The 57,671-nt window shown below is 37.9% G+C and carries 43 protein-coding genes and 6 pseudogenes (1 of these 49 only partly in view); 18 read left to right on the top strand and 31 right to left on the bottom strand.

What is annotated here, in order from left to right; genetic code table 11:
- Both AAFX60_014305 and AAFX60_014310 read right to left on the bottom strand, forming a co-directional pair.
- On the bottom strand, nucleotides 1–193 hold the 5' portion of the coding sequence (locus tag AAFX60_014305; protein ID XDF79604.1) for a hypothetical protein. Its footprint begins 179 nt before the window's first position; only the first 193 of its 372 coding nucleotides appear in the window; the start codon lies at nucleotides 191–193; its stop codon lies off the left edge, out of view.
- Between the two features lie 413 nt (nucleotides 194–606).
- Nucleotides 607–1,398 (bottom strand): MBL fold metallo-hydrolase, encoded by a 792-nt coding sequence (locus tag AAFX60_014310; GenBank protein ID XDF79605.1) that lies wholly within the window; start codon nucleotides 1,396–1,398, stop codon nucleotides 607–609.
- 114 nt (nucleotides 1,399–1,512) lie between these two features.
- On the opposite strand from AAFX60_014310, the gene AAFX60_014315 reads away from it, so the two are divergent.
- Both AAFX60_014315 and AAFX60_014320 read left to right on the top strand, forming a co-directional pair.
- Complete coding sequence (locus AAFX60_014315; GenBank protein XDF79606.1) at nucleotides 1,513–2,478, top strand: helix-turn-helix domain-containing protein; 966 nt, start codon at nucleotides 1,513–1,515, stop codon at nucleotides 2,476–2,478.
- Nucleotides 2,479–2,756: 278 nt separating this feature from the next.
- Nucleotides 2,757–3,596, top strand: a complete 840-nt coding sequence (locus AAFX60_014320) for a LysR family transcriptional regulator (protein ID XDF79607.1) — start codon at nucleotides 2,757–2,759, stop codon at nucleotides 3,594–3,596.
- A gap of 269 nt (nucleotides 3,597–3,865) precedes the next feature.
- On the opposite strand, the pseudogene AAFX60_014325 reads toward AAFX60_014320, so the two are convergent.
- The 4 genes and pseudogenes from AAFX60_014325 to uhpT all read right to left on the bottom strand — a co-directional run bounded on the left by AAFX60_014325 (nucleotide 3,866) and on the right by uhpT (nucleotide 8,859).
- Nucleotides 3,866–5,205, bottom strand: a pseudogene (locus tag AAFX60_014325) (MFS transporter).
- 8 nt (nucleotides 5,206–5,213) lie between these two features.
- A complete protein-coding gene (gene uhpB / locus AAFX60_014330; GenBank protein ID XDF80175.1) occupies nucleotides 5,214–6,671 on the bottom strand; it encodes a signal transduction histidine-protein kinase/phosphatase UhpB in 1,458 nt (485 codons plus the stop codon).
- 38 nt (nucleotides 6,672–6,709) lie between these two features.
- Nucleotides 6,710–7,318 carry a transcriptional regulator UhpA gene (gene uhpA / locus AAFX60_014335; GenBank protein ID XDF79608.1) on the bottom strand — a complete coding sequence of 203 codons (609 nt, stop codon included), beginning with the start codon at nucleotides 7,316–7,318 and terminating at the stop codon, nucleotides 6,710–6,712.
- Nucleotides 7,319–7,465: 147 nt separating this feature from the next.
- A pseudogene (uhpT, locus tag AAFX60_014340) lies at nucleotides 7,466–8,859 on the bottom strand (hexose-6-phosphate:phosphate antiporter).
- A gap of 331 nt (nucleotides 8,860–9,190) precedes the next feature.
- On the opposite strand from uhpT, the gene AAFX60_014345 reads away from it, so the two are divergent.
- Nucleotides 9,191–9,607 carry a VF530 family DNA-binding protein gene (locus tag AAFX60_014345; GenBank protein ID XDF79609.1) on the top strand — a complete coding sequence of 139 codons (417 nt, stop codon included), beginning with the start codon at nucleotides 9,191–9,193 and terminating at the stop codon, nucleotides 9,605–9,607.
- Between the two features lie 99 nt (nucleotides 9,608–9,706).
- On the opposite strand, the pseudogene AAFX60_014350 reads toward AAFX60_014345, so the two are convergent.
- Together AAFX60_014350 and AAFX60_014355 are read right to left on the bottom strand one after the other, a co-directional pair.
- Nucleotides 9,707–11,331 (bottom strand): annotated as a pseudogene (locus AAFX60_014350) (methyl-accepting chemotaxis protein).
- A 487-nt stretch (nucleotides 11,332–11,818) separates the two neighbouring features.
- A complete protein-coding gene (locus AAFX60_014355; protein ID XDF79610.1) occupies nucleotides 11,819–12,538 on the bottom strand; it encodes an SDR family oxidoreductase in 720 nt (239 codons plus the stop codon).
- A 165-nt stretch (nucleotides 12,539–12,703) separates the two neighbouring features.
- On the opposite strand from AAFX60_014355, the gene AAFX60_014360 reads away from it, so the two are divergent.
- Nucleotides 12,704–13,603 (top strand): LysR family transcriptional regulator, encoded by a 900-nt coding sequence (locus tag AAFX60_014360; GenBank protein ID XDF80176.1) that lies wholly within the window; start codon nucleotides 12,704–12,706, stop codon nucleotides 13,601–13,603.
- 63 nt (nucleotides 13,604–13,666) lie between these two features.
- Here the strand turns inward: AAFX60_014360 and AAFX60_014365 are convergent, their stop codons facing one another.
- A complete protein-coding gene (locus AAFX60_014365; protein XDF79611.1) occupies nucleotides 13,667–13,876 on the bottom strand; it encodes a helix-turn-helix transcriptional regulator in 210 nt (69 codons plus the stop codon).
- A gap of 11 nt (nucleotides 13,877–13,887) precedes the next feature.
- On the bottom strand, nucleotides 13,888–14,418 hold the full coding sequence (locus AAFX60_014370) for a DUF2975 domain-containing protein (GenBank protein XDF79612.1): 531 nt from the start codon (nucleotides 14,416–14,418) through the stop codon (nucleotides 13,888–13,890).
- 240 nt (nucleotides 14,419–14,658) lie between these two features.
- On the opposite strand from AAFX60_014370, the gene AAFX60_014375 reads away from it, so the two are divergent.
- Nucleotides 14,659–15,960 carry a diguanylate cyclase gene (locus tag AAFX60_014375; GenBank protein XDF79613.1) on the top strand — a complete coding sequence of 434 codons (1,302 nt, stop codon included), beginning with the start codon at nucleotides 14,659–14,661 and terminating at the stop codon, nucleotides 15,958–15,960.
- Here AAFX60_014375 and AAFX60_014380 read toward each other — a convergent pair.
- Genes AAFX60_014380 through AAFX60_014390 form a run of 3 tightly spaced genes read right to left on the bottom strand, consistent with a single transcriptional unit; the run spans nucleotide 15,941 to nucleotide 20,696 of the window.
- Complete coding sequence (locus tag AAFX60_014380) at nucleotides 15,941–17,932, bottom strand: diguanylate cyclase (GenBank protein XDF79614.1); 1,992 nt, start codon at nucleotides 17,930–17,932, stop codon at nucleotides 15,941–15,943. The genes AAFX60_014375 and AAFX60_014380 overlap by 20 nt on opposite strands.
- Complete coding sequence (locus AAFX60_014385) at nucleotides 17,929–18,510, bottom strand: YfiR family protein (GenBank protein XDF79615.1); 582 nt, start codon at nucleotides 18,508–18,510, stop codon at nucleotides 17,929–17,931. The genes AAFX60_014380 and AAFX60_014385 overlap by 4 nt, the downstream gene beginning before the upstream one ends.
- 2 nt (nucleotides 18,511–18,512) lie before the next feature.
- Nucleotides 18,513–20,696: a TonB-dependent receptor plug domain-containing protein gene (locus tag AAFX60_014390; protein ID XDF79616.1), complete on the bottom strand. Its 2,184-nt coding sequence runs from the start codon at nucleotides 20,694–20,696 to the stop codon at nucleotides 18,513–18,515.
- Nucleotides 20,697–21,254: 558 nt separating this feature from the next.
- On the opposite strand from AAFX60_014390, the gene AAFX60_014395 reads away from it, so the two are divergent.
- Genes AAFX60_014395 through AAFX60_014420 form a run of 6 tightly spaced genes read left to right on the top strand, consistent with a single transcriptional unit; the run spans nucleotide 21,255 to nucleotide 26,508 of the window.
- The gene (locus AAFX60_014395) at nucleotides 21,255–21,698 is read left to right on the top strand and encodes a PTS sugar transporter subunit IIA (GenBank protein XDF79617.1); all 444 of its coding nucleotides are present in this window, start codon (nucleotides 21,255–21,257) and stop codon (nucleotides 21,696–21,698) included.
- Nucleotides 21,699–21,711: 13 nt separating this feature from the next.
- Nucleotides 21,712–23,109 carry a PTS mannitol transporter subunit IICB gene (locus AAFX60_014400; protein XDF79618.1) on the top strand — a complete coding sequence of 466 codons (1,398 nt, stop codon included), beginning with the start codon at nucleotides 21,712–21,714 and terminating at the stop codon, nucleotides 23,107–23,109.
- Between the two features lie 50 nt (nucleotides 23,110–23,159).
- Nucleotides 23,160–24,431 (top strand): zinc-binding dehydrogenase, encoded by a 1,272-nt coding sequence (locus AAFX60_014405; GenBank protein XDF79619.1) that lies wholly within the window; start codon nucleotides 23,160–23,162, stop codon nucleotides 24,429–24,431.
- 58 nt (nucleotides 24,432–24,489) lie between these two features.
- Nucleotides 24,490–25,008: an MltR family transcriptional regulator gene (locus AAFX60_014410; protein ID XDF79620.1), complete on the top strand. Its 519-nt coding sequence runs from the start codon at nucleotides 24,490–24,492 to the stop codon at nucleotides 25,006–25,008.
- 9 nt (nucleotides 25,009–25,017) lie between these two features.
- The gene (locus tag AAFX60_014415; protein ID XDF79621.1) at nucleotides 25,018–25,752 is read left to right on the top strand and encodes a nucleoside/nucleotide kinase family protein; all 735 of its coding nucleotides are present in this window, start codon (nucleotides 25,018–25,020) and stop codon (nucleotides 25,750–25,752) included.
- A 9-nt stretch (nucleotides 25,753–25,761) separates the two neighbouring features.
- Nucleotides 25,762–26,508, top strand: coding sequence for a phosphatase (locus tag AAFX60_014420; GenBank protein XDF79622.1), 747 nt, complete (start codon nucleotides 25,762–25,764; stop codon nucleotides 26,506–26,508).
- 88 nt (nucleotides 26,509–26,596) lie between these two features.
- On the opposite strand, the gene AAFX60_014425 is transcribed toward AAFX60_014420, so the two are convergent.
- A complete protein-coding gene (locus AAFX60_014425) occupies nucleotides 26,597–27,805 on the bottom strand; it encodes an MFS transporter (GenBank protein ID XDF79623.1) in 1,209 nt (402 codons plus the stop codon).
- A gap of 9 nt (nucleotides 27,806–27,814) precedes the next feature.
- Entirely contained in the window at nucleotides 27,815–27,997 is a 183-nt protein-coding gene (locus AAFX60_014430) for a hypothetical protein (GenBank protein ID XDF79624.1), read from the bottom strand.
- A 380-nt stretch (nucleotides 27,998–28,377) separates the two neighbouring features.
- Between AAFX60_014430 and AAFX60_014435 the strand changes: the two genes are divergently transcribed.
- On the top strand, nucleotides 28,378–29,151 hold the full coding sequence (locus AAFX60_014435) for a hypothetical protein (GenBank protein XDF79625.1): 774 nt from the start codon (nucleotides 28,378–28,380) through the stop codon (nucleotides 29,149–29,151).
- Between the two features lie 49 nt (nucleotides 29,152–29,200).
- On the opposite strand, the gene AAFX60_014440 is transcribed toward AAFX60_014435, so the two are convergent.
- The gene (locus AAFX60_014440) at nucleotides 29,201–29,662 is read right to left on the bottom strand and encodes a lipoprotein (GenBank protein XDF79626.1); all 462 of its coding nucleotides are present in this window, start codon (nucleotides 29,660–29,662) and stop codon (nucleotides 29,201–29,203) included.
- Nucleotides 29,663–29,950: 288 nt separating this feature from the next.
- On the opposite strand from AAFX60_014440, the gene hnoX reads away from it, so the two are divergent.
- Together hnoX and hahK are read left to right on the top strand one after the other, a co-directional pair.
- The gene (hnoX, locus tag AAFX60_014445) at nucleotides 29,951–30,484 is read left to right on the top strand and encodes a nitric oxide sensor HnoX (protein ID XDF79627.1); all 534 of its coding nucleotides are present in this window, start codon (nucleotides 29,951–29,953) and stop codon (nucleotides 30,482–30,484) included.
- Nucleotides 30,485–30,502: 18 nt separating this feature from the next.
- Nucleotides 30,503–32,229, top strand: a pseudogene (hahK, locus tag AAFX60_014450) (sensor histidine kinase HahK).
- 65 nt (nucleotides 32,230–32,294) lie between these two features.
- Here the strand turns inward: hahK and AAFX60_014455 are convergent.
- The 10 genes from AAFX60_014455 to AAFX60_014500 form a co-directional block, all read right to left on the bottom strand.
- Entirely contained in the window at nucleotides 32,295–33,770 is a 1,476-nt protein-coding gene (locus tag AAFX60_014455) for a peptide MFS transporter (GenBank protein ID XDF79628.1), read from the bottom strand.
- A gap of 264 nt (nucleotides 33,771–34,034) precedes the next feature.
- Nucleotides 34,035–34,955 (bottom strand): M14 family metallocarboxypeptidase, encoded by a 921-nt coding sequence (locus AAFX60_014460; protein XDF79629.1) that lies wholly within the window; start codon nucleotides 34,953–34,955, stop codon nucleotides 34,035–34,037.
- 22 nt (nucleotides 34,956–34,977) lie between these two features.
- Entirely contained in the window at nucleotides 34,978–39,243 is a 4,266-nt protein-coding gene (locus tag AAFX60_014465; protein XDF79630.1) for a DUF6701 domain-containing protein, read from the bottom strand.
- A 120-nt stretch (nucleotides 39,244–39,363) separates the two neighbouring features.
- Nucleotides 39,364–39,798, bottom strand: a complete 435-nt coding sequence (locus tag AAFX60_014470; protein ID XDF79631.1) for an MSHA biogenesis protein MshP — start codon at nucleotides 39,796–39,798, stop codon at nucleotides 39,364–39,366.
- Complete coding sequence (locus tag AAFX60_014475; protein XDF79632.1) at nucleotides 39,770–40,564, bottom strand: prepilin-type N-terminal cleavage/methylation domain-containing protein; 795 nt, start codon at nucleotides 40,562–40,564, stop codon at nucleotides 39,770–39,772. Before AAFX60_014475 ends, AAFX60_014470 begins: the two co-directional genes overlap by 29 nt.
- Before the next feature lie 187 nt (nucleotides 40,565–40,751).
- On the bottom strand, nucleotides 40,752–41,102 hold the full coding sequence (locus AAFX60_014480) for a hypothetical protein (GenBank protein ID XDF79633.1): 351 nt from the start codon (nucleotides 41,100–41,102) through the stop codon (nucleotides 40,752–40,754).
- The gene (locus AAFX60_014485; GenBank protein ID XDF79634.1) at nucleotides 41,092–41,616 is read right to left on the bottom strand and encodes a prepilin-type N-terminal cleavage/methylation domain-containing protein; all 525 of its coding nucleotides are present in this window, start codon (nucleotides 41,614–41,616) and stop codon (nucleotides 41,092–41,094) included. The genes AAFX60_014480 and AAFX60_014485 overlap by 11 nt, the downstream gene beginning before the upstream one ends.
- Before the next feature lie 371 nt (nucleotides 41,617–41,987).
- Nucleotides 41,988–42,833: a DmsC/YnfH family molybdoenzyme membrane anchor subunit gene (locus AAFX60_014490; GenBank protein ID XDF79635.1), complete on the bottom strand. Its 846-nt coding sequence runs from the start codon at nucleotides 42,831–42,833 to the stop codon at nucleotides 41,988–41,990.
- Between the two features lies 1 nt (nucleotide 42,834).
- The gene (locus AAFX60_014495; protein ID XDF79636.1) at nucleotides 42,835–43,449 is read right to left on the bottom strand and encodes a DMSO/selenate family reductase complex B subunit; all 615 of its coding nucleotides are present in this window, start codon (nucleotides 43,447–43,449) and stop codon (nucleotides 42,835–42,837) included.
- 10 nt (nucleotides 43,450–43,459) lie between these two features.
- Nucleotides 43,460–45,898 carry a DmsA/YnfE/YnfF family dimethyl sulfoxide reductase gene (locus AAFX60_014500; protein XDF79637.1) on the bottom strand — a complete coding sequence of 813 codons (2,439 nt, stop codon included), beginning with the start codon at nucleotides 45,896–45,898 and terminating at the stop codon, nucleotides 43,460–43,462.
- Between the two features lie 335 nt (nucleotides 45,899–46,233).
- Between AAFX60_014500 and dmsD the strand changes: the two genes are divergently transcribed.
- Entirely contained in the window at nucleotides 46,234–46,818 is a 585-nt protein-coding gene (gene dmsD, locus AAFX60_014505) for a Tat proofreading chaperone DmsD (GenBank protein XDF79638.1), read from the top strand.
- Nucleotides 46,818–47,375 (top strand): ferredoxin-type protein NapF, encoded by a 558-nt coding sequence (locus AAFX60_014510; protein ID XDF79639.1) that lies wholly within the window; start codon nucleotides 46,818–46,820, stop codon nucleotides 47,373–47,375. The genes dmsD and AAFX60_014510 overlap by 1 nt, the downstream gene beginning before the upstream one ends.
- A gap of 78 nt (nucleotides 47,376–47,453) precedes the next feature.
- On the opposite strand, the gene AAFX60_014515 is transcribed toward AAFX60_014510, so the two are convergent.
- The 3 genes and pseudogenes from AAFX60_014515 to AAFX60_014525 all read right to left on the bottom strand — a co-directional run bounded on the left by AAFX60_014515 (nucleotide 47,454) and on the right by AAFX60_014525 (nucleotide 51,638).
- The gene (locus AAFX60_014515; GenBank protein ID XDF79640.1) at nucleotides 47,454–48,548 is read right to left on the bottom strand and encodes an ElyC/SanA/YdcF family protein; all 1,095 of its coding nucleotides are present in this window, start codon (nucleotides 48,546–48,548) and stop codon (nucleotides 47,454–47,456) included.
- Between the two features lie 167 nt (nucleotides 48,549–48,715).
- A pseudogene (gene ggt, locus AAFX60_014520) lies at nucleotides 48,716–50,468 on the bottom strand (gamma-glutamyltransferase).
- Between the two features lie 162 nt (nucleotides 50,469–50,630).
- Nucleotides 50,631–51,638, bottom strand: coding sequence for an MBL fold metallo-hydrolase (locus tag AAFX60_014525; GenBank protein XDF80177.1), 1,008 nt, complete (start codon nucleotides 51,636–51,638; stop codon nucleotides 50,631–50,633).
- A 294-nt stretch (nucleotides 51,639–51,932) separates the two neighbouring features.
- Here AAFX60_014525 and AAFX60_014530 point away from each other — a divergent pair, with 294 nt between their 5' ends.
- On the top strand, nucleotides 51,933–52,547 hold the full coding sequence (locus AAFX60_014530) for a TetR/AcrR family transcriptional regulator (protein XDF79641.1): 615 nt from the start codon (nucleotides 51,933–51,935) through the stop codon (nucleotides 52,545–52,547).
- 122 nt (nucleotides 52,548–52,669) lie between these two features.
- On the top strand, nucleotides 52,670–53,659 hold the full coding sequence (locus tag AAFX60_014535) for an alpha/beta hydrolase (GenBank protein XDF79642.1): 990 nt from the start codon (nucleotides 52,670–52,672) through the stop codon (nucleotides 53,657–53,659).
- Between the two features lie 45 nt (nucleotides 53,660–53,704).
- Here AAFX60_014535 and AAFX60_014540 read toward each other — a convergent pair whose 3' ends face one another.
- Nucleotides 53,705–55,552, bottom strand: coding sequence for a M3 family metallopeptidase (locus tag AAFX60_014540; protein XDF79643.1), 1,848 nt, complete (start codon nucleotides 55,550–55,552; stop codon nucleotides 53,705–53,707).
- Nucleotides 55,553–55,712: 160 nt separating this feature from the next.
- Nucleotides 55,713–57,268 (bottom strand): annotated as a pseudogene (locus AAFX60_014545) (PAS domain-containing methyl-accepting chemotaxis protein).
- Nucleotides 57,269–57,671 lie beyond the last annotated feature (403 nt).

Raw genomic sequence — 57,671 nt, forward strand, 5'->3', positions numbered from 1 at the left:
GAGCTTCTGCTTTAGTACAAGTTACGTTTACTGAAAGATCAGCTTCAACGTTGCCTTGTTCGATAATTGCAGCCAGTTGTGCTTGAACATCTTCTTTCATTGTTGCTGTTAACCAACCAAGGTCAGTATTCACTTTGGTTTTTTTACAGTTAAAACAAGGCAGTTCGTGAAAGTAGTATTGAAAATTAGTCATAGGTCATTTCTCTTTTGAGTGTTGTATCGCAAGATTATGCGCGTTTTTGAGGAAAATACTATATTAATAAAGTTATTAGCCTGAAAAGTAGGACTTTATTTTCTCTCGCAACCATATATTTGCAGGGCTTTGTCGCTCTCGATTATGAGTTAATAATCCTGGCATGCTGTGTTAAATACAGTTTCATGAATGTACCGCTATGTGTCAATGCGCTAAATTAGCCCCATACCAATACGAATTCCCAAAGAGGCGTTAGGTTTACCATTTTGAAAATGGTGATGGTTCGTGATCATTGATGATAAGAACGTTATTCATAGCTAATTACTCCGCAAAAAATAGGTTGGATACACAAATCGAAAAGGCTTTTTGACGCCACTTTGTTTTGTTGAAAACTACCCATAGGTCTGGGATATCTAAAACTTCAAAGTCTCACCATCAGCAGGAATAAGGGTTTTATCTGACAAACCGTTTTTATTAATTGCTTCTTTAAGAATTGGTCGAGTTACTGCACAGTGATTGAGTGCCTCCATATGGTTCGCAATGACCTTATTAGGGGAAAGGTGAATAAACTCCATAACCTCTTCAATAGACATTAATAACGGTTGACCAACGTCCATACGAGCACGACCTGCCGCGACTACTGTGATATCAGGTTTCAACTCAGTCAATGCTCGTTTTACATCATCGGTTAGAACTGTATCACCGCTAATGTAAATAGAAGGCTCATTGGGGAGCTCCAAGAAAAATCCAACACCATTAGCCATTACCTTGTGAATCCATCCATGACCGTGCAAAGCCGGAACCGCGGTGAGCTTTCCGTCTAGAAAGTCGATAGTTTGCCAGTCTTCAATTCCCCAATTTACCGTTAAGTCGTATTTTTCTAGGTAAGCCTTATCTTTGGCTGGTGTCGCAACTGGGATATTACGACTTGTTAAAAATGCCTCACCTGCCGGATCTAGGTGATCTCCATGTTGTAATGCCTTGATACCAAATGTTTGACTGTGAGTAATTAAGGTATGAGTAACTTTGTTTAGTAGCTCATCGGCATTACTTGGCATCTCAACGGTTGGATTTTTCGCGGCCTTAGCCTTAATTACTGAAAAGGGAGGCATAGAGCCTTTTTTTCCCAACATAGGATCAATAAGGATAAATCTTTCGCCAGATTCAATAATAAATGTTGCGCTACGTAGGTGGTGGATCTTCATAATGCCTCTCTAAACTCACTAACAAGCCATGTTCTCTATGATATTTAGTATGCTATTTTCCAGTTTCTTGTGATACTGTCTTGAAAGTCAATATTCGCGCAAATCGAGACGCTTATGAACAAATCAAGCGAGCTAATTAAAATTACGATGGTAGCCTTTGAAGGCATCAGTGCTTTTCATCTCTCTGTGCCTTGTCTGGTGTTTCAAGATATCTTTTTCGGTCAGCAGGTTCGGTTTGACTTGAGGATCTGTTGCGAAAACAGCTTGCAGTTTGAAACAAGCTCTGGATTTGGTGTGGTGGTAGATAGTGATTTAAGTGCTATCCAAGAAGCTGATATTATAATTATTCCAAGCTGGCCAAATGACTTGCCAGAGCCAAGTGAGCGACTTATAGAGGCGTTAATAGAGCATCATAATAAAGGGAAGTTGCTGGTAGGACTTTGCCTTGGTTCTTATGTTCTCGCGTGTGCTGGCGTTCTCGATGGCAAACGAGCCACAAGCCATTGGGCGTTTTCCGAACAATTTCAGCAGCAATTTCCTAAGGTGGATTTTGACCCAAACCCTCTATTTGTTGAACATGAGACTATCATTACCTCTGCTGGAGTAGCCGCTTCACTCGATTGTTGTCTACACATAGTGCGCCGTTTGTGTGGTAGTGAGCTTGCGAATGATCTCGCACGTAAGATGGTGACTGCGCCATCTCGTACAGGTGGACAGCAGCAATATATACCAGCACCAGTCAACATAAAACCTCTTACAGAGACAAGTATCAGCCTTGTGATTGAGCTGGTTGAGCAGAGCCTTAATCAGTCTCATTCACTAGATGAAGTTGCTGAGCGCTGTGCGATGAGTAAACGTACTTTTACACGCCAGTTTAAATCCACCTATGGCTGTACATTTGGTGAATGGCTGCAAAATCGACGTTTGGTGCTTAGCCAGCGTCTATTAGAAACCACGAAACTATCGATACCTCAAGTTGCAGAGCAAGCGGGTTTTGGCTCTGATAGTGTATTCAGAAAGCACTTTAAATCTGCTTTTCATGTATCGCCGGTTCAGTGGCGCACGACTTTCAAGCAATAGTATTCATTTCATTGAGGGCGAATCTTAACATCTATTATCCCAACGCCTTAAATCGTGTTAGCCCTAAACCTCTCCAGTCACCGCATATTGGCCTTCAATTACTACCTTCAGTTTCTTCTCTAATATCTCAAACACAATCAACCTATTTGCAAAACGGGCGCTTTTTGCTCCTAAGCGATTTAACATTCTTTGACAGATAGCGCTTACACGATTAGCCTGAGAGTCTCTTGATTGGATGGCCTTTTGTTTGTCGTTTTAAAATGCAGTAGGGAAGCGGAATGAATTTAAATTTTATCAAACATTTTCTGGCAGTGTATGACTTTGGTAGCGTGACAAAAGCGGCGGATTATTTAAATATTACGCAGCCCTCAATGAGCAGTGCGATCAAAAAATTTGAAGAGAGTTACGGGCAGCCATTATTTCTAAAAGTAGGGCGCTCTCTTGAGCCTACCGATGCCGCCCATTCATTAGCTTATCAAGTTCGACCTATCATGGATCAATTAGTCATGGCGTTGGAATCTCCACGTCGTTTAATAGTGAGTGCGCCAGAAATCGTATTGCAATCTCTGCCTGATATGGACGATGCTTTGCTGACAGAAAGCCCAGCGGTTGAGTACCAAATGCTAGATAAAATTCGCTCTGGTGAAGTGGATATATTGATTGATGATATTACGGTAACGGACTACACCTTTGTGACTGAAAGTTTAGGCAAAATGGATATCGCTTTTGCGTGTCGAAACGATCATCCGACTATCCTTGGTCATTCATTAAGTTTAGAGCAATTTAACCAAGCTGAGCATGTTATGCTTAAACTGAAAAATGAGAATGTGGGCGCGTTTGAAACTCGTCCTGATGAGATATTTGAGCGTAACATCGTTCGTGAAGTGAGTGGGCCATCTAACTTATTGTTGAGTGTGAGGAATACGGATGCGATCTGCATTGTGGCTGAAAGTATGTTTGGTTTAGCTCAAGAGCTTGGTTTAAAGGTATTAGAGTCTCCTTTTCCATTACAGCCCTATGAGATAAAGCTGATTTACCACCGTCGTAATATCACCAATAAAACGCATAAATACATACGTGAACAGATCAAATCAAGGCTGAGTGAACTTCATCAATAATTCATAGATAAAAACTATATATCGCATAGTTAATGGTCAATAGTTTCTCGTTATCAATCATCATAATATTACCTAATTGCAATCTAATTCATTAATCTTTAATGGAAAATTGAATTGATTTTAACGATAGGTAAACCGGAGTTATTTGATGAAATTTGATAAAGATGTTGTTATTCCTCGTACATTAATTGCCACTATTATCGCTGTTTTAATTATTGCTCCTAACGTAGGGTAAGCATTTTTTATATTTGAGATGAAAAGAACTGCTGTTATAAGCGCACTCTTGTTTCAATCGGTTTTTGAGGTGATTGAGCTTGTAAAAAGGGCAGAAGTAGTAACCCTATGACAGCAGCACAAGTCGAAATGGTGATAAAGAACCCTGTCCATCCATAGGTTTCTAAAATCACCGCTAATGGGTAGCCTGAAAGCGCTGCCCCATATAAGCAAATAATCCAACAAACCCTGTAGCGGCGCCTGCCGAGTCTTTATGTGAGCATTCAGCCGCAGCCATACCAATTAACATTTGTGGTCCAAAAACAAAGAAACCAACAGAAAACAGCCCAGCAGCTTGAAACACAAAATTGGTTAACGGCATAAGCCATAACGCTGAAACGGAAAGAAAAATACCAATAGCGAACAAAATGTTCATTGGTCCACGATTGCCCCCAAAGAGCTTGTCAGAACCCCATCCAGCAACAAGAGATCCCACAAAACCGCCAATTTCAAATAGGGATAATGCGGCATTTGCATTAATTAAGCTGTAGTTGTGTTCTTCTGTGAGATACAGGTTTCCCCAGTCATTGACTGCGGTTCTTACGATGTAAACCAATACATAGCTAAAAGCGAGTAACCAAATGTACTTATTACTAAACACATAGGTTTTTAGAATCTCTCGATAGCTTAACCCTTGACCATGGTTTTCTTGTGCGAGCTCCAGTGGATCATTACGCCATTTTCCTACACTAGGTAAGCCCATGGTGGTGGGTTTATCACGTAGACGCCAACATACAATCAGTCCAATTGCGACACCAATCATACCCGGTAAGATAAAACCTTCTCGCCAGCTGTAATGAAGGGTTAAATAGCCTACAAGAATAGGAATTAACGCCCCACCAATGTTGTGTGCTGTGTTCCATATTGCCCAACGGAATCCTCTTTCAGAACGAGAGTACCAAGTGGTGAGGAGTTTTGAACATGAAGGCCAACCCCAGCCTTGAAACCATGCATTAAGTACCCACAGAGAGATAAAAGCCGCTAACGAGCTAGAGAAGCCAAAAGCAATGTTAATGAGTCCTGTGGCAATTAATCCTAGTCCCATAAAATAACGAGGGTTAGAGCGGTCAGAAATGGTGCCCGAAAGAAACTTTGATAATCCATACGAGATATAGAAAAGAGTGCCGATTAAACCGAGATCACCTTTATTAAGCCCTAAATCGGTGATCATAGCAGGAGCGGCGTAGTTAAAAGTTTTACGAGTGAAGTAAAAACCAGCATACCCAATGTACATGCCGATCATGATATGTAAACGCCAATAGCGATAACTTTCGTTCACTTGAGTATCACTAAGCGTGTTGTCATTTGATGTGGTTGAGCGTAAAAATCCAAACATAGTAATACTCACATTTTTGGTAGTGCAATGCTAATTTGAGTGCCAGGAATCGAGGTGTTGGAATTGATGACCATTTTCCCTCCGAGTGCTTGAACTCGCTCTTGCATGCCTCTTACTCCCATTCCATTCATCAAATCTTGAGTTTTAAATCCAATGCCATTGTCGGTAATAAAAAGGCTCACTTGCTCATCAAGAATCAGTTCAATGTTAATCTCACTGGCTTGTGCGTATTTATAAGCGTTATTGAGTGATTCTTGGCATAAGCGAAAGATAGTGACTTTAAGCGTATCACTTAAGCATGAATAATCACCTTGCCAGTTCAGTTGTATATCAACGCCGTGATCGGAAAACTCCATTTCACGGATGAGTTGCTCAACGGATTCTTTTAAATCCAAATCATCCAACATTTTGGGTCTTAATTTGGTTAATAATCGCTTGGTTGTGTCATAGACATTGAGTGAAAGCGTCTCGATAGTATCGGCGCAACGAACACTCATCTCAGCGGCATCAATGCGTTTAATTATGCTCGCTTGAGTGCGGATAGCTGTGATGTTTTGGCCTATTTCGTCATGCAATTCACGTGCAATATCACGACGAACCGATTCTTCAGCTGTAATTAATTGGCGTGATAGATTTTGATTACGAGACAGTTCATTACGTAATTTTTGATTGAGATCTTTCTGCTTTTGAACTGCTAATCCAAGTAAAATACCCGTAATGGTTTGGGCTGAAAGCGATAAAAGTAAATCGGTAATTTCAAGTTTAGATACGCCACTGTGAGCGGCAATTAATGCCACGCTATTAAATAATGTCGCTAATAAAGCCCCTTGCCACCCGTATCGTACCGCAAGCAAAATAATCGGAATTGCCATACAAAAAGGAGCGAAGCGTCTTAACTCATCAGGCAAGCTGGTTTGTATTAAAATGCTAGCAACCAACAATAGACTGTATAAAGCGATGTGGCGTATTTTAAATTCAACAGCGGTATTGATGAGGTGGGAACTCAGTGGTGCCCATTTATTTTGAAATAGATAGTTCCACACTAAATAGCACATCGGAACCAGCATTAACCCGCCTGTAATGCTCACAAGCCATACCATGTAAATGGATGGAACATGAGATCCCACAACCGCAATATTGATGAGTGCGGTGATCATAATGACGCTTGCCATGATGAGAAGATGACGGTTTTGATCGCCGTAGTAATACCGTTTTGCAAACCACGTAATGGGAATACTTAAGGCACTAGCAATAAGAACGGTTAGCCATTGTGGTTCATCAAGTAGTAGAGCTAAAGCGATGGTTAGTCCCCATTCTGCAATGTAAATCGCAGGCCAATAGGAAGAGCGAGTGTGCAGAGTCATTCCTAAGCGTAGAGAAAAGGGGAATAACAAAATGGCGAGCTCAGGGTCATTAATAAAGTAATAAGCAATGACCCATAAACAAAACCAAGCACAAGCGGCCATAAAGGCACCGCATAGTGATGTGGCTAAATAAGAACGCATTAGAATGAGTCTTGAGTAAAGAGTTTAGCCAACTCAACGTTATTTTTTACGTTAAGTTTATCCATTGCATTAGCACGATGAACATGGACGGTTTTATGACTAAGCCCTAATTCAATGGCAATAGATTTTACGTCTAATCCAGTTGCAAGTAATTGGCATACTTCGTTTTCACGGCGAGTTAGATGATTCAATGCGGTTTTGTTTTTGACAGGCGTTGCCAGTTTAATCGCAATATCTGGCGTAAGGTAACAACCGCCATTAGCACTGGTTCTTACCGCTTGAATTAGCTCATCAGGACTGCAACGTTTACTTAGGTAACCTTTTGCTCCTAGCTCTAATGATTTCTCAACCATGGCGGGAGAATCATGCACACTGAGCATGATGCTAGCAATGCCTGAAGGAATATCTTCTAACAGGCTTAATCCACTCTCATCTTGCATTGATATGTCTAAAATGACGACATCAGGATGGCAACTTGGTAGTCCACGACGCGCTTCTGCTGCTGAGCTAAATTCCCCAACGACAGATATGTCTGATTCCAAGCTAAGTAATTGAGCGAAACCAGAGCGGACAATGATGTGGTCATCAACAAGTGCAACATTAATCATGATAAGTAACCAAAATTGGGAGTGAAAAGCAAAATAGCCCCAATAGGAGCGATAAGAATATAAATATAAGGTGGGGTAATGATACTGAATTGAGAGCCCTATTGGTATGATCCCGCGCGCTTTAGCTAGGTAAAGCGCGCGGAAGTATTACGCTTGTTTTGCAGCTAGGTGCATTTTTTTAGCGTGACGGATTTTCTTCTCTTCGGCGATAGCGACAAACACAAGTAAGAAAATACAGATTGCAGCAGAGGTATCTAACGCTGCAAATGTGCCTTTCCAACCGGTTAAGCCAAAGATAGGAGTACCATCTGCAATCATACCAAGGCCTAGTTTTGCAAAGCTGTCACCAATTAAGTAAGCAAAAGTACCTTTCACACCATCGGCAACACTGATGGCTTTTTTAGGAACAAAACCAACCGCAGCAACACCAATTAATAATTGAGGACCAAACACTAAGAAACCAAGTACAAATAGAGAAGTAAGGTACATGAACTCACTGGTAGCGTGTTGGTAAAACTCTAGTGACACAATGATTAAACCAAGAGATACACAAGCAACCAAAGCACGACGACCGTTAGCAAGATCAGATAAATAACCCCACATTAATGTGCCAACAAGAGCGCCAACTTCAAATAGAGTAAAGCCAGAAATAGCGGCTTCTTTTGATAGACCTAATTCTTGGTAAGCGTATACGGTAGACCATTGATCGATACCAATACGAACAATGTATAAGAAAATATTTGCAAAGCAGAGTAACCAGATCACTTTGTTTTTAAGTACATACTCAACAAAGATCTCTTTTTTCGTCATTTGATTTTCTTCAGCAGCAGTATCTTCTTCACTGATCTCTTCATCAAAAAGTTCTTCAACTTTACCTAGGCCGTAAGCTTCTGGTGAGTCACTACCAAAGCGCATACCAATAAAGCCAACAATGATTGCAATGATAGATGGGAATACGAACATACCAATAACGTTGCCATCAAATAGGTAGTTTGCACCAAATAGAGCAACACCAGCAGCACCTGCACCACCAACGTTATGTGACATATTCCAAAGACCTAAATATGAACCACGTTTATTACGAGGCGTCCATTTAGTGATGGTTGAGTAACTTGAAGGACCACCTGTACTTTGGAAAAAACCACTTAACGCATAGAAAGCGACCATCATGAATAGACTTGCGCTGCCGCCACCCATACTGAAGCTAAAACCTAGCATAGCTAAACCAGAAAGAATAAGCATGAAAGGCAAGAATTGTTTGGTGTTTTTACCATCGCATAGTAAGACACAACGGTTTTACCAATACCATAAGTAATTGAAAAGCCAAGACCAATCAGACCTAAGTCAGTCATTGATAATCCATAAGTTGAAATCATGTCGTTTTGTGCGACATTGAAGTTTTTACGGATCAGATACATGGTTAAATAACCAATAAATACAACTAGGTAAGATTGTAGGAAAGGTTTAAACCACATTTTTCTTCGTACTTCTACCGGAAGATCTAATGTTGGTTTTCTAACCTGATCTAAGAACTTTAACATTGTGAACTCTCTTATAATCTATAAGGATATGCACGGAGTCATGTGCTCCATACTCTCTTTGTTATTTGACAGGAGAATAGTAAGGAGTCTAAAAAGCGACCGCATGAGAGAGGGTCTTAGAATAACTAGGAAAAATTCCTAGAAATTGATGAGGGATATAGAAAGCGTGAAAAGGCTCACATTGTGTATGATTGCTTGAAAAAGTAGTAAAGGGTTAGAACATCTAATATAGGCGTGATTTCCTTTGCTTTATACTATATTTTGAGTGATAACTCTGTATAATTCGCCGCCTATTCACCCTGTTTGAACAACCGATACTTAGGAACTCGTTATGATGACTGATGAAGAAAGAATTGAACTGCAACAAAACAACCCATTACACGGTCTTAAGTTAGAAACCTTGCTACAAGAGTTGGTTGATTTTTACGGTTGGGAAATTCTAGATACAGCAATGCGTTTGAACTGTTTTAATACGAACCCATCAATTGCAAGTAGTGTTAAATACCTAAAGAAAACAGAATGGGCAAGAGAGAAGTTAGAAAACTTTTACCTATACCGTTTTAAGCGTATGCCTCGTGCATCTAATCTTGAATATGACAAACCGCCACGTGCTCGTACATTCCCGCATGGTCTTGAACCAAAAGAGCCAATGGAATTGACGGTTGATTCGATTTTGAAATCACAAGCAAAAGCGGCATCAGCGCATAAAGCTCGTACTTCTAATCGTGGTGGTAACTATCGCCGATAAGAGATAGGTCATTAATTGATGTGACTCTTTAGTTTGAACAAAATAAAAAAGCCAAGTAATTGATTTACTTGGCTTTTATTTTACCTGTCTTTTAATTGTTTAGTTTGTTTGAAAAAAAGACAGCTCTTGGTTTTGTTTTTCTGCTAATGAAGCAAGCTCATGAGCCGCTTGTTGTGTTTGGTTTACTGCCGCAACATTTTCATTTACTAAATCAAAGGTTTTGCTTGTATTTTTAGCGATATCTTCAGTTACAAAGTACTGCTCTTGTGAAGCTGTTGCAACTAAAGTATTCATCTCGGAGATAGCTTGAACAGAAAGAGAAATATCACTAAATGATGTTTTTACTTCTTCTGATAGAGCAACAGATTCTTGAATCGACGCAACATTCGCAACCATATTTTCATTTACTTTTTCAGATTGCTCTTGAAGCGTAGAAATTATTTCTTGAATGTTTTTAGTCGACTCTTGGGTTTTGGCAGCTAGGTTACGAACTTCATCCGCAACAACTGCAAAGCCGCGTCCTTGTTCACCTGCTCGTGCCGCTTCAATAGCAGCATTTAATGCGAGTAAATTTGTCTGCTCAGAGATAGAGCTAATTACATTAGTAACTTCACCGATGTTAATCGCATTATTCTTTAGCTCCTCAATCATATGAGCAGTTTCTTGAACTGAAGTATTAATATTTTGGGTTAATAAAATAGATTGCTCTAATGTTTTATTCCCTTGTTGTACGTTACTTATTGCTTTATTCGCTTCTTCTTCAGCTTGAACTGCATTAGAAGACACTTCTTTTGATGTGCTCGATAATTCACTAATGGCTGTTGAAATTGCTTCTACTTGTTCTAGTTCTAGTTTGGTATTTTGAGCTGTGTTTTCATTACAACTGTTAATTCTTCAGAGGCAGAACTTGTATTTGTAGACGATGTTCTGAGCTCTTCAATTAAAGTAGATAGATTTTTAATCGACTGATTGAAGGTTTGTTTGATTTGATAGAATTCATTTCTTGATGGTGAAATAGGGATAGTTCTTAGCTCTCCTTTAGATAAAAGAGCAATGGCTGAAGACATTTCTTTAATGTTCTTATTTAAGGTGTTATTAATAAAAGAAAAAAGAATCATTGAAATAAGACAACCGATAAGAGTCAGTGTTAATGTAATTGTCACTAAACCTTGTAGTGATTCTTCTTGCTCAGTGCTTCTTATTATTAATAAACTGTCTTCTCGTGATGAGGCTTCTTGAAGTAATAAACGAATTTTATCTACATATTGTTTACCTGTTGCTTGGTTAACAAATATTGAAACATCTTCATTATCCCCATTTTTTCTGATATCCATTCCTTTGTTTATTACTTGGCTTTGCCACAAGTCCAATTGTTTAACGACTTGATTAAACGTATCAGTTTGTACGGGGTTATCAGAGGTTAATGTTAATAAGGTATTTAGCGCCTCTTTAACTTTTTTGCTTCCTGATTCATAAGGCGCTAAGAAACCAGCATTATTTGTTAATAGAAAACCTCTGTATCCGGTTTCCATATTGACTACTTGCTGTATGGTATCTTCAATATTGAGTAGTACGTTATAGGTGTGTTCAACGGATGCTGAATTTTTCTTAATGTCCGAATTTGAGTTGCTTACAGATAAAAATATAGTACTAAATGAGATAAATGTAGTTAAAAACGCTATTAACATTAACCATTTTGTTGGTAAGTTTGTCAATTTGTTCATGTGTTTTCCTTTTATCCTTTAAACATATACTTATTAATTATGTTTAAATACATGTTTTAATTATATCGAATAGTTATTTTTAATTGACTTATATATTGTTATTTTATATTTATATATAGCGTACTTATAATTGTGGTTTTTTCTCCGAATAATCGAAGCATAAACATATGCTTGCACTATGGTTAATGCGATTTTAATACAATATTTATTAAGCGGTTAGTTATTTTGATATTTTTGTTTTTTGTTGATTTAAATATATTTAAATGTTGTTTATATATTTGTTTTTTCTTTTGTTATTAATTATGGAGCGGTGTTTTATAATAAAAAGTTTAGATATAAAGAAGTGGTATTTTAGGATGGGAGTGTTTTTATTTTTAATATATATTTTTTGAATGTTTTGTGGCGGGGATAAGTATCGTATTTTAGCCATCTTAAAAGCTAAAATACGATATTGAAAAGGTTTTAATTTTACCTATGTAGAGATTTCTTATGGTTGCTGTTTAGTTGGTGCTAATGCAATTTCACGAATACAAACGTTTTGAGGTTGTTGGTAAGCAAAAGATACTGCACGAGCAATGTCGTCAGCAGCTAGCACGCCACCCATGCTTTCTTTCCACTCACCGTAGCCATCTTTAATTTCTTGAGAAGACGTATGAGATAGAAGTTCAGTCTCAACCGCTCCCGGTGCAATTGTTGTTACACGAACGTTTGATAACGCTACTTCTTCACGCACGTTTTCAGAGATAGCGTGAACCGCAAATTTAGTACCACAGTAAGCTGCATGGTTAGGGAATGTTTTCTTACCAGCAATAGAGCTGATGTTAATGATAGTACCGCTGTTACGTTCCATCATAGGTGCAAGAACTGCTTGCATACCATTAAGAAGACCAAGAACGTTAACATCAAACATGGTTTTCCACTCTTGTGCATCTTGAGTGTCAATTTGACCAAGAAGCATTGCACCAGCGTTATTTACGATAGCGTCAACAGGACCAAACTTTGCTTCGCCCTGAGCAATAGCAGCTTCAAAAGAGGCTTTGTCTGTTACGTCTACTTTTACTGATAAAGAGTTTGGTAGGTTAAGTGCTTCAAGGCGATCAATACGACGAGCAAGAAGAAGTAGAGGATGACCTTCATCGCTTAAACGACGAGCGATTGCCTCACCAATACCAGAACTTGCACCTGTAATAACAACTAATTTTTTCATCTTCTATTTCCTCAATAAATTCAATAAGCAACGGGATTTAAACCCCTGTTTCGTTGCGATGGATGTATATTACTGCGACTCTTATTGTTGATATATAGCTATTTACTTGAAACTCTGTTGCTGTACTGCAACAATAAGATGTCAATTACTACAGAGTTAACTATGATGATCAATCGCATTAACCTTACCGATATCCGCTCGTTTGTTCTTATTGCTCGCTTAGGGAATTTTACTAAGGCGGCGGAAACTCTCGACGTCTCTCGTTCCCATGTGTCGCGCCAAATAAGTAGCCTAGAGAAACAAATGGGCGTGACGTTATTAATTCGTACAACTCGAACGCTACGTTTAACGGAAGCGGGTAAGCATTTTTATCATCAATGTGAACAAGCTCTTCATACTATAGATCAAGCTCTGCTTTCTGCTGTGGATGATGTTGAAAAGGTGCAAGGGGAGATAAAAATAAACTGTGTGGGTGGTTATTTAGGTGAGGTATTTCTGGCTGATATCGTTAATGCCTTTATGCAGCAGTACCCAGATGTATCTATCAGTTTAGATTTTAGTAGTAATCGAGTGGATTTAATTGAAGAAGAGTTTGATATTGCTTTTCGTATGGGCAGTCTTGAGGATTCCGGTTTTGTTGCGAAGAAATTACTTGATATTGAGATGGGAACATTAGCCAGTCCAAAGTATTTACAACAATATGGTCGTCCTTCACATCCTAAAGAATTGCAGCAACACCATTGTTTAACAGGTTCTGTTCGTAAATGGCATTTCCAATCTTTAGTTAATAAAGAACATTATGATGTTTCGATTAAAGGAAATTTACAGTGTAAAAATGGACGAGTATTGGTTGCTGGTGCTATCGCAGGAAATGGAATTATTCGAGTTCCACTGATTTATTGTCAGCAAGAATTAGATGATAAAAAGCTTGTGCAAGTATTTGAAGAGTGGGGAATTCCAACCGTTGATTTTTCTGCGATTTATCACCGAGATCGTTATCAGCCTAAGAGAATAAGGACATTTATTGATTTTGTGAAACAGTATTCAGATTCTTTATTTACTTAAACATAATTACAATCGCCATGAAGCACACTTGAGTGAATCATGGCGTTTTATTGTTGGATAGTCTTATTCTTCTGCTTGATATTCTAAAATATCCGCAGGTTGGCATTCTAAATGTTTGCAAATGGCTTCTAAGGTTGAGAACTTTATTGCCTTTGCTCTGCTATTTTTTAGTACAGATAAATTCTGTTCCGTGATACCAATTAATTGAGCCAACTGATTTGAGCGCATTTTCCGCTTGGCTAGCATGATATCGAGATTTACAACGATAGGCATATATATTGTCTCTAGATTGTGAGTTCTTGCTCTTCACGAATAAGGCTTGCTTCTTCCATTACTTTTGCGATAACTCGCACGATTAAACCAATAACTAACATACTGATTTCGCTGTCTGAAATGTTAAAGCCTCCTTCCACATTATCTTCAGTATAAGAGAGTGCGATACTAAGAAGTATATCGGATAACACTTGAACAAATGGCATCATAATTAAGATGTTAGCGATTTTACGATATCTGATGGTGTTATCAAGGGTAAACACTTGCCCTTTTTTGTATAAACGAAATAAAAGAATTAACTGCCATAGAATCGCACAGCTTAATAGTGTTGGTAGCATACTTGGCAGGTAACCTAACATAGAACGTGAAAAAGAGAGTGGAAGAGTAACTTCAACAGGAAAAGTACTCTGGAATGATTGTGAGTTATAAAGAGTTGAAGCAAACCAAAGGACGGTATCCATTAATGGTAAAGCAACAAAAGCAAATCCAAAAACGATAAGCAGTTTTGAACTAAAAGATTGGATGTTATTTAAATTATTCATGTTATTTCTCATTCAGTGTGTGTGATGAGAATATATGCCTATCTAAAATAAATAACAATAATTATTTATCGTTTTGCGATAAGTTTTTATCGTTATTTACTTTGTAAACGTTGCAGCTTTAATTTTTCTGTTCTTAATTTCTTGATTGAATCACTCATTTTTTAAGTATTTATTAGTAATTTTATCAATAATTGTTAGTATACAACACAAAGGATTGTTAATTATATGTTTCGGTGTTGTATGAGTGTTCGATTAAAACTGATTTTATTTTTGTTGGTATTGTTTTCTGTGGCTATTGCGAGTTCTGCTTTGACATTTAAGCTTGAATCTTATGGAGAAGAGAAGCTTGCATGGGTAATTCATACTCATAATGTTATTACAAAGTCTGAAAGATTGTTGAGCAGTATGAAAGACGCAGAAACGGGTCAAAGAGGGTTTTTATTGACCCAAGAGATTCACTATTTGCAACCATACTACACAGGAATCGCTGATTCCAAGCAGTTATTGTCTACTTTGCAAGCGTTGACAAAAGACAATCAAAAACAACAAGAGGCTCTTAAATACATTGAAAAATCAATGACTCTTAAATTTGAAGAGTTAGCGACCACTATTGATTTAGTGCAACAAGATCAATTGCCTAAAGCGTTATCTCTTGTCAAAGAAGATAAAGGTAAAGCTTATATGGATGATTTAAGAGAAGATTTAAACCAATTTACTAATATTGAATTATTGCTACTTGAGCAAAGAAAAGGTGACTTTAAAGAGAATCGCAGTCAACTTGTTACATTAATTAAGATGCAAATCCTCTTTTTAATCTTTTTGGCAATTGGTTCTATTTTCTTTATGAAACGTAATCTGTTTGACCCATTAAAATTATTGCTATTTAGTACGAAGAAAATGCAAAAAGGCCATAAGCTTGATATTGCGGATATCGTCGAGAAAAATGAAATGGGTAAGTTATTATCAGCTTTTTACCAAATGAATGAAGTTGTTCATGAAAAAACAGAAGCGCTGACTTACAAAGCGCATCATGATGAGCTTACAGGGCTTAAAAACCGCAGTATGGTTAATACTGAATTACAAGCAGCGCTTCATCAAGCTGCAAAAACTAATACGAAAGTCGCCGTGTATTTTCTTGATTTAAATAAGTTTAAAGAGATTAATGACACATTAGGTCATGATGTGGGTGATGAGGTTTTAAAGAAAACGGCTCAACTATTAACTGAGACTGTGAGATGTCGTGATAATGTATTCCGTCTTGGTGGGGATGAGTTTTTAGTTATTGGTCAAGGTATAGCTCAATGCTCTGGGGTGAAAAAGCTTACCTCGAAATTATTAGAGCAGTTTAAGTTTCCCGTAAATATTGGCAGTGAATCTCTATCTATTTCCCCTAGTGTCGGTGTTGCTATTTATCCTGATGACAGCATTGATGGCGAAGAGCTAATAAAGTTTGCTGACATCGCCATGTATGAGGCCAAAAAAGATAAAGGCAACTCATATAAAGAGTTTGCCCCTATTATGCTTAAACGAGAAACGGATTGATTTCTTTTGCTATATGGTAACGATTTTTTCCTGAAAGTTTAGCTTGGTACATGGCCTTATCAGCTTTTTCTAAAGCCTCTTCTAATGGCGTCTGATCGTTACCAGACCAGTAGTATGCTCCAATACTTGCTGACACATAAGGAGTGGCTCCATTAATATGAATAGGGTAGCTAATTGCATTTAAGATACGCTGCAAAATAGCATTAATTTCTTGAGTCGCTACCCTCGGATTTGTTAAGTACAAACCAAGTAAAAACTCATCACCAGATAGACGAGCGACAAGATCGTTTTCAAAAACATTATTGGTCAAACGTTGTGAAATGATTTTCAATAAATCGTCACCACATTGATGCCCATAAGTATCATTTACCGCTTTAAAACCATCTAAATCGAGGAAGATTAGATAAACGGATTTCTGTTTTTTATGTGCATTAAGTAGTTGTTTATAAGCATTTTGACGGTTAGCTAATTGTGTTAAGCCATCATGGTTGGCTTCAAAGTTAAGGCGCTGAAGCTCTTTTACTTGAGTTTGGTCATTTAGTGATATTACAAATGACTCTACTTTATTATCGCCATTTTTGATTAATTTAATGGTTAATAAACAAGGTAACCAATGTGATTTGTTACCGTGCTTTCTTGAAAAAAACTGACTTGTAACGTCTGTTTGAAGTTTTAAATAACCTACTTTTAACACTTGTTTTAATACCGATGTATTGAGCTCGATAGGCTGACGTAAATGCAGCTGATCTAAATTGGTGATGTTTCCAAATGTTTGAATAAAGGCATTATTTTTAGTCTCTATTACCATTTTTTTTGTTACAACAATCACTGAACTTGGATTTTGGTCAAAAATCATTTCAGCCATTCGTTGACGTTGCTCAATGAGATAACGTTGACTGATATCTTCTATATGTACTAATGAATTATTTTCACCAGCAATCGGATAAGTCGATATTTGATATTGCTGTCCTGTTCCTTGGTGGCGAAGGGTTGTTGGTTCTAATCGCTGATGCATTTCGATGCATTCACGAAGTAGAGTTAATCGGTTGATTGGTTCAAAATCAGACAATAAATTTTCAATATGCTGCTGATTAAGAGACGTCATTTCATCATTATTTAGCTGAATTTGAGGCAACAATAAACGAGCTGCTGGATTATGATAAATTACTTTTTTATTAGGGGAGACAACTAATAGTCCTTGATCAAGTGAATCTAACACTTGATTAATGTAATGAGTTTTATCTTCAAGTCTTTGAAACGCCAGTGTTAATTGAGAGTCACGTTGACTTAAGTTATCAAGCATTTCATTAAAGCAATGAGTGAGCTTTCCAATTTCGTCAGGATGAACAATATGCAGCCTTTGTTCTGTTACCCCTTTTTTGATAACTGTTTGCATTGAATTAAATATGGACAATAAAGGCGTGGCAATTAATCGGTGTACTCTGTGTGCAAAGAATAACGCTAAAAGTGAGAAGATAACCGTAGTAATTAAGAAAATGGTTAAAATCTGATTGCGTTGTTCAAACATGCTGTCTTTTGAGGCCCATACAGTCAGATTACCAAGGTGTTCATTATCTAATGTTATTGGGTGTGTAATTGCAAAAAAGACGGAGTGTGAACATTGGATATCTCGTTCGAGCCATGAACAGTTTTCAGGTAAGTTATCTAATTTGGCGAAAGGTTCGCTATTAATATGCTCAACTCGAGCAGCGATTACTTCAGGATCAAAGGAAAGTGCATTCATTTGATCCAAACCTGTTTGTTGATCATTAAAGATCAACGCACCAGATAGATTGCTGGCAATACCTTGAGCGAGAATAGATGTACGAGTGTATAAATTAGCACTATGAGTTACTCCCATAAAATGAGCAACACTTGCCCCTAGAATCATTGTACTAAGGGTCAGTAATGTCCAAATAGGGTAGATGACTTTTTTACGTAACGGCAAAGCGCTGAACCATTGAAGTATCATAATGACTCCTCATTGGTTGTTATTTCAGATACAGATAATAATTGTGAACGAAGAGAAAGCTCTGTTGGCTTAATATTATGTAAACTGATCAAAGGTTTAATTCTATTATTTACTTTAATGAAAGCAATCATTCCACCTGCTGTAATAAACGGCTGGCCATCACCGATTAACAGTGCGTGTGGTTGCGAGATTTTAAATGTATTGATAATGCTAGGGTCTTGAGTCGAGAGATAAATGACATGGCATGTTTCTCGTTCGAGATCTTTTACGGATGAATAGGGAATATAGTTAGCTTGTGTTGGTTTTTTGGTTATCAATGCTTGTAATGTATTACTGACATCTAGATCTAATTCACTGCAGAAATTAAATTGTTTATTGCTTGGGGCGAACTCACCCCAAGAGGTTAAAAAAGCAAAACGAAATAAATAAACCGCTTTCAAATTATGATCTTGAATGTTGTTATCGTTAGCTTTGAGATTAAAACTTATAAGTAAAAGCAGCAGGCAGCCTATTACTTTAGAGCATAGCCCATAAAATAATGGTGTGGGTGAGTTTGCCTGTGCTTGTTTTTTGAACATGGCTATATAAAATTCCAACTTAATTCAGCATAGTATTGAGTACCATTTGCAAATGGCCCAAATTGCTCTGGGTATTCTTTTAATTGGTCACTACCTAGGTTCTCAGCACTTAATTTTATGCTTGGCCATGTTGGTTTATGTTGCCAATTAATCGACATATCAACCGTAACGACTTCTGGCCAGATCGTATAATCGTCACCATAAGATTGATATGCTTGAATTAATGCTTCGTCAGGTTCTGATGCTGAAACATAATTCACTACTGATGAAACCCAAACTGTTGGATGAATATCCCACATCACGTGCAGTGTGGCATAGTGATGAGGCGTATTTTCTAGATCTAAAATAGGCAATTCATTTGAACCGCAGATAGAGCCGTTACAATCTCCCTCGATTGTCTTATAGCTGTAATTGGCATTGATTTGCAAGACATCGATTGGTTGCCATTGGATACTCACCTCTCCTCCCATGGTTTCTTGGGAGAGAGGGTCAACTAATTGAGCAAACATATCATCAATAATTGTGCCGCTAGAATGCTGAGAGCTATCAGGTGTAAAGTATCGATTTCCTCCTAGGCCTTTATAAGCTCTAACATTATCATGTTGACTATAGAATAGACTTAGACTTACTTGGAATTGATTATCTTGCCAATAACGGTAACCAATTTCATACGTATCGACAGATTCCATTTCTAAATCACGATTACCTAAATAATGATAGGACATCATGTAGTCATAATAATTTACACTACCATCAGGATTGACGGTATAAGCACAACTACTGCAATAACTGTTTTCTTGAAACTGTGTATCTAGCTCTAAACGAGAAGGTGTAATGACTGCTCGACCCCAACCCATCCATAAACGTTGGTTGTCCGTTAATTTTTGTAATGCGCGAACTTGAGGTTGTGAGTACCACTCTTCAGTGATATTGGCATATTGAATACGATTGCCTAGTGTGATTTCTGTTGAATCAGTTACATCAACAGCCCAGTTTGCATAAAAACCATAGCTTTGGTTTAAGAACTTATGATCATCAATGGTGCGAATATAAGGTGAGAAGTACTGCTCTTTTTCAGAGAATTGAGCGTATTCTTCATCAATAATACGAGCATTTGCACCAAGTGTTAATATTCCCCAATCTTGAGTATTAAAGGTGTAACGAGTATCAAGATCAATGCGAGTAAAACTTGCTGGTTCATTGGTGCTATCAGATTCACTATGAGTAACCCATAGTTGGTTTTCCCATTGGTTACCGTTTAGTTTTTCGTGAAGGTATTGGAAACCTGCAAATAACTCTTGTGAGTTCATTTCAGTTAAAAACACATCATAGTCATTTTTATGTGTCGTAGGATCAAGAAAAGCAGGAGTATAAGTTAGCCACTGATAATCTTCACGAGACTGGATCCCGCCAAACTGAACAGAAACCGTATTTTGTAAGTTTTGGTAATCAGCGCGCATCCCAAAACGTTCGGTTAATACTTTTAGGTGTCTAAGCTCTTTAAAATGTTCATCAGTATCAGTAAACGGTGAGTGTTGTAATGATTCAATATAGCCAGATAAATGCGTGTTTTCGCTAATTTGACCGCTGTGGTGAGCTTTAAACTCTTTGTAGTCAAAATTACCTGTTGAAGCACTTAATTGTGCTTTAGGTGCGCTTTCTGCATCTTTTGTAATGATATTTATGACACCATTAACCGCGTTTCCTCCCCACATTGTACCTACAGGGCCTAAGACCACTTCAATACGGTCAATACTATCTAGGCTGACAGGTAAAGTATCCCAGTTAACACCAGAGTACATTGGGTTAACGGCACTTCGGCCATCTATCATGACTAAAAGCGTATTATTTTCACCTTGGTTTTTACTGCGAGCTGAAACGGTCCAGTCGTAATCGGAAAATTTGGCAACATGAAGCCCAGGAGCAAGAATTAATACATCGGCAATAGAACGGGCACTAGAACGTTCTATTTCTTTGGAGGTGATTACATGAACAGAAGCTGGAACATCTGACAGACTAAGTGATGTTTTGGTTGCTGTGACTACTTTCGTATCGGCTAGCGATTCAAGTGGCATATTGAGTAATGCATCAAGATCATCAAATTTATTATCTATGTTTGCGATAACGGGTGAAGACACAAAGATACATAAAGCATACAAAAATGGAGCACGAGATAGCATCGACATGATATTGAATTAACACCAAATATAACTGAAATAAATATAAGGTATTAAGTGAATACCCATTTTGTATATTTTGATGTAATTCTTAAGTTTAAGATAATGTTAGGAAAGAGATTTACGAGTTAACTCTGTATTTGTGTAATTTATTTCATCATACAGACGTGAAATTAGAATGTAATAAAAAAACATTATGAGTTAATAAAAGAATATTAGTGATCTAAATCACCTATGATGATGTGCTAAATAATAGTGTTTCAAAAATAAAATAAATATCCAATCACACTTTAAAGCTTGTCAATTATCCAAGTGTGATTTTAATCATAAAAAATAAGTTTTAATATTTATATTAATATGTGGGTTATATCAAATTTAATCTATTGAAATGTAGCAAAACTAAAATTTGTATAAATATTACTTATTTGTTTTGTGAGATTTGTTCTTTCTTTCCTATTGACTGTGATTATTTTGAGTTATCGATCACAAAATGTCATCTATTGCCGACTGCCATCTTCTATATTGATAATAGTTTTATCAAATACAGACCAAGAAGAAGGCTCGCTCATGCTATACGATTTAATTGATCATGATTTAATTGATGTTGTTAATCACGATATTGATGCGTGGGAAGACGCAGTAAAAACAACAACGCGTTACTTAGAACAAAAAGGGTACGTAACTGCAAATTATGCCGATGCTATTATTCAATCAACATATGATAATGGCCCATATTATGTACTTTGTCCAGGTATCGCTATGCCTCATGCCCGTCCTGAGGCAGGGGTGATAAAAACAGGATTAGGCATTCATATATTCCCATCAGCCATCGAGTTTGGCTCTGATCTTGGTCCTGCCAATATATTACTTACCTTAGCTGCAAAAGATTCAGATACACATATTGAAGTCATTCAAGCATTGAGTGAGATGCTTGTCGATGAAGAAAACATTGCAAAATTAACCGCAGCAACTTCAAAAAATGAAGTGCTCGATATTATTAAAGCATATTAAGAAAGGATATCTCATGAACGCTAGAGCAAAAGTGCAAGCTTTCGGTGGTCACTTGACCGCGATGGTATTGCCAAACATCGGAGCCTTTATTGCGTGGGGCTTTATTACTGCGTTATTTATTCCAACTGGTTGGATGCCAAATGAACAGTTTGGTGAAATCGTTGGCCCTATGATTACTTATTTATTGCCATTACTTATCGGTTATACCGGTGGTCAACTTATTGGTGATAAACGAGGTGCTGTTGCTGGTGCTATTGGTACGATGGGTGTCATCGTTGGTGCTGATATTCCTATGTTCGTTGGTGCGATGATCATGGGGCCAGTGAGTGCATGGGCCATAGTTCAGTTTGATAAACGAGTTGAACATAAAATTCCATCAGGTTTTGAGATGGTAGTGAATAATTTCTCTCTTGGCATCATAGGTATGATCTGTTGTTTGGTGGCATATGAGATTGTAGGACCTGCAGTAACTGCGGCGAATTTATTTGTAAAATCGGGCATCGAAGCTTTAGTAGCAACTGGCTTCCTTCCTTTACTTGCAGTCATTAATGAACCTGCAAAAGTTCTCTTTTTAAATAACGCTATCGACCAAGGTATTTATTACCCACTAGGCTTACAAGCGGCAGCTGAAACTGGGAAATCTATTTTCTTCATGGTGGCATCTAACCCTGGACCTGGTTTAGGTATGTTGTTGGCTTATGCGAAATTCGGTCAAGGGTTAAGTAAACGCTCTGCGCCAAGTGCAATTATTATTCATTTCTTTGGTGGTATTCATGAGCTGTATTTCCCTTACGTTCTAATGAAGCCAATTATGATTGTTGCAATGATCGCTGGTGCAGCAACAGGTATTGCTACATTCAATTTACTGGATGCTGGTTTGGTTGCTGGTCCAAGTCCGGGCTCTATTTTCTCTTATTTAGCATTAACACCAAAAGGCAGCTTTATCGCGATGCTTGCGGGCGTAGCAAGTGCCACGGTTGTTTCATTCCTTGTTGCCAGTGCAATTCTGAAAATGAGCAAGAAAGAACAATCTGAAGATGAATTTGAGCAATCGGTTATCGATATGAAAGACATGAAAGCCGAAGGTAAAGCACAGCCTCAAGCATCAGTAGAAAAAACAGGTATGCAACCAATTAAATTTATCGCTTTTGCTTGTGATGCGGGAATGGGTTCAAGTGCAATGGGGGCCTCAACCTTTAAGAGAAAGCTAGTTAAAGCTGGTTATGACATTGAGGTTAAGAACTTCGCGATAGAAAAAGTACCAAGTGATGCGGATGTTGTTGTCACTCATGAAAGCTTAGAAGAGCGTGCAATTAAAGCAACAGGATTACCTGTGATAACGATTACCAACTTTCTTAATGACCCAGCACTTAACGAGTTACTTAATACGATTGAGACACAACAGGCTTAACGATATTTATTTCTGGGGGATGGTATGTCCCCCAAGTAGGAGAAAAAATTATGACTCAAACAACAGCTGCGGTTATTTGTGGTGAAAAAGACATCCAATTAAGAACATTTGAATTACCGTCAATTTCTGCTGATGAATTATTGGTAAAAAATATTTCAAACAGCGTGTGTTTATCAACATACAAAGCGGCATTGCTTGGTAGTAAGCATAAGCGAGTACCAGAAAATATTGATGAAGTTCCTGTTATCACAGGTCATGAATATTCGGGGGTAATTGTTGAAGTCGGTGAGAATTTAAAAGATCAATTTAAAGCTGGAGACTCTTTTGTACTTCAACCTGCGATGGGGTTACCTACGGGGTATTCTGCGGGTTATAGCTACGAAACTTTTGGTGGAAATGCAACGTATTCAATTATTCCTAAAATTGCTATCGATTTAGGTTGTGTATTGCCTTATGACGGTTCGTATTACGCAGATGCTTCTTTGGCTGAACCAATGTCATGCATTATCGGTGCCTTTCATGCAAGTTATCACACTACACAGTTTGTGTATGAGCATGAAATGGGGATTAAAGAGGGAGGAACGTTGGCATTACTTGCATGTGCTGGACCTATGGGGATAGGTGCGATTGATTATGCGATTAACGGACCAGTAAAACCAAGACGAATAGTGGTTACTGATATTGATGAAGATCGTTTATCTCGTGCTGAAAGTTTAATCCCAGTTAGTGCTGCAAAAGCACAGGGTATCGAGCTGATTTATGTCAATACCATTGAGATGGAAGATCCAGTTACTTACCTTAAATCTCTGAACGATGATCAAGGGTATGATGATGTAATGGTATATGCTGCGGTTGCACAAGTATTAGAGCAAGCCGATGCACTTCTTGGTAATGATGGTTGTTTGAATTTCTTTGCAGGTCCTACGGATAAAGAGTTTAAAGTGCCATTTAACTTCTATAACGTGCATTATGAATCAACGCATATTGTTGGGACGTCTGGTGGTTCTACAGGTGACATGGTGGAGTCTTTGGAACTATCAGCACAAGGTGATATTAATCCTTCTTTTATGATTACACATGTTGGAGGCTTACAAGCTGCGCCTCATACTATTTTAAATCAGCTGGATATTCCGGGTGGAAAAAAACTGATTTATCCACATATCGATTTGCCTTTAACTGCAATTGATAATTTTGCTTCACTTGCAGAACAAGACCCGTTTTTCTTTGAGTTAGATGCGATCTTAGCGAAGAATAACTACGTATGGAATCAACATGCAGAAAAAGCATTATTAGAGTTCTATGACGTGAGCTTAAGCGTTTAATTCTATTAACTTTATGTGGTAGCCTCTAGAGGTTACCACATACAGAGAGGTTTAAGCCTTGTCACAACATGTTGAATTGTTAGAAACCGTAGAAGAATGTGATGATGCAACGTCATTTCTTTGTGCTTCTAACAAGTTAATTAATCTCAAACTAAAAGCACTATTACCTAATATTTTTGTTCAAGATGAATTGGTGATGGAGTATGCCGTGGAACCACTTTTAAAAGAAGATGGTCCGCTTGTGACGACTGATGTGGTATCTAAATTGATGTTTGCGATGGGGAAAATATCATTAGAAACTTATGCAGATATTGGATTGTACGCCCAAGTTTTAGAATACGCGCAAAGTCAGCCAAATAAACTGTCATTTGGTGATGATATGATCTATGACTTTATTAGCAATCAAGCGGTATTATCAACACAGCAAGACAGCTTTTATCTTGAGTCAATCAATCAGTTAAAGTTTTCTTCTTTTGAAGTCTTTTCTCAAATGAGATATGAGTCTCTAATAAAAACCGTTCTCAAACTTTCTTGTGAAATGTTATTAGAAAAGATAGAAGAGGAAATCACTCAATAAGGTTTCCAAATGAAAGTGAATTTAAATGTTAGTGGTTTTGATACCGAAGCGTTTTTTCCAGATAAAGACATCGCAAAAATTCACAAACCGTTAGTGGAAAAATTTACTCGGTTATATCAGGAGCAAGAAGAACGAATAGTCATTTTTCTTTGCGCTCCCCCAGGAAGTGGTAAGTCAACATTGGCTGCATTTTGGGAGTATTTATCTCAGCAATCTTCGTCCATTGAATCACTTCAAGTATTGCCATTTGATGGTTTTCATTACACCAATGAAATTTTAGAAAGTAATACCACACAACGAAATGGTGAAATCATCTCGTTAAGAAGCATTAAAGGTGGGTTTGAAACGTTCAACCTTACGGATTTGATTCATAAATTAAAACAGTTGAAAACACAATCGCCAAAGTGGCCATATTACGATCGCAATTTGCATGACCCTGTTGATGATGCCATTCAGGTTGATAAAAATATCGTGGTGGTAGAGGGTAATTGGTTATTACTGAATGAGCCGGTTTGGTGTGATTTATATAAGCTTGCAGATTTTACTGTATTTATTGATACGGATGCGGAGTTTTTAAAAGATAGATTGGTTAATCGTAAAATACGAGGTGGAGTATCAGAAGAGGATGCATTAGCATTTTATGAGAGTTCAGATGCGATAAATGTAGAGAAAGTACTCAATCATAGTATTAAAGCTGATTTGAATTTGTATATGAATCAAAATGGATCGTTTGAAATTCAGTAGGAGAGAAAAATGAACGTTGTTGTTGACACACACACACATACTCTTGCTAGTGGTCATGCCTATAGCACGATCATTGAAAATGCACGATCTGCACAGAATAAGGGGCTAAAACTTCTTTGTACCACTGATCATGCTCCTGAGATGCCGGGAGCCCCCCATTACTGGTATTTCAATAATCAGAGAATTTTGCCCCGCTTTCTTCATCAAGTTGGTATTCTCCGTGGTGTTGAAGCGAATATATTAAATGTGAAAGGTGAAATAGATTTACCTTCTTCGTCAGATCAACATTTAGACTGGGTTATTGCGAGTTTTCATGAACCTGTATTTGCGCCCGCAAGTGAAGCAGAACATACTGCCGCTTTACTTAATGTGATAAAAAGTGGTCGTATTGATGTGCTTGGCCATTCAGGAAACCCAAATTATCCGTTTGATATTGAACGAGTCCTACAATGCGCAAAAGAGCATAACGTTGCGATAGAAGTAAATAATACATCGTTAACAGGAAAAAGCCGTAAAGGAAGTGACGTTCGTTGCGATAAAATTGTTGAAATAGGTAAAGAGATTGGTGTGTTCTTTACAACCGGATCTGACGCTCATTTTTGTGAGGAAATTGCACGATTAGAGCTTGCAATTGTATTGCTTGAAAAATACGAAATCTCAGAAGATAAGATCATTACGACATCGACATCTCGCTTTCTTAATTTTCTCTTGTTAAGAGGAAAGCCAACTATTCCAGAATTTGAGAGCTTGTATTAACTGATAAAATTGAACTGCTAATAGACAGCAAAAAGCCGATACACATGACGAGTATCGGCTTTTTTATTCGTATTGTCTTGAGATGTATTTATGCAGTTTGCAATCTCAGCCTTTCTACTGGTTTATCATTTATTGGTAAATGAATTAATGCCGCACAGAAAGCAAGCACCACTGTAGACCACCAGATTGGTTCATATGAACCGTAGTAATCGTAAATACGACCACCAGCCCAAGCGCCTAAAAAGCTGCCTACTTGGTGAGTAAAGAACACTAGGCCGTACAAGGTTGATAAGTAACGAGCACCGAAGATTTGGCGTACTAAACCAGAGGTCAATGGCACTGTGCCTAACCAACAGAAACCAATCGCACCGCCGAAGATAGCTGCGGTATGTTCTGTTACAGGTAAAGTGACGAATGCACCAATCACAATAGTACGTACAAAATACAATGCAGACATAACATGACGTTTGTTGAATTTGTCTCCCATTACACCCCAGAAGTAAGACCCAAAGATATTGAAGATGCCGACATAGGCCAGTGCCATTGCCGCACTTGATGCTGGCAAGTGTTTATCGGCTAAATAACTTGGTAAATGTGTTGCAATAAACATGACATGGAAGCCACATACAAAGAAACCAGCATGAATTAACCAGTATCCTTTATGTGAAAATGCTTCTTTTAGAGCTTCAGTAAGGGTTTGAGTATCTTCTATTGCTGTTGTTTGTGAGCTTGGTTTTGCGGTTTTCATAAATAACGCAAAAGCCACCATAAGCGTACATAACATTGCAAACACTTGCATTGCAATTTGCCAGTTAAAATCGTGTAGCAGCGTTTGTGCGCCAGGGATCATGGCAAACATACCAAATGAACCAGCGGCTGTCGTTAAGCCAAATGCTTTAGCTGCGTGCTCAGCAGGAACCACTTTTGCTACCGCTCCTAAAATGATCACATAGCTTGTTGCACTTAATCCAAGGCCAACTAATGCACCAAGAGAGACATAAAGCATACTTGATTCAGTTGTTATAGACGTTAGAGCAAGACCTAATGCATAAGCGATAGCACCAATAATGATAATGCGTTTAGAGCCCCATTTGTCAGATGCCATGCCTATAAATGGTTGGAAAATACCAAATAAAAGGTTTTGTAGTGCAATAGCAAAACTGAAAAATTCACGACCTGTTTGGAAGTGCTCTGATATTGGCATCATAAAAATGCCGAACGATTGTCTGATCCCTAGACTGATAATTAAAATCCCGATCCCAAGCCATACTAGTGGTGGAAAACGAAAAATACTCATAATGTGCTCTTAGTGATGGTGGTGAGAATGATGGTGGTTATGATCTTGCCCTGTTTGCTGATGACAACCGCTATTAACTGCTTGCTGAGCTAATAAATTTAATAAGGTTGGTGAGTTGTGAACTGCAATTAGACTTAAAACCAATAAAACACTCATTCTGACCAATTGAGCGAAAATAGATTGTGAAAACATGCTGCGCTCTTAGGGTTAAAAATAAGAGCGCGAATAGTATGGAAAGAGGCTTGATGAGGCAAATGACCATTTGTAAAGTGGCATATGCATTTTTTGCATATATAACGACAATAAGGATTTTTAATAGTAAATAATGCGTTTATTTTTTCATTTTCACTATTTCATTACATATTTCTTATATTAAATTGGTTATTTGTTTAATATATGTTTTTTATTTTAGGTATGTATGTTTTTTATATTTAGACCTGTTTTGCTTAAATAGTTGCATAATTTACTGCTTTATTTAAATAAGTATTGAGCAACAGGATTATATATTAGTAACATTTTTGTGTTAATCACAATTAACGTCAGTTTTTAATATAAATATATGGAATATAAAAATGAATAAGATCTTTAAAAAAACGCTATTATGCTGCTCTACAGCAATTGTATTTTCTAGTGCAGCTTCTGCATCTGTTGTTATTCACGAACAGCAAAAAACACCTGCTTATTTTCAACATGATGGTGTAACTAATACTCAATTGGTAAATGATAGTTTAACGACGATCGTTGCTGATGAACAGTATATGATTTTAGAATCGAATAATGTTGATACTGAAACGGGTGGTGCGAACTCTCATACTATTACTGTGTTTGGTTTAACAACGGGCTCTCAAGATTCATCAACGGTTAAATATGATGTGATCGTTAATGATTACGATCAAGATATCGTTCCTAATTATGTACTTAACTCTAAAATAACAGGTACTCAATTACTAAATGATGCCGGTATCCATATCTATTCTCCAAGCACGGTAACTCTTGATGGTGAAGGTTTAGAGGGTTTTATCGCGACGAATGTAGATCCAGGTACATATGATGCTGAATTGATTGTTGATGGTGAGTCAGTTGCTAATATTGAATATAAAGTTGAATATGGCAATAACATCATCGTGACTCCAGGAACCAATACTCCTTCATACGGTTTGAATCAAGCGGTTACTCCTGAACAATTATTTGTAGATTCAGGTGCAACGGTAGATAGTAATGAAGACGTTACTATTATCGGCAGTGTGAATACAGCAGAATCAGGTAGCCATACAGCTAACCTAAAAGTGATTGGCTTAACTACAGGTTCTTCTGAAGATATTGCAATTAATTACTCAGTAAATTAATCAAAAGTCATATTTAGAATATAAGCCATGGTAGAAATACCATGGCTTTTTATTTGATTTCGCCAACAATAACTTCTTCAACTTTGCTGTTTAAGAATAAATTACGTTTAATGATTGGATTGACTGCGGCTAATGATGCAGAAACACCACTCCATCCTTCAGTATTTGCTTTTAATTCTACATAAGCGACATTATTTTTGATTCTAAAATGTGTCACTCTGCCTGCATCCTTATAAGTTGCATCGAATATCTCTTGGGCACTTGTTTGAGATAAGTCTTTAAATGATGTTTTCGGAATACACTTATTTTTATAAGAGGTCGATTGTAATGGATTTGTTCCGCCAATCTGTGAAAACTCAGCCATCGCATTACGATATGCAGAAATATCTTCAGGCAACGACAATATATATTCGTCATTATTACAAGTAACTGTATTTGAGATTAATTGGGATTCAGGACTACATCCAGAAAGAAGTGCTAATAATGATATGAACGAAAGAGGTGCTTTCATTTTTGATTTTCTGCAAGTTAGTTATAAGTATATTTATAAGTTTATAGAATAAACTGTCAAAAAGGTGTCTTTATTTTGATAATTATGGAAGCGAGTGCAGATTTTATAGGATTTGGTATCCATATAGAAGATATTTATATATTTATTATTCGAATGTAATTTCAAATCCTATTTTTATTATCTATTTTGCCTTGTTATGCACTTTATTTTTTGATCTCCTTATCTGTACGAGTATTGGTAAATTTTCTATTTTTTCCTACACTTAAATGAGTATAAAAAGGAGTGTTTATGAAAGGGATTATTTTTTCAGAGTTTTTAGAGTTAGTTGAAGATAAATTTGGGTTAGAAGTTTGTCAGCAAATGTTGGATGAAAATAATGATGAAGGGGCTTACACCGCTGTTGGTACTTATGATCACAAGCATTTGGTGAAACTCATTATATCATTGAGTAAAGTCACTGGCGTAAGCATTGAAGATTTACAGCAAGTGTATGGAAAGTCAGTTTTTCTTACTTTATTTCAAAGCATGCCTGAGTTAGATGGACAGGCATTAAATACGTTTCAGTTTATCAAGCAGGTAGAAAGCTACATTCACTTAGAAGTGAAGAAGTTATATGCTGAAGCTAACCCTCCGCGTTTTAAGTTTATATCAAGTACAGAGACCGAAATGGTAATGGATTATATCTCTGCTCGTTGCTTCTCTCATGTTTGTTTTGGATTAATTTTAGGCTGTGCAGAACATTTTAATGAGATAATCGATATTCAGATGACTCCTGTTTTAGATGATGGTTCTCAAGTTCGTTTTACCTTAACTAAATCATAAACGATTAAGGCGGGATAAATGGATGTTGATAAAACAATTGAATTATTGAATCGGAAAATTAAACGAGAAAAGGCAGCGAGAAAAGCGGCTGAGGAACTATTGGAACGTAAAAGCCATGAACTCTATATGGCAAAGCAATTAGTAGAAGATACCTTGTTTACTGTCCAAGAGAAGGCTGAAAAAGATGTCGTTTTACTTGAGTTCAAAAGCTATCTCGATTCTATTTTATTAGATTACAATCAGCGATTATTAAAGGAGCAACCAACTCAAATGTTGTTGCAGAGTCTGATTAATGATTTAGGTTGTCTTAACAGTATCCAATCTGTGCGTTTGTCTTTTTCGTCTAATCCCAATGAAACACTCACTCAATTATATGCAGGAAAGCATCAAGAATTTGAAACGCCTTCCCATGCTTCTCATCCTGTTCAATGGAATGAAAGTCTGACTCAAATAACGGTTTTTTTTGAACTTGAAAATATTGAATCAGGAGCCATTCAACTTATTTTTAATACCTCACCTAATACAATGTGGCGCGATACGATAGAGAAACAGTTTAGCCTGATTTCTGAAATGATTAACGCTGCGTTTGAACGTAAATATTTACTTGATAAAACCCTGAAAGAGAAAAAAGAGCAGAAAGTTCAGAAAGGGCAACAAGAGACTTCGTTGCGATGATAAACCATGAATTAAGAACACCATTAAATGGTTTATTGGGTTCAGCTGAACTTATGGAAGATACAGAAATAACGGACTATCAAAAGAAGCTATTAGAGACAATTCATCAATCAGGTCAAATGCTAAGGATCATAATTAATGATTTGCTTGATTTTAGTAAGATGAGTGCGGGAATGTTAGAGCTTAAAATGGCAAATTTTAAGCCTTGTATCTTAGTGAAAACTATCGAGCAGATCTTTACGCCACAGATGGCAGAAAAGTGCTTACGATTTGATATCCATATTGCTGATAATTTGCCACAGACTCTTATGGGGGATATTGATAGAGTTCAGCAAATTTTAGTGAACTTAATTGGTAATGCTTTTAAGTTTACGAAAAGTGGACATATTAGTTTGAAAGTGGGTTGGCAGCAAAACGCTTTAGTTTTAATTGTATCTGATACTGGTTGTGGGATACCTCAAGATAAACAGAAGCTGCTTTTTGAGCCATTTACTCAAGTTGACAATTCTAGTCAAAGACAATTTGAAGGCACGGGGCTTGGTTTATCTATTTGTAAATTACTCGTTGATGCGATGTCTGGCGAGTTAAGTTTTAAAAGTGAGCTAGGCGAAGGTTCTGAATTTCAAGTTAAACTCCCATTAGAGGTAGTTTGTGAACAAAGAATACATTCAAGTGAAGATAATCAGTTGTCTTTTTCAATTGAGAATCTGTCTATTCTCGCGGTTGAAGATATTAAAATGAACCAAGTAGTTTTAAATATGATGCTAAAGAAACTTGGAATAACTCCTGATTTTGCGAATGATGGTATGGAAGCGTTAACCTATTTACAAGAACACGATGTTGATATTGTTTTAATGGATTGTCGAATGCCGATTCTTGATGGATTTGAAACGACAAAACGTTTAAGGAAGCAAGGGTATAAAAAGCCCATCTTAGCATTGACCGCGGGAACCACTTCAATGGAGGTTGAAGCTTGTATTGAGGCGGGAATGGATGACACTTTGAGTAAGCCTTATAAAGCAATAGAGTTAGAAGCAATGTTAAAGCTTTGGGGTTCTAAGTATGTATAAAAAGCCTCACAATATTGCGAGGCTTTGAATTATAAGAATGTATATTGGAATATTAAGATCAAGCGTTATGCTTTTTGCTCTTTCAACTCGACTTCTTCAGCTTGTTTGCTGCTTTCAAGCATCTTACGAATGATGAATGAAGCAATGAAAGCGATGGCAACCATTACTACTGCAAGTACAGTGAGTAGTTGGAAATAACTACCATATACTGTTTGTACAAACTCTTGAGTAATGACATGGCCTTTTTCTTGCGCAATAGATGTTGAGAATACTGCACCAATAATGCCACTTAATGCCATCGCTACAGAGAATAAACTTACAGAGAAGCCTTCTATATGTTTTGGTGCAACAGACAGAATGAAGGCTACCACTAAGCTACCTACAATTACTTCAGCAAATGCTTGGAAGAAGTGAATAAGTAAGAATACCTCAGGACGAATGATTGCATCTTCACCCACACCCATTACCGCCATGGTTAAAATACCAAAGGCGATCGCAGTTAAGATGAATGCAAAGCCGATTTTTGTCGCTGTCGAAAAATGAATATCGCGTTTTTCAAGTGCTGAGAAAATCATAGCAATAACTGGACCTGCAACGATACACCACAGCGGATTCATTGCCATTGATGCTTCAGGTGCGATAGGAATAAGGTCGAATAGATCACCACGCATGGTGTTGATCGTTACCATGGTCATTGATGTCATCATTTGACCGTAGTAGACAAAGAATGCTGTCGTTAGTGCTGTCATGATTAGGATCGTGCCCATTTTAAGCGCATCCGATTTCTTTGACTTAAGCATTAAAATCACGAAGTAACCGATAGCTGCAAGGCCAATGGCGTAAACAATGTTTTGACCGATATCCATGTTTGAGAACATGAAGAAAACTAAGGCAATCATTGCTACTGATGTGATTAGAAATGAAACCCAGTTCTGCATACTTACAGGTTTTTGATCAATATGAGCACCAACGGTTAATAGTGGTTTACGGAAGATAACCAGAGTCGCAAAAGCTAATAAAGCAAGAACACATGATAATAAGAAACTTCCGTGGAACCCTAAAACAAGAACAAACATCGGGAATAGATATTGGCCTAGTAGGGCACCAACGTTATTGACTGAATAGTTTACTGGGTAGCAGTTTTCAAAATGCTCTTGAGTATCAAAAGTACGTTTGTATAGGCTTGGGTAAGAAGGAGACATTAAGCCTCGGCCGTAGCTCGCTAATGCAATACCACACAATGCCATGGGAACATTTGTAGTATATGAACCAAGCACCAGCAGTGCATAACCAGTAGCAAAACCAAAGTAACTAATGGTTAGTGAGCGGTAAGCGCCTAAAAACTTATCAGCAATGAATCCACCAGCAATGGCAAATAATGGACCAATTGATGAAAATGCACCAACAACCATCATGGTGTCAGCTTCGCTGTAGTTTAGTTCTTCAAGGAAAAAGCGAGTTAAAATAACCATTACGCCATAAAATGATAAGCCAAACATCATTTGGCAAAACATCATGGACTTATTTAGTTTGTTCCACATAAGGAGTCTCTTTTAGATAATTACTTTTCGTATTTTATCATCAAAAGAATGTAACAAAGTACGATATTCTCAAAAAAGCATCGTTTAAATATTGTAAGTAATGGTGTTTTGTGGTTGTTTGTTTCGTTATTTTGTATTATTTGTTTATAATATGTTTTTATTGTTTCTTAAGTAATCAATAATGAGGCAGGGAATAGATGAATCATTCAAAGTGATTTCTTTTTGAACGATGTCATCTATTTTTTAAATAAGAGAACGAAATCGTTATCGTTGAGCTAGTAGGTATTCTAAAGCGCCTACAATTGCCGCAACTTGCGCGTCATTGCACTCCTGATCGGTTACTTTTTCGCTATCTGGGTAGACTTCCGTTGTTGATACGTAATCAGCATCAGTTAAGCCTGCACATAATCCTAACTTTTTAGTCGGATAATTAATTACCCCTTCTTGAACCACATCAGAACCAATAATTTGGTTATTTTCATCTGGTGGCGCAATGTGAGTCACGGTACGAACAGAGTCAATAATGGCTTTTTGGAACTCTGGAGCAGGTTTTTCTGTATCTCCAACCGTATAAAAACCATCTGGAATATAGCCTTCAATGTAAGCGATACCATCACGAGCAGCTAATGCTGGGCGAAACTCTGTTTCATCACTATCGGTTGTTTCGTGCAAATCGATATGAGCAAATACTGGTGCATCTAATGAAGCAACTAATGCCATTAACCCTGCTGACTCTTCTGCTGGGCTATTTGGATAAAATGAGCGGTTAGGATCCGTAGCTGTTGGGTTCCAACGATTGATCACTTCATAACCCCATGGGCTTACACAAGGTGCAACAACAATATTGAACCATTGGCTGTAGTGCTCAGCTTTTGTATCGACAAATTGCAGCGCACCATGAACCCCAGAGGTTTCGTAACCGTGTACACCACCACTGATCAGCAATGTTGGTTTTGTATCATCCCATTGTTTTGTTTTGATACACAAAAGCGGAAAGCGTTCAGTATCATAAGATAAAGCACCATATTGTGATACGTCGAAACGCTCAGATAGAGCCATGATTTTTGTTACGACTTCTTCTTGATATGAACGTTTTACTGTCATCGTCGAAAGCCATGCTGCTTTTTCTTGCTCTCCCCAAGGTTGGCCTTGAATGCCAATTGGGTAACTGTATTCGTCTTTCATTATCAATCCTTACTTTTGATGATCAGTTTGTTTGTTCTCGGTTCCATATAATACGATCACTTCCTCTATAAATGCCAAAATGAATGATCGCTTTTATTGAATCTTCAAAAGATTGGTTATTATCGGCATCTTGTTGCAACCACGGTAAGTTTAATAAAGAAAGTGTTGGTACAACTTGTCCTTGGTTGCCATTACCTGGTGCTGTGAATGTCATACTTGTTAAACCATTTTTAACATTAGTCTTATCTAAGCTGGCTTCTGTCGTCCCTTTTCCTACGGGTAGTGCACTAGGATCTTTACCTACATCAAAACTGAACTCAGGCATAGATAAAACGGTACAGCTGTCATCGATTTTGACGAATCGATTGCCGGTATAAGATTCCGTTTGTATTTTAGATTCAAGATCATTCAATTCAGAGCCATATGCATCTTCCATAGTGATACGCCCCCACTCTTGTCGTTGAGTATCTGTGGCTGGAAATGCGTAACCCAGACAAGCACCAGAAGCATTGGTTTTATGACAAATTTGGTCTTGGTCTCTTAAGTCATCCGCCGCTAATTGCAGCGTTATTGTATCTTCAACGGGTGCTTTAGGGTTGAAAGGTTTGATGTAACGTAAATTCGCCCCTTGCAGCTGCATTTTAGCTTGTGCTGGTAATTTAATTACATTCCCCGGTGTCGCAAAACCAGAGCGCAGCCCTAAAACTGAAAGGGTTTCACTATCAATGATGGACATATTTGATGGTGAAGCCGTATAGGTTCTTAAATTCCAACCGTTGTTATAACGCCACCATGAACCAATTGTGTAGTTTTGCAGTAAGGTTCCCGTTTCAGATAACGGATAAAGACTTAGTGTTGGCGATTCTGTAAAGCTGAACGTTTGTCCCATGTAAGTAAATTCATTACAACCCTCTTGAATGCTTGGTTTATCTCCCAATACATTAAAGTAAGCAGGAGTAAATCGACCAATAGAGCCTGTATTTGCCGCTTTAATTTGATAAGCCGAGCTACCTAAATAACCTTTTGGTGGGGTAACCGATATGTCAAATACACCCACTTCACTAATACTTTGAGGAACACGGTTGGTACTCCCTTGTGCTATTTGGTGATCGTAGTGGTTGGTCGATAAGTTACCTGTATTCCCTCCTAACTGCTGAGAAGGAGCAACTAACGTATGATCTAAAATTAAATTATCTTGAGCGTAGTTTGGTGTCACAGGGTTATCAGCAAGGTAGGTGTCGTTATCTCCCATCCATGCATGTGCTCTTACATTTAAATTAAAGGTTTCACCGGCGTGAGCAAAAATAGAGCAGCTTACGTCTTCAGATGAACAATTGCTGTTAGCACTTGAGTTATTCTTGTCAGTAACATAAGCACTTAAACCAACAGGAATACTGACAAATAAGTCACTTCCTTCAATATTTTGATAGTAACTTTTTTGATATTTAGCATTAAGTTGCAGTTGGCCAGCATCTGCGTAATTTAAAGTTATTTTTGCTTCGTTATTGGTAAAGTTTAATGCGAATGTGGTTGCGGCACTTTCTTGTTTTCCAATGTCTTTCCATGAATTATTTACTAATCCATACAATGTCGGTGAACCAATTAAATTACTTTGCTTTGGTGTAATGTAATCAGACCATAACTGAATATTTTTGGTACCAGTAAATGAGCTACCACAACCTTTGATAGTAGCTTCAACAGGTTTATTAGCTAATTTATCAGGAACAATAACCGTCAAACCTTCTGATTCGAAGTTAAGGGTACAGTTTTTATCACTCAATGATTGGCCATTAATGCTACATAGCGTGTGACTAAATGGTTTGGTGGATGGTGATGAACTCACAACATCCAATTTAACGTTTCCTTGTGTAGGTTTACCTATTGATAAATTAGCAATCCCGTTTCTAACCGTAATATTATTGCCATTTAACCAATAACCATCGCCACCTAAATTATTGGTATCTAAGGTAACATCAACATCTTCAGTAAATAGAGTTGAGCAAGACTCATCGGCACAAGCACGTAATGTGACATTAGAAACATCACAAGTAGAACCTTGTCCTGAATGATCAAATTCAAAGTGATCAATTTGCTCACCAATTGGTTTTGAGTAAAGCGCACATACTTTGAAATTATCAATTTCATGGGTGTTATAAAGCTGACCCGTTGAACCGGTTAATGACATGATGAAATTTTCAGGTGGTTCATCTTGATTGTATTGTGGTCTTAAAACATCAATCGGCCCAATTACTTTACTAAAGTTAGGTGCGTGCCCTGCATTAACCACACTACGTTCAACTGTTACATTTGCGTTATTTCGGTTGGTTGAGTCAATAGTAATACGGTAACGATGTGTTTTATTGTAACCATTATTATTGTCAATATCTGGAGATACACGAGTCCCTGTGATGTAGTTATAACCTGAATATCGAGCACCAGAGCCACGTAATACAATAGATTGTGCTGTATTATAAGAGTTGTAGTTTTTAGACCCGCCTTCTTTTGAATAGTTACCGTATTCATCTAGACCGATACCAAGCCAACCACCTGTAAAACCGGGTTTAACGGCCTCGGAGTTATTCTTAAAGCCATAGCCTAATGGACCACCAAAAGCACCAGCTTGTGGGGTTACTTCTGCATCTGAAAATACAATAGCTAAACCATCAGCACCGTTGCCGCCATAGGCCATGTAATCAAATTCAACTTTGATTTTATTACCAAGTGCAGGGTACAAATATTGATAAGAAGAGGCCGTTGATTGTGCTCTTCGGGCCTGTGTTAATTGCAGACGTCCATTTATGACTGTTGGCGTAAAAGAACCGCTGCTTCGGCTTGTTACCCAACTCGTGGTTAGACTGTCGAAATTATCTTCATAACAGGTCATTTCGACGTTATCAGGACACGGGTGACGTTGCTGATAAAGTTGATTAACTTGTTCATCAGTTAATGCTTGATCAAAAACGTTTACTTCGTCAATTAAGCCATCAAAAGTACGTGTTAAATCGTAATCATTACCCACTTGCAATGGTTGTGTATTTTCTTTTAAGTGTTTGAGAGGATAGACCGGCTCTATAATTGAACGAACTTCCACACCATTAACGAAAATAGACGCTTTATGCGTGTTATGTGCGTCATAGCGGATCACGATATGTGACCAACGGTTAAGAGGAATGCTCTCTCTTGTGGTTAAATTTATTGGATAGTAAGTATCTTTTAGCTCCCAATACCAATTTATTTGACCTTGAGAGTTTAGGTGAAATTCATAGTTTCCATTTTTCGATACAATGGTATTTAAACGATTATAAGAAGGGTAAGAGCTAGGGTTGATCCATGCACTTATTGTAATCGTATCTTCGTTAGATAACTTACTATTATGTGGTACTTCAATGTATTGCGTTTGGCTTTTCTTGAAGTCACCATAGCCACACGTCCCCATGTTTGCCATATCAACAGGCAGTGCTGGGTTGTCTTTCTTTGGTTGAATTCGATTTTTGGCTGTGCCGTTAAAATCGTTACCAGAACTGTCCTTAACTTCACCAATTGCACCACTCCATGAGTTCTCATCTAAGCGTAGAGATAACGCCGCTGGTGGAAGTGTTGGCGGTGGGGTTAGTGTTTTATTGATGTAGGCATCACCTTCCATAAATAGACTTCGACTAGAGGCCCGGCCATCAATATGGGATTGGTTGTTTAAGGTTAGTTTATCATTGGCGTAAACATAGCCTTCGATATAGCTATTATTGTGTAGATAAATATCATCATAACCAACAACGAAAAGTGAACCATTTCCTGTTTTAGTGATTTTTGCATCGTTATTTAATTCAATGTCATTTTTTACAAATAAACGAGCGCTCCCAGTCACATTAATATGTGCTGTTCCGAACATATTTAAATTTTCGACCCAGTAATCGCCTGAGCTTAAAGTGACTTGAGTGCTTTCTAATGTTAGCGTTTTGATTAGCTGCTCTTGGCTATTATGGCCTAGATAGCCATCACAGGTGCCACGTAAGGTGATATTCGAATACTTTTTTTTATCAAAGTAAGATGTGCCTGAGTCACAAGTTTCTGAGCGAGAAGAGTTGTTGTGAATAAATGAGCCTAAATTAAGGGCAGGTGTATTTCTTCCTGTGATTGAACATTGGTGATAGCCACCATTGCCATCATCACAGCTGTCATCTGGTAATTCGTATTGGCTTATACTTGAACAAAAATCCAAACTACGACCTTGTGTACCTTCGATTTTAGCATCGTTATACATGGTCAGTTGTTTTGGACTAGAGCATTTCATTGAATGCCCTTGAGCTATCCCCGAAAGTAAGTATTTGGATTAATCGTTGGAAAAGCGAATGCGCTCAATGGCATTAAACATAAGCTAAACGCTGAAATAATCAGTGAACGAGAGAAAGGTTTAGTCATCACTACGAATACCTACTTCAATAATACGTTGCAAAGTGGTGGTTCCAAATTTACAGGTGGCGGTGCTTGTTAAACTGTACACTTGTCGGCCAGAGTCTAATGTTCCAATAGGTTTGCATTTTACTTGTGCTTTACATTGCGATAATCCATCACCCGAGAAGGTATAAACACTTGGTGTATTACCAGCAACAAAGCAACTGCCTGTTTTTTCCATATAGAAACGACTGATCTCAATTTGAGAGCCAGATTGAGCTGCCATGTTTGTTCTGGTTCCCATAATAGAGGTCACTATATGTGTGCTCATTTTTTGTTGGTTCTTCGTTGCCATTAAAGCAATAAAACCGACGACGATAAGAACAAAAATCGTCAGAATCAGAGCGGAACCTCGTTGAGATTTATTAAGGCGTATTGGCGATAAGGACGTCATGATCCAACTGCACCTCTTCATTGTTATCAGTGAACACAAATTGCATTTTTACTAAGCCATTACGAACTAAAGACGCTTGCTCAACATTGAATGTGGCGAATTTGATTTTTTCAGCCATTAATTGACGAGTGCCTACGCTAAGTTCATGTGGCGATAATTCAGCTCGAGAAAGAGGGTAATCCGCATAGCGATATAATCGACTTCCTTCTAAGCAATAAGCGACTGGTGTTTTATAAGCATACAGTCGGTGAGCTGGAGAGTTTGCACTAAAGCTAGTTGAGCGAGTGAGTGTCACATCAATCATTTGTGCATTTTCACTTGGTTGAAAATCTATATCACGCTTTACTTCAGCCATGCGACTTACGCCATTGGTTGGTAACGTTGAACGTAAATTTTGAGCGTTAACTGGCATGATGACAATGCGATCACCTGCAGAGAATCCATGTTCAGGTAACACTCGGATTTCGGTTGATTTAGCAGGTGCTAAAGGTAAGGCTTCATAAACCGCCGTATTTGTGATTGGTAGCCACTCTATGCATTGTGTCGTTTGGTTGACTTCTACGCTGTTGGGTACCGCATCACGAATTTCTTTGTGCATACGTTCTGTTACAAAGCGTCCTTGAAGGATCAGCTCTTCTCTCGTTGTTGTGTCAGCATAAAGAGACATACTGTGCTGAATTATGGCACCAAGAGACAAACCAACCACTGCAAGTAAAATGATAGAAATAATCATCTCAAGTAGAGTAAATCCAAGGGAGCGTTTCATTAAAAGTTACCTCGAATCACTGAAAATACGTAGTGTTGTCCTGATGGGTCGACCACATCAACAACAATACGTTTTCTGTTTCCACTAATAGCATCAGGTTTACCATCTAAATTAGCGTCGTAGAAAACCTCAATAGAAATAGAGAAGTTAGGGTAGATACCAGCTAAATCATTACCTAATACATCTTTTACAGAACCTGATAGACCATCAAAGTCATCAACATCGTTGTAGAGTGTTCGATTATCTTTTTCTTGGTCTCCATCTTCCCAAGTTTATCTGGATGTGTACAAGGAGTACTTGTTGGTGCACACGCTGGTAATCCACCATTAGGACCACTGTTTTGGTCAAATTGACGACCTACAATTTCATCCATCACCGCAGCGCCCAACTCAGATGCTTTTGTTGAGTACATTAATTCAGCATTATGTTGTGAACGAGGAACGAGAGAAGTGGTTACGATAAGTAAAGCCGCACTCATTATAACTATCGATAAAACAATAGAAATTAAGCTAAACCCTTGTTGATGTTTAACAAGCATGGATATAGCCCTCTTTTTCGATACAAATTTTAGTTTGTGTTTTGGCGGTAATTAAAATTTCACATGATGTGTTTTGGCACTGTTTTATACGTCCCATCGCATCAAAATCAAAGGCAAAAGGTGTGGTAAGTGTTTTGTATTGGTTTCCTATTTGCAATGCGAAATAGGCGTTATGTTTTTCTAAAATAGCCACGTAGGTGAGGTCTTGGTTTTCAAGATACTCATTATTGCGCTGGGTATTTGGGAATGAGGTTGCACATTCAGTTTCTTTATCAAGGCTAACTTGTTGTGCACGATTTTCGTTAATTAGCCATCGGTTACAGTAACCGTTTCGGTTCATAGCTCGAGTTTGGGTTAAACGTAATGAACGCAATAATTCCGTTTCTAATGTTTGTGCAGAAACGCTACTAATTCCTGAGAAATAGCTGCTGGCACTGAGCGAGACAATTGAAATTAAAACAATTACTGCAATAAGTTCAATTAATGTAAATCCATCTATTTGATTACGAGTCATTTTTTCGTTACAAAATATTTAAACCGTATGAAGGTTGGGTAGTTTACGGATAAAAGTTTTTAATAGAAGTAAAATAAGAAGCATTAAAGTGAACAATGCATTATCTATGTTGTTTTTTTATGTAAAAACTCACGAGTATTCACCAAGGTTATTGCGACGAGGTTCAAACTATAATTTTTACCGAAAATACTCGTATTTTTAAAACTGTCAATGGATAAGTTGATTGTGGAGCTAAAAGGGAGAGGTTGAACACTTTAATCTAAAATATAAGTGATTATTTTAGCTATTCATTTTTATAAGAAGTGGATGTAAAAAAGGCAATAATGCATGAAACATTATTGCCTAAAAGTAGCCGATATATGGTGTTTAAATTACATACCTACTGACATGTGTAATCCATAAAACACGCCTCGGTTGATAAGTTCAGACACGAGAATACAAACAAAGCTTAATAATATTACTGGAAGCTTTGGTTGGCTTGACATCAAACGTGGCGAAAACATCAGAACAAAACCAACAAATAATAAGCCAAGGCGTAAAACTTGAAGTGTTGCCATGTTAGGTATGATGTCAGATGCAACAACGATTGCAGAACTGATATGGCTCAAACCAATCAATTGGCTAACCGTTGCAATTAAACTAATAGCAAGAGCAATTGATGCAAATACTGGTAAAGCATTATTTAACTCTGCGTGTTTATGATTAGTCGCGACCAATAACGTGTGAGCAAATGCTAGACCAGATATTGCCATGGTTAATAGGAACATTATTGGTGTGTAAATGCTGTTCCATGTTGGTACGGTATTAATTAAATACACCTTGATCATGGCATACATAAAACTAATACCGATAACCATAGAGATGAGCAATAAGCCTTTTTTCAATGCATCAGAGCCTTTATTCACCACTTTTAATAGCCAGTAAAAGCCACCAGCGGCAAAGAATAAGCTAGAAGCAAAGATCTCATTTGATAACCAAGAGCTACCAACACGATTAAGCGCATTAAATGCTCTAAGTGGGCTACCTAAGTGCATTGTTGATGCGATTAACCCTAGTCCCATTAATACCCAGATAAAGAACATATTACGGTGTAATAGTGTATCTTCATCTTGTGATAATTTACCACTTAATGTTACGCAACCTAATACTAAGAAGGCGCCGACAGCAGTTTGAGAGAGTACCGTGAATAAAATCAACGGCCATTCATGCCAAGCCATGTTATACCTCCTTAGGATTTGCTAGATGACCCGTTTGATCATCTGTTGGACGAGCATTACGGTTTGGTTTAATCACAATGTTTGGTTTTGTGATTAATGATGAAGGCAAAGGAGCGACATCTGCATTTGTTCCGTATTTTTCACGTAACTCTGCAATTGGACCAAATTCAAGAGCTCTTAATGGGCAAGAACCGACACAAATCGGCTCTAAGCCTTGGCCAACACGTTCATAGCAACCATCACATTTTGTCATATGACCTTTTTCTTCATTGTACTGAGGTGCACCATATGGGCAGGCCATCGTACAATATTTACAACCGATACAAACTTCCTCGTCGACAACAACGAATCCATCTTCTCGTTTATGCATTGCACCTGATGGACATACTTTAGTACAAGCAGGTTCATCACAATGGTTACACGCAATAGATAGGTAGTATGAGTACACACTTTGGCGATAAATTTCGCCTTCTTTTAGCCAATCACCACCAGCATATTCATATATACGACGAAAATTAACACCGACATCCAAGTCTTTGTTATCTTTACAAGAAAGTTGGCATGTTTTACAACCAGTACACTTACTTGAATCAATATAAAAACCGTATTGTTTCATTATTTAACCCTTATGCCTTCTTAACCAGTTGCACATCTACTAAGTTCGTATGTTGCGGATTACCTTTTGCTAACGGACTTGGACGTTGAGTTGTTAGTACGTTAATACAACCGCCGTGATCAATTCTTTGACCATCAGGGGCATACCAACCACCTTCGCCAAGAGCAACTACGCCCGGCATCATACGAGGGGTCACTTTTGCCGCGATATGAACTTCACCACGGTCATTAAAGATACGGATTAAATCACCATTGTTAATGCCACGTTGCTGAGCATCCATTGGGTTAATCCACATCTCTTGAGGTGCTGCATCTTTCAGGATGCTTACATTTCCATAGGTTGAGTGAGCTCGAGCTTTATAGTGGAATCCGGTTAATTGAAGTGGGTAATTACCCGTTTTTGATTCTTCATAGCCTTCAAAGTTAGGTACATAAATTGGAAGAGGGTGAATAACTTCGTCTTCTTTTAGTGTCCACGTACTTGCTAATTCAGCCAGTTTTTCAGAATAAATTTCGATTTTTCCTGTTGGTGTTTTAAGCGGGTTGGCTTCAGGATCTTTACGGAACTCTTTATAAGCAACGAAATGTTCGTCAACTTTACGCTTATAAATACCTTGTTCACGCATAGCATCAAATTCAGGCAAGCTTGGATCTTGAGCTCGTGTTAATTGGTAGAGGTGACGTAGCCAACCTTCTTGGTCTCGACCTTCAGTAAATGCTTCTTTCACACCTAATTTATCAGCAAGGCCGGTACAAATATCATAAATACTTCTAGCTTCAAATTGAGGTTTGATCGCTTGAGAAGCAAAGATAAAGTAAGGCATGTTACCTGCAGACGCCTCCATACAGAAATCAGATTGCTCAGAGGTGGTTAGATCAGGTAGAACGATATCCGCGTATTTTGCAGATGATGTCATGTGGTTATCAATAACCACGATCATTTCACAGGCGCTGTCATCTTGTAAGATAGTATGCGTACGGTTGATATCAGCATGTTGGTTAATAATACAGTTACCAGCGTAGTTCCAAATGAACTTGATTGGCACATCCAGTTTTTCTTTTCCTCGGATACCATCTTTCGTTGCTGTCATTTCAGGGCCACGAACGATTGCATCTGTCCATAAGAACATCGGAATAGAGGCTTCTACTGGGTTACTAAGCGTTGGGAAGCGAACAAATGGAATGCTAGAGCTACCTTCACGAGCACCAGTACCACCACCGTTAATACCAACATTCCCCGTTAGAAGTGCTAGCATAGAGATTGCACGAGAAGCAATTTCACCATTAGCAGTACGTTGTAAGCCCCAGCCTTGGATAATGGCACACGGTTTTGTTGAACCGATTTCACGAGCGGTTTTAATGATAATGTCTTCAGGAATACCAGTAATCGTTGACGCCCATTTTGGTGTCTTTTCAGTATTATCACCACCAAGACCTAAAATATAAGACTTATAATCACTATTTGCAGGCGCTGATGCTGGAAGTGTTTTTTCATCGTAACCAACACAATATTTATCAAGGAAGGCTTGATCAACTAAGTCTTCTTTGATCATGACGTGAGCCATCGCAGCAATGAAAGCTGTATCGGTTCCTGGACGAATAGGGATCCACTGATCTTCACGGCCACCAGCGGTATCAGTATAACGCGGGTCGATAACGATCATGCGAGCATTAGATTTCGCTTTACCTTCCATGAAATGATGGATAACACCGCCACCAGACATGCGAGTTTCAGCAGGGTTATTACCAAATTGAACGATTAATTTGGTATTTTCTAAATCTGATGGTGAGTTATTAGCAGCAAAACCACCGTAAGTATGGTTTAAACCTTCTGCAATTTGTGCCGTTGAGTAATCACCATAGTGGTTGAGATAGCCGCCGTTTAAATTCATTAAGCGAGCAATCAAACTGCCGCCTGGAGGCCAAGATTTAGTAACAGTACCACCTAGAGTACCTGTTCCGTAGTTTAGGTAAATCGCTTCGTTACCATATTCTTTTTTAATACGGTTAATGTTGTCTGCAATTTCAGTAAAAGCTTCATCCCAGCTAATACGCTTAAATTTACCTTCACCACGAGCACCAATGCGCTTCATTGGGTATTTTAAACGGTCAGGATTATAAACACGTCGACGCATTGAACGACCACGTAAACAAGCTCTTACTTGGTGATTTCCATATTCATCATCACCAGTATTGTCGGTTTCGACCCACTTAATTTCACCATTAGACACATGCATACGTAATGGGCAGCGGCTGCCACAGTTAACGGTACATGCACTCCAAACGACTTTATCTTCAGTCGTTGCAGGTTGTGGTGCAGCAGAAGCAGAGCGAGAAGCAAAAGGAAGCGCTATACCACTAGTAATAGCTGTGATTCCACCCAATATAGACCCGCCTTTTACAAAACTGCGGCGGCTTATTTTTGGGGTTAGCAATTGTTTTAATTTCATGTATCGACATTCTCTAAGTTATATCTTGGAATTGATATGTTCCGATGGAAATTATTATCATTACGATTACTACCTCTCAATGGGTAGTTATTCACATAATTTAATTTTTATATATAAATAAACATTGTTTTTGATCAAGCAAAAGAGACTGAGTTATAAATATGACTATTAATAAGCTTAAATGTATCGATTTTGGGAATGTTGTTTCATAGGAAGAATAACTTTGCTAAATATTGAATATATTAATAGTGAATTTAGTTGAGCGAGAACAAAAAAAACCTTAACACTTATAGTAAGATTTAAATCAATGGTTAAATTTTTATATAAGAATATTAATGGAAAACATAAGTGCTGCGGCAAAATTATTTGGTAGTCTTTTTTATTACCCACTAAATAATGATAATAATACTCAATACATAAATTATATTAAGCAAAGTGAAGATTTGGATGATACTGAGTTTTCAAATTTTATCCGAGCGTATGAAGCGACAGATAATGAACTTGTTGCTGATGATTTTCAGCGTTTGTTTGAAGGGTGTGATGTTATGCCTGCACCACCTTGGGGTTCAGTATACCTAGATAGAGAACAAGTTATATTTGGTGATTCAACTTTACGTTTCCGCCAGTTTTTACTTAACCATAATATTGAGTTAAACACAGGAATGAGGGAGCCAGAAGATCAATTTGGTCTTTCTTTATTAGCAATGGCTATGATGATTGATCAAGAAAAAGATGAAAGTGTTATTTCAGAGTTACTTTCAGAGCATTTATTGCCTTGGTCATATCATTATTTAGAGTTAGTTAAAAAACACAGCAAAACAGATGTATATAAAACATTATCGGATATTACTTCTGGTTGGTTAGCTGCATTACAAAAAGAACTTAATATTACACCGCACGAATATAAGTTGTATTTTTAATGAAAGATAAAAGAGATGAAAACTATTATCGTTCTTATTTGGAGCATAAAACCGTAAGCCGACGTGGTTTATTTCGTGGACTATTGTCTGGTGCAAATAAATCATTAAAAGAGTCATCTCAAAATACAATTAAACCGACAGTAGCAAGATCTCCTTATGCTATTGAAGAGGGGCTATTTAGAGAGCTTTGCCAAGATTGCGAACAGTGCACTACTGCATGCCCTCAACATGTAATAGAGATAGTGGATGCCCGTCCTCAATTGAATCTTGATTATAATCACTGTACTTTTTGTGGAGAGTGCCAGTTGGTATGTGATTCAGGCGCTTTAGGTAAAGATCTAGGTATTATCAATTTACAACCTGAGTTTATTTCAAGTTGTAATAATAAACTTTCTGGAGGGTGTGAAGTGTGTGCTGATGCTTGCCCGCAGAAAGCGATAATTATCGAACCTAGAAAGTTGCCACAGGTGGACGCATCTTTATGCAATGGTTGTGGCTTATGTCGTTCTGCGTGTTTTATTGGTGCAGTGCAAATGACTTTTGTCGTTCCAAGCTAGTATGTATTTAAATGCATTAAAAAAGGTGACAATTGAATGTCACCTTTTTTATTATTATGCGAGAAAATAACTGGCGTATTAACGCTGCTCTAATGGATAAGAGCGGTAACTCCACATACCATAAACGCGTAATGCATCTCGGTAGATACCTAATAGTTCTTTATCTGTAGGTACTTTTAACTCTTCAAGTGGGCGATCATTGGCAGAGTAAGTATCAAACGTGATCCCTTTAGGGCCGGTTTGCCAACTTGCAACTTCAAATAATGCTTGTCCACGACGAACGTGACTTGCAGAGCTGATGATAGTTGCATGATCGATATTATGTCGAGCTAATGCATAGCTACTGTATAAGGCATTTTCAACAGTGCTTCTTGCGTAATTATCTTCAATGATACGTGATGCATCAATGCCGTTTTTCACTAACCAATCAGCCATCAGTTTGCCTTCGGTTTTGTGGTTTTTAGGAACGCCTCCCGTTACAACAATGTATGAGTTAGGGTTTTTCTTCGCCATATCCAATGTTGCGTTTAAGCGATCAATCAAGATTGGGTTCATGCTGCCATCTGGGTTCAGAGCATAGCCCAAAGTAATAATGGCATTTTTGCCTTTACCTTGTTTTTTGATGGTATTACTTAATGGTGTTTCAACGATTCGGTCAATGGTTGACATTATCTTCTTCAGATCTGCAACACGGCCTTTATTAAGCTGCTCTAATGCCGTTAAGTGACGTGTAACTTCGCTTTTATTCCCTTTGAAGTTCTGCCAGATCACAAGATAAGAATGTGCATCTACATCATCTGGAGCCACGCTTAAAATTTGAGTAAAGAGTTCGATTGCGCGATCAACATTGCTGTTATAGATCTGAGCATTAGCAGCAGAAAAAAGTAGGTCAACACGGTAAGGTTCAAGTTGGTAAGCTTCAAGAAGACGATTAGTTATCATCTCCATGTTGCTTGGCATCTTTGCCGTAAACCCTGCATGTGAAATACGTGAAGGGTTCTTAAATACCTGATAAGCATCATTTAAAAGCTGATCCACAACCTGACGTTGAGAGGTCATCTCTGTATAGTCAACTTGTGGTTGAACGGTATCTAAAGCAGCATCAACGTTTGTTGAGTATAGTGAGCCAGAGAAAATAACAGCAAGAGAAAGTGTAAGTAGGGTGCGTTTCATTATTTTTTATTCCAAAGGGTAAACGTAGTTTAATCCTATTACTTGAAAATAAAGAGTATTGTGAGCGCAATCGTATTTGGTTTTATTGGATTGAAGTGAATCCTAATAGTGTGAACTAATGTCACACAAGAAAATAAGTAGGGCATGATAACCCTACTTTATCTGTTTTATTTTGTAATAACCTTACCTTCACGACGGGGATCCGCTGCACCAATAAGTGAGTTTTCTTGCAGTTTAATCGCTTGAAGGCCAGAGTTTAGTTCTTTAACTTGAACTTTAAATCCTAGCTTTTCTAATTTAGGAATCCACGCTTCGGCTGGCGTATCTTTCTCTATTTCAAATGCCCCAAATCGATTATTCATATTAGGTAAGTCAATCGCTTGTTGTAAATTTAAGCCCCAATCAAGATGAGCAACCAAGGTTTTAGCTACATACCCTATAATTTGGCTGCCACCGGAGAGCCAATTGCTATATAAGGTTTATTGTCTTTCATCACAATCGTCGGTGCCATGGAGGATCTCGGGCGTTTTCCCGGTTCAATACGGTTGGCGATTGGTATGCCATTAACGTGGCTTCTAAAGGAGAAATCGGTTAACTCATTATTTAATAAGAATCCTCTGACCATTAAGCGAGAACCAAAACCATTTTCTATTGTGGTGGTGATTGAAACGACATTACGCTCATTATCGACAATAGAAAAATGACTCGTAGAAGGTAATTCAATCGCTTCGTCTAAAGCGTAATTATTGGCATGTGACCACGGAGGTGAACCTGCTGTGGTCTCAACTAACGCATTTTCACCTTGTAATAATTGGGCTCGTTGTTCCAAATAGTTTTTGTCTAATAAGCCTTGAGTTGGCATTGGTACATAATCACTGTCAGCTATGTACTTACCTCTATCTGCAAAAGCTAACCGAGAAGCATCACCGAGCAATCTCCAGCTTTGTACGTTATCCTTACCCATGTTTGAGATTGGGTAATGGCTGAGTATTCCCATGATTTGCCCAAGGGTTAATGCGCCGGAACTTGGCGGTCCCATTCCACAGATCGCATATTGACGATAAGGTGCACAGACTGGCTCACGCTCTTTCACTTGATAAGCTGTAAAATCAATTAAATTAAGCACCCAGGGTTAGAGGTTTCATTTCTTACTGTATTTACAATATCTTCTGCGATTTCTCCTTGATAGAACGCCTTTGCTCCTTGCTCTGAAATCGCTTCTAATGTATTGGCATATTGAAGGTTTTTAAGTTGTTGTCCTGCTTTAATTGGGGAACCATCTTGATTAAAGAAATAGGCTTTTGTTACTGGAGAACGCTGTAGAAATTCTTGGTCATTATCAACCAACTTAGCTAAACGAGGACTAACTATAAAGCCTTCCGTTGCCAACTTTATTGCTGGTTTAAATAAGGTTTTCCAATCTAATTTCCCAAGCTTTTGGTGGGTATCCCACATTAGTTTTATTGTGCCAGGAGTACCAACCGATCGTCCTCCTACAACAGCGTCATAAAACTTAAGAGGCTCTCCTTTTTGATCTTGAAAGAGTTGAGGCGTAACTGCTAGTGGGGCAGTTTCTCTTCCATCAAAAGTCGTTAGATCTTGTTTTTTTACATCCCAGTAAACAAGGAATGCGCCGCCACCGATGCCTGAAGATTGAGGCTCAACTAAGCCAAGAACTAATTGGGTTGCCACCATCGCATCAATGGCATTACCGCCTTTGCGTAGCATTTCTGCTCCTGCTTCACTAGCATAAGGATTTGCAGAAGCAATCATCCATTCTTTGCCTTTAACTAGGTTCTGTTTGGTTAACCCTGTTGAGGCTTCTGGAGCAATATTGTCCGTGCTTTGAGCTGAGAATGATGCGGGACTTACGATAGAGGTAGAGATTAATAAGGTGAGTGTTGACGCTTTCCATTGCATAGAAGCTCCTTAGTCTAACAAAGAAGATTGGGTTAGATAAAAAGACTGACAGAGGACAAGAAGAGTGTCGAATAGCTTATTATGGTTCTTGGTTGATGCTCACATTTTAAACGAATTGAGAGTGAGTCATTCACTCTCAATATTGTGCTTTATGAAGTTAAGTTACATTTCACGCCACCAATGAGATGTTACTTTTGGGTCTGTGATCATGATTTTCTCCCCAATAATTGGGGTGACTAAACGTACTTTTTTTTCGGCACTAATAGCAGATACCTGTTCTAGAGGATCTTGCCAATCGTGCAGGGCTAAATCAAACGTACTATTATGAATTGGCATCATAGTTTGTCCTTTAACATCTACATGCGCTTGTACACTTTGTGATGGGAACATATGAATATCTGACCACAATTCATTATATGCGCCAGTTTCAATCATCGTTAAGTCAAATGGTCCGTATTTATCGCCGATCTCTTTAAATCCAGAAAAATAACCAGAGTCGCCACTAAAGAAAAGGTTGGCTTGTTTGCCTTTGATAGCCCAACTTCCCCATAGCGTGCTGTTTTTATCTGTTAAACCACGACCAGAGAAATGTTGGGTTGGTGCAAAAGAGAATTCAATATGACTAACCGTATGAGATTGCCACCAATCAAACTCGGTGATCTTATTTTCTTCTACACCCCATTTTTTGAGTAATTTCCCAACACGAAGAGGAACGACAAAGTGCTCTACTTTATCGTTTAACTGTTTTACTGCATGCTTATCGAGATGATCATAATGGTCATGGCTAATAGCAACCACTTGAATTGTTGGGAGATCAGAAATCGAGATAGGCGCAGCATGAAAACGTTTTGGTCCCGCCCATTGAACAGGTGAAGCGCGATCACTAAAAACAGGATCAGTTAAGATAAGTTGACCGTCAAGTTTGATCAAAACAGAGGAGTGCCCAAGGCGATATAGAACGGCTTCTTTTTCTTGCATTAAATCATCAATAGAAATGGCTTGAACAGGTACTGTATTTTTGGGTGTCGCCTCAACTCTTGTGGTTGAAATGTATGCTTTAGCGATATCCCAAATATTACTTGCACTGGTCGTGTATTCCATCTCGCTGTTTTTAAAACGAGCTTGGGAATCCTTCTCACCTTGTTGGAAATAAGAAAAAGTGAAAGCCATGACGGTAACTCCTATTAAAGCGATCTTTTTATTGATAATCAAAGTACGTTCTTTTTTCATATTTATCCCTTTTAACCACTCGTCATTTCTAAACACTTTCTTACTGTGATTGGTATTAGAGTAGCTAATTTTCCTTATTTCGTCGTTTTCCTTACGAGGATTCAGTCCTCTTATAAAGTAAACTACACCGACTAGTTTACATTTTAAAAGTGAAAAGTAAACTAGTTAGTGTAAAATGAATCGCAGTGGTGACAGTTTTTAATCGTTATCATGTTCTATATTTAAGGTATCTTTATGATTGAAAAGAAAAAAAACAGAAGTGAATTAAAGCGTGAAGCGATTCTTGCGGCAGCGAAAAAGGCATATCAAGATGATGGTGTGCAAAATACTAGCATGGATAAACTGGCATCTTTAGCTCAAGTATCAAAACGCACGGTTTATAATCACTTCTCATCTAAAGAAGCCTTAGTTATGGAGTTATTGTCTGATTTATGGCAAAACTCGATGGCAGATATTGATATTCAGTTTTCTGAAAATGTGAGTATTCAAGACCAACTAGAGCGATTGCTGCTCGCTGAGTTGAACGTTATTGGTGCTCAATCGTATCTAGACTTAGCGAAAGTGGCCTTTGGTCATTTCTTTTATAAACCTGATGAATTGCAACTTCAGGTTGAAAAAATGGCAGAGCAAGAGACGGCGTTATCTCGTTGGTTACAGTTAATGATGGACACAAAAAAGCTGACTATTGAAGATAAGCATAAAGCGGGAGTTCAATTACATAGCTTATTAAAAGGCAGTGCTTTTTGGCCTCAATTAGTGGGAATGAGGGCTGTTTTATCTTCGGAAGAGAAAGAACAACTGGTTACTGAAACGGCTGATATGTTTTTGAGTCGTTATTTAAAAAGATAAAAAAGAAATACGATAAACGTCACAAGGCTCAAATACATACCAAAAAGATCCACCAGTTACAGTAATAATAGGCTAAAAAATACTCTATCATTGTGTGTATATTCAATGAGTAGGTGGGCTTAATGAAACAAAAGGATTTTTTTTTATATGCCGTTATGAGTGTGTTTTTAGGTATGCAAGGATGTGCATCATCTTCAGACATCAAGCAGAATGTAGGTACTTCTGAGATTGCTCATACAAAACAAACATTACAAATTGCTGGTCTAAAACATTGTAATAACGAAGGTAACGACTCAATTCACTTAAACCCAGATGAACCCTTAACAATTATTGTTCATGGTTGTTTTTCGTCTGCTGGACGCTTTGAGATCTTAGCCGATGTTTATGGACTATACGACCAACAAGCCATTTGTTTTGAATATGATGATAGAAAAAGTCTAGAAGACACATCAGGTGAGCTTGTAGCGGCTTTAAATCAGCTATCAACTCAAAATCCGAATCAAGACCTACATGTTATTGGCCATAGTCAAGGAGGGTTGGTTGCCCGACGTGCATTAACTTCAGAAAGAGAAGATCAACAAACGGTCACGGCTAAGAAAGTGCAATTAACAACGGTTTCATCTCCCTTTAATGGTATTGAAATTTCATCACATTGTGGAATAACGCCTTTACGTATTCTCTCATTAGGTATTGTCGATTTGATTTGTTATGCCGTGACGGGAGAAAAATACCAACAAATACCGCCGAATGCTGATTTTATCGAGCAACCAGGTGATCTTGTCGCATCAGTCTCTCAGCATTTGGTGATCAAAACCGATGAGCGAAATTCGTGTCGTAAGGAAAATGACAAAGGAGAATGCATTGAGGACGATTACGTTTTCAGTGTTAATGAACAATCAAATAATCAAGTTGATGATGGTGTGAACACGGATTTAGTAATCGTAAAAGCAGGTCATGTTGAGATTGTTGGAAATGGAGAGTCAGTACCAACAGCTCTAATTAATATATTAAAACAGAAAGAAGTATTGGTGGATAAATCGGATATCAATCAACAAGAACAGGCTCGTTTACTTCAACTTCTTTATTCAACGCCACAAGAATCAAATCTATAAAAAACCAGCCGGTGGAGGCTGGTTGATTTAAATGATGATGGTTATCTACCTACCGTACGTCTTTTTAATATAAGCTTCAAAATCATCACACATTTTTTGGTTAGACTCAGCATTACTTGCTAATGTTGTTGGCCCATCAATAATCGTGATGTTGGCATGTAGAGGTGCAACGTCTGCTTGAGTTCGAGAGTTTAACTCTGCGATTTTATCTTGCTCTACTTTCCATGCATCTTGTGCAGATAAGTTACACTCGTCAGCTAAGTATTTCGCGTTAAACCCTTCCCCTGTCAATGCAATGATAGAGTCATTGTGACTAACACTATTACCCGCATTCCAATAATGTTTTGCAAGTAATGGGCCGATCTCAGGGTTATCGGTTAAGTAGCCAAACTTCTCAGTGAAATAAGCGCGAGTTTGATATACCGCCATGTGCGCAAGTAAATAGCCATGATAAGCACAAGCCGCTTCATCTGATACTAAATGTGGTATTGCCATTAATGGGCGAGAGCTACATGCTAGTCCTAAGATTTTTTTCTCTGAAGCACGAGCTAATGCAGTGATGTTTTCTGGTGTGAGTTCTTCGTCGCTTAATCGATATAACGCACGCTCAAAGTAAGGCACCACCAAAATGCTGCGCTCTTGGTATGCTTTAAACGGTTGTTTGGAATCAATGATAGCCTTAATAATCTCATCAGGAACAGGAGTACCATTATCATCTAATGCGTATTGTTTTAACCAGTCTGCATCGGTTAATAAGCTGTCACAAAACATCGATTGAGTTTCAGCGTATGCCATTGATGTTGGAGCAAACTCTTGAGAAAAACATGGTGCGTTCATTTTTACATTTGAGAAGTGAGCGGCATGACCACCTTCGTGGAATAAGGTATTCATACCATCATAACCACTACCAATTTGATCTGGTTTAGCGTTACTTGTGAAGTTAACTTTTGCTGCAATCCATTGGTTTTGATCGTAGAACGAAGGAATTGGACCATGGCAGAATCCATTTGGATATTTACCTTTACGATCTAATAAATCCAATGTTAACTCTGCGCCTGAAAATTCAATGTTCAAGCGACCAAATGATTCAACCCAACGGCGTAACGATTTAGAGAAAGGTACATATGGATCTAAATCTCGCATAGCATCGCCAGCAAATGAGAAAACGAAGTTATGTGCAAGTAGTGCATCTTTCCCTTTATCTGCAGCTAGTTGGTTTAAACTTCGTTGATGACATTCATGAGTACGCTTTTCAAAGTCATCCAAAATGGTAAATAACTCATCAGCACTCATTTTCTCTTTTTTCGTTACTGAATAATCAAAGAAAGTCTCAAATCCTTGAGAGCGAGCAAATTGGTTACGAAGTTTGATCAGTTCAATAAAGCCATTTTGTAGTAGCCATTGTTCTAAATCGAGAAAGGCTTGGTGAGCAGAGCGACGTGTCGCTTCATTAGAGCTGGTACGAACAACCGATGCAAGAACAGGAAGAGATCCTTCAACGGTATCACCCGCTTCATTCACATAAGTCATGGTGTGGTTTTGTTTTTTCTCAAACAAACCAGCTTCAAATTTTATCAGTTCTGATTTTAGTTTCTGTGCGGTTTCAGACTCAATAGCGTGTGATTCAAATGTAGCTAACCAGCCTTGTAATCCAATCAGAGTTTGCTCTTTTTCCTCTGTATTTGTAATAGATTGAGCTTGTTTGATTTGTTGCTTTATGGCTGGAATTTGTGTGGCGTCACTTAAGAATTGCGTCCAAGCGGTTTCAGCTTCTGTTGAGCCGTTATGATCATCACTCAGCCCCATGTAAGTATCCCAGAAGAAGTTTTCTTTGGTGCGATGAATAGATAAATAACGTTGATTTAAGTCATTAAGATAAGCGGTAGCAGTCATTTTCTTCCCTTTAATGCAGACTTGTGAACTGTGATTATGGCATAAATTGAGTAAGGAGAAAGTCGGATAAATAAAAAGCTCAATTTGTAGTTAAAAAGACGCAGATTTAAAGACGAAAGCCCTAAGATGAATCACATTGGGCTTTGTCTTTATTGGATATTTATACGTTTCGGAATTGAGCGACCAGAGCTCCTTGAGAATCAATTGTTTCTGAGAGAGTGCTGCACTCTTTCATCGTTTCATTTGCAATGTTGTGTGTATGTTCACAGACATTATTAATTGATTGAATGTTTGTATTCATGTCTTCGGATACTTTGACAATTTGCTCAATCGCAACGGATATTTGAGTGTTTTTTTCAGCAATTGCACTAACTTGCTCAAAGGATTCTTGTAACGTATGGCCTGATTTATTTGCTGAATCTACGCATACACCAGATAGTGATTTACCTTGTTCCATTGCTTCAACTGCATCTTGTGTACTTTGTTGTATCTGTTTGATCATATCTTGAATTTCTTTTGCTGAATCTTGACTTCGCTGAGCTAATGCTCTGACTTCATCAGCAACAACGGCAAATCCTCTGCCTTGTTCTCCGGCTCGTGCAGCTTCGATTGCCGCATTTAATGCTAATAGATTTGTTTGTTCTGCAATCGCTTGTATCACGGTTAACACAGAACCAATTTCGTTACCACGAGCTTCCAGTGTTGCAATAATATTGGAGGCATTGGTTAATTGTGTTGAAAGCATTTGGATTGAGTTTACGGTCTCTGTGACTGTTGCCATTCCCTCTGAAGTGACTTGATATGCTTCTTCTGTTGCTTGAGCTGTACTTAGAACATTTGCCGCAATATCGTTAACGGAAGCTGACATTTCTTGGATAGCATTAGCAACTTGATTGGTTTCTTGAGTTTGTTCGTTCAGGTTATTAACGGTATCTAGGCAGTTAGAAGTTGATGATTTTGCTAGTGTTTCAATCTGCTCGTTAGAGTCTTGAATACGTCCAATAATGGCATTAATTTCAGATTGACGCATTTTTAACGCAAGTTCTATTTCTGAAATATCATCCACATGATTCGTGTAAATTAATTCCATTAGTGGATTATCAAAGACCGCTTTTGCTTTAGTTGATAATTGCTCTAAACGACGAGTTAATGAATAGACACTCAATAGCGAAAGTGTACTCAAGAGGCTTAAACCAAATAAAGGGGCCATTGATGTGAAATCAGAGCCGCGACAATAAAACTAGGTATTAATGTTAAAGCAAAGCGTTGCCATAAACGAGTTCTTGGCAATGTTAGTTTTAATGGTTTCTTACCTGATTTTAATGACGCATATACTTTTTCAGCGTTAGCAATATGCTCTCGAGAAGGACTTAATCTAACAGATTGATACTCTTTTATTTCACCATTTTGAAGGATAGGAGATGCGAAGGCGTCAACCCAATAGTAATTTCCGTCTTTACATTTATTTTTAACTAATCCCATCCATGATTTTTTGTTTTTTAGGTGAGACCACATATCTTTAAATGCTTCACTCGGCATATCTGGATGGCGAACGATATTATGGGGTTGTGAATTCAGTTCATCTAACGTAAATCCAGCTACTTCACAAAAATTGTTACTTGCGTAGGTAATATGACTTGATGGGGAGGTGATTGATAACAAGTTATATTCTTTGGGAAATAGAACTTCTTTATTGTTAGACGTATCTGTCTTCATGTGTTTGTCTCTTTTTGTCTCGATAAATTCAGCAGCTAAATGTAAGCAAATATTACACCATACTGTATTTTTATTGAGGTTTTGTGCCTATTTTTTCTTGATGCTTTCTATAACCTTGTCCGATTTATTATTTATGTTGTGAAATCAAATCTGATTCATTGCTGCTGTGTAATGCTTTAGTGGCCTTGTTTAATGCAAGTTTTATTTTTTTGTTAAATAAAAAGCTGGGTGAATCAGGTGGGTCATATTTTTGACAAGGGAAAATCAATAATTATTAAAATAATATGCGAGTGTATAAGTTGATATTTTTCTTTTAAAAATCAATAAATCACTTCATTTCTCATTAGGCTTTTATTCACTGTAACCTATTGAAATCTCATTACGGTAACGATTGCTTATTTAT

The organism is Aliivibrio fischeri (assembly GCA_038993745.2).
Taxonomy (GTDB): Bacteria; Pseudomonadota; Gammaproteobacteria; order Enterobacterales; family Vibrionaceae; genus Aliivibrio; species Aliivibrio fischeri_B.

What these genes read in the sequence shown, in the direction of transcription:
- AAFX60_014310 (XDF79605.1), bottom strand. Translation starts at nt 1,398, where the DNA reads ATGAAGATCCACCACCTACGTAGCGCAACATTTATTATTGAATCTGGC.
- AAFX60_014315 (XDF79606.1), top strand. Translation starts at nt 1,513, where the DNA reads ATGAACAAATCAAGCGAGCTAATTAAAATTACGATGGTAGCCTTTGAA.
- AAFX60_014320 (XDF79607.1), top strand. Translation starts at nt 2,757, where the DNA reads ATGAATTTAAATTTTATCAAACATTTTCTGGCAGTGTATGACTTTGGT.
- uhpB (XDF80175.1), bottom strand. Translation starts at nt 6,671, where the DNA reads ATGGCCGCTTGTGCTTGGTTTTGTTTATGGGTCATTGCTTATTACTTT.
- uhpA (XDF79608.1), bottom strand. Translation starts at nt 7,318, where the DNA reads ATGATTAATGTTGCACTTGTTGATGACCACATCATTGTCCGCTCTGGT.
- AAFX60_014345 (XDF79609.1), top strand. Translation starts at nt 9,191, where the DNA reads ATGATGACTGATGAAGAAAGAATTGAACTGCAACAAAACAACCCATTA.
- AAFX60_014355 (XDF79610.1), bottom strand. Translation starts at nt 12,538, where the DNA reads ATGAAAAAATTAGTTGTTATTACAGGTGCAAGTTCTGGTATTGGTGAG.
- AAFX60_014360 (XDF80176.1), top strand. Translation starts at nt 12,704, where the DNA reads ATGATCAATCGCATTAACCTTACCGATATCCGCTCGTTTGTTCTTATT.
- AAFX60_014365 (XDF79611.1), bottom strand. Translation starts at nt 13,876, where the DNA reads ATGCCTATCGTTGTAAATCTCGATATCATGCTAGCCAAGCGGAAAATG.
- AAFX60_014370 (XDF79612.1), bottom strand. Translation starts at nt 14,418, where the DNA reads ATGAATAATTTAAATAACATCCAATCTTTTAGTTCAAAACTGCTTATC.
- AAFX60_014375 (XDF79613.1), top strand. Translation starts at nt 14,659, where the DNA reads ATGAGTGTTCGATTAAAACTGATTTTATTTTTGTTGGTATTGTTTTCT.
- AAFX60_014380 (XDF79614.1), bottom strand. Translation starts at nt 17,932, where the DNA reads ATGATACTTCAATGGTTCAGCGCTTTGCCGTTACGTAAAAAAGTCATC.
- AAFX60_014385 (XDF79615.1), bottom strand. Translation starts at nt 18,510, where the DNA reads ATGTTCAAAAAACAAGCACAGGCAAACTCACCCACACCATTATTTTAT.
- AAFX60_014390 (XDF79616.1), bottom strand. Translation starts at nt 20,696, where the DNA reads ATGTCGATGCTATCTCGTGCTCCATTTTTGTATGCTTTATGTATCTTT.
- AAFX60_014395 (XDF79617.1), top strand. Translation starts at nt 21,255, where the DNA reads ATGCTATACGATTTAATTGATCATGATTTAATTGATGTTGTTAATCAC.
- AAFX60_014400 (XDF79618.1), top strand. Translation starts at nt 21,712, where the DNA reads ATGAACGCTAGAGCAAAAGTGCAAGCTTTCGGTGGTCACTTGACCGCG.
- AAFX60_014405 (XDF79619.1), top strand. Translation starts at nt 23,160, where the DNA reads ATGACTCAAACAACAGCTGCGGTTATTTGTGGTGAAAAAGACATCCAA.
- AAFX60_014415 (XDF79621.1), top strand. Translation starts at nt 25,018, where the DNA reads ATGAAAGTGAATTTAAATGTTAGTGGTTTTGATACCGAAGCGTTTTTT.
- AAFX60_014420 (XDF79622.1), top strand. Translation starts at nt 25,762, where the DNA reads ATGAACGTTGTTGTTGACACACACACACATACTCTTGCTAGTGGTCAT.
- AAFX60_014425 (XDF79623.1), bottom strand. Translation starts at nt 27,805, where the DNA reads ATGAGTATTTTTCGTTTTCCACCACTAGTATGGCTTGGGATCGGGATT.
- AAFX60_014430 (XDF79624.1), bottom strand. Translation starts at nt 27,997, where the DNA reads ATGTTTTCACAATCTATTTTCGCTCAATTGGTCAGAATGAGTGTTTTA.
- AAFX60_014435 (XDF79625.1), top strand. Translation starts at nt 28,378, where the DNA reads ATGAATAAGATCTTTAAAAAAACGCTATTATGCTGCTCTACAGCAATT.
- AAFX60_014440 (XDF79626.1), bottom strand. Translation starts at nt 29,662, where the DNA reads ATGAAAGCACCTCTTTCGTTCATATCATTATTAGCACTTCTTTCTGGA.
- hnoX (XDF79627.1), top strand. Translation starts at nt 29,951, where the DNA reads ATGAAAGGGATTATTTTTTCAGAGTTTTTAGAGTTAGTTGAAGATAAA.
- AAFX60_014455 (XDF79628.1), bottom strand. Translation starts at nt 33,770, where the DNA reads ATGTGGAACAAACTAAATAAGTCCATGATGTTTTGCCAAATGATGTTT.
- AAFX60_014460 (XDF79629.1), bottom strand. Translation starts at nt 34,955, where the DNA reads ATGAAAGACGAATACAGTTACCCAATTGGCATTCAAGGCCAACCTTGG.
- AAFX60_014465 (XDF79630.1), bottom strand. Translation starts at nt 39,243, where the DNA reads ATGAAATGCTCTAGTCCAAAACAACTGACCATGTATAACGATGCTAAA.
- AAFX60_014470 (XDF79631.1), bottom strand. Translation starts at nt 39,798, where the DNA reads ATGACGTCCTTATCGCCAATACGCCTTAATAAATCTCAACGAGGTTCC.
- AAFX60_014475 (XDF79632.1), bottom strand. Translation starts at nt 40,564, where the DNA reads ATGAAACGCTCCCTTGGATTTACTCTACTTGAGATGATTATTTCTATC.
- AAFX60_014480 (XDF79633.1), bottom strand. Translation starts at nt 41,102, where the DNA reads ATGCTTGTTAAACATCAACAAGGGTTTAGCTTAATTTCTATTGTTTTA.
- AAFX60_014485 (XDF79634.1), bottom strand. Translation starts at nt 41,616, where the DNA reads ATGACTCGTAATCAAATAGATGGATTTACATTAATTGAACTTATTGCA.
- AAFX60_014490 (XDF79635.1), bottom strand. Translation starts at nt 42,833, where the DNA reads ATGGCTTGGCATGAATGGCCGTTGATTTTATTCACGGTACTCTCTCAA.
- AAFX60_014495 (XDF79636.1), bottom strand. Translation starts at nt 43,449, where the DNA reads ATGAAACAATACGGTTTTTATATTGATTCAAGTAAGTGTACTGGTTGT.
- AAFX60_014500 (XDF79637.1), bottom strand. Translation starts at nt 45,898, where the DNA reads ATGAAATTAAAACAATTGCTAACCCCAAAAATAAGCCGCCGCAGTTTT.
- dmsD (XDF79638.1), top strand. Translation starts at nt 46,234, where the DNA reads ATGGAAAACATAAGTGCTGCGGCAAAATTATTTGGTAGTCTTTTTTAT.
- AAFX60_014510 (XDF79639.1), top strand. Translation starts at nt 46,818, where the DNA reads ATGAAAGATAAAAGAGATGAAAACTATTATCGTTCTTATTTGGAGCAT.
- AAFX60_014515 (XDF79640.1), bottom strand. Translation starts at nt 48,548, where the DNA reads ATGAAACGCACCCTACTTACACTTTCTCTTGCTGTTATTTTCTCTGGC.
- AAFX60_014525 (XDF80177.1), bottom strand. Translation starts at nt 51,638, where the DNA reads ATGGCTTTCACTTTTTCTTATTTCCAACAAGGTGAGAAGGATTCCCAA.
- AAFX60_014530 (XDF79641.1), top strand. Translation starts at nt 51,933, where the DNA reads ATGATTGAAAAGAAAAAAAACAGAAGTGAATTAAAGCGTGAAGCGATT.
- AAFX60_014535 (XDF79642.1), top strand. Translation starts at nt 52,670, where the DNA reads ATGAAACAAAAGGATTTTTTTTTATATGCCGTTATGAGTGTGTTTTTA.
- AAFX60_014540 (XDF79643.1), bottom strand. Translation starts at nt 55,552, where the DNA reads ATGACTGCTACCGCTTATCTTAATGACTTAAATCAACGTTATTTATCT.